This is a genomic window from Bacillota bacterium (assembly GCA_023511485.1).
GTDB lineage: Bacteria > Actinomycetota > Aquicultoria > Aquicultorales > Aquicultoraceae > CADDYS01.
On sequence record JAIMBH010000010.1, the window covers coordinates 1 to 57,671 of the forward strand.

Consider the following 57,671-nt stretch of genomic DNA (forward strand, 5'->3'; position numbering starts at 1 on the left):
GAGCTAATAATAAGTCATACAAATACAGATTTCGATTCGCTTGGAGCGATGGTTGCGGCACAAAAATTGTATCCTGACGCGAAGATCGTTATGACCGGCTCGGCAAACAGGAATGTTCGAGAATTTTTGTCGCTGCACAATGATGCTATTGAAACGTTGGATATAAGACACGTAGACAAGAAAGCGGTCTCAAGGATAATAATCGTAGATACAAAAATCGGACGCAGACTTGGGGAACTTCAAGAGCTGGCATACAAACCTGGGGTAGAGGTCTTTACGTTTGATCACCATCCGGCAACGCCGGAAGATGTTCCGATAACCCGAGACTTCTCCGAGCCAGTGGGTGCAGCCACCACAATTCTTGTAAAGATAATCAGGGATAAGGGTATGTCGATAACACCGCTTGAAGCAACGCTTTTTGCCCTTGGGATACATGAGGATACAGGCTCTCTTACTTTTAAGACGACTACGTATGATGATGCTGAGGCGCTTGCCTATCTTATGGCGAAAGGCACTAATATTGATATGATACATAGATTTTTAAACCCTGCACTGACAGCCGAGCAGCACGCACTTCTTGACGCGTTATTCCACGGGGCAAAGGTAATCGACGTCTACGGTACGCCAGTCATGGTTACAATATCGGATGTGACCGGCTATATAGAAGGTGCATCAGTAGTTGTTTTGAAACTAGCTGATATCGAGAATATCGATGTCGTTTTTGCGCTTCTAAACCAGGCGCAGGATCGCATCTATATTATTGGGCGCAGCAGGACAGATACGGTAGATGTTGGGAAAATTTTAGAGAAGCTAGGCGGCGGAGGGCATTCGCAGGCGGCATCTGCCACTGTAAAAGATAAAAGCCTTGAGGACGTTGAAAAAAAGCTTGTTGCGGAAATCTATGCCCATGTAAAGCAGCCGCCCGTTGCCCGGGATATTATGTCAGCCCCAGTAAGAACTGTTGACCAGGACATAACAATTCGTGAGGCAAACAAACTCATGATCAAATATGGCTATAGCGGTCTGCCTGTAACAGAGAACGGAAAGCTAGTTGGGTTGATTGGACGGCGTGAGATAGATAAAGCTGCGCACCATGGGTTGAGTCACGCGCCGGTCAAAGGATTTATGATGCGAAGAATAGAGCCGGTAAAGCCAGATACGCCACTTCCTGATATACAGCGCTTTCTGAGCGAGGAAAATTTAGGCCGGGTTCCTGTCGTTGAAGATGGCAGGGTCATCGGCATAATAAGCAGGACAGACATTTTAAAATCGCTCGGCGGTATGGATTACTTCAACAGGTCTAAAAATATGCCTATGTCAAAACCTCAGTATAGCCGCGGCGAGGTGGTGCAGAAGATAAAATCGCTTCTACCAGGCGCAGTGCAGGTGCTGCTGCGTGAGATCGGCGACCTGGCGGACGAAGCTGGCTATTCAGCATATCTTGTCGGGGGAATAGTACGCGATCTACTGCTGAATTACAGGAACTTGGATGTTGATATAGTTATCGAAGGCGACGCTATAGAGTTTGCGAAAATTGTATCGGAGAAGCTGGGCGGAAGAGTAAGGCCTCACCATAAATTTGGAACAGCAGTTGTTATATTAAAGGACGGTTTCAGGCTGGATTTTGCATCAGCAAGGGCGGAGTATTACGAAAGGCCTGCGGCACTACCGCAGGTTGAACCGACATCTATCAGGCAGGACCTGGCACGGCGCGACTTTACGATAAATGCAATGGCAGTAAGCTTAAATTCAAAGGATTACGGCAAGCTGCTGGATTTTTTCAACGGGCAACGAGACCTGAAGAACCGAAAAATACGGGTACTTCACAACTTAAGTTTTATTGAGGACCCTACCCGAATATTCAGAGGTGCACGTTTCGAACAAAGGCTTGGCTTCAAATTTAGCTCTGAAACAGAGGAACTTTTGCGCAAGGCAATCGATATGGACCTTATAGGGCACTTATCAGATACGCGAATAAGGGATGAGCTGATGCTTATTCTCGGTGAAGAAAATCCGTTTCTGATATTAAAAAGATTGGATGAGCTGGGCGCGCTAAAGATAATCCATCCGAAAATTAATGTAGATAGTAAACTGAAGCTTCTTTTTAAAAGGATTGCGGAAGCAAAACGTGAACTTGACCACTACTTTGCCGTGCCTGTGCAGGCAAAGCTCATGTACCTTGCAGCCTTATTAAGAAATTTAGATAAAAATAGTGTTGATAGCTGGAGCGATAGGATGAAACTAAAGAAAGCGGACAGGGCGAGGCTGTCTGAGATGGTAACTGAGGTTCCGCATGTTCTGGCATGGCTTGGCCAGGAAAAAAGGTTGCAGAACAGTGAGATATATTGGTTGCTTAACCCGCTATCGCCAGAGGCAGTAATATTTGCGCATGCTATGGCGCCAAACCTTAAGGCACAAAAAGAAATAGACTTATATCTTGGGCGAATGAAGGGCGTAAAGCCATCGGTAGATGGCAGAACCCTAAGAAAAATGGGATTTCTACCATCACCCGTGTATAATACCGTGTTGAAGGATCTTCTGACTGCAAAACTTGACGGAAAAGTAGGGACTCCAGAAGATGAGGAGCAGTTCGTCATAGAAAGGTTCAGTATTTATGATAAGGAGAGTAAAAAACAGTGCAACTAGCAGCTATACTGATAAACCTGGGTTTTAGCGCTGCTGCCTTCTTGATTATCATTACCGTGCATGAGTTTGCACATGGTGCGGTTGCATATTTACTTGGCGATACGACTGCACGAGATAATGGAAGGTTGACGCTAAATCCGATTAAGCACCTTGATCCGCTAGGCACGGTAATGCTTTTAATAACAGCCTTTTTTGGAAGGGGGCTTGGATGGGCAAAGCCGGTTCCGGTAAATCCGCACCGGTTTAAAAATCCACGGAGAGATATGCTATTGACCAGCATCGCTGGTCCTATGTCAAATTTTGTACTGGCCCTATTGCTAGCAAAGATTTATCCGATGGATCTACCCGATTTAGCAAGATTTTTTATAGCAAACGCTGCTATATTGAGTGTGTGGATAGGCATATTCAACTTGTTGCCGATACCGCCACTAGACGGGTCGCAAATAATCCCAACCTTTCTACCGTACAAAATGCATCAAGCCTGGTATCGGTTTGAGCAATATGGGATGGCGGTACTGTTAATCCTATTGTTTCTACTGCCAGGGGCGCTGGGAACAATTATCGGCGGACCGGCGGAATATATAATAACAGCGATTTTTTATCCATATCAGGTGCCTGGCTTATAGATGCGACAGGTATCTGTTATCGCAGGATTGTAAATTCCGGTATAATTGTTGAAGCTAACTTCTGTTAGCTTTCAGATATTAGCTAAGAATAATTGAAAAATATAACTGAACACTATTGGCTAATAGCTTTAAAAGGAGATTGATGGTTTTTGGCAAAACGAGTTGTTAGTGGCCAGCGCCCGACTGGCAGACTGCACCTTGGACATTATTTTGGAACATTGAAAAACTGGGTGAAGTTGCAGGACGAATATGAATGCCTGTTCTTTGTAGCAGATTGGCATGCGCTTACAACAAAATATGATGACGTGAGCGGTATTGCAGACGATACTCGCGAGATGGTATTGGATTGGCTGGCTGTTGGTCTTGACCCGAAAAAATGTTTCATATACAAGCAATCGGACATACCGGAGGTTGCCGAGCTTTTTGTATACCTAACAATGATAACACCTGTGTCCTGGCTTGAAAGAAACCCAACTTACAAAGAAATGATTCGGGAGATGGAGGGCAAGGATATACAAACAGCAGGTTTCTTAAGCTATCCGGTGCTTCAGACGGCGGACATAATTTTGCCTCGCGGAGAGCTTGTGCCGGTTGGTGAAGACCAACTTCCCCACCTTGAGCTCGGCCGTGAAATTGTACGCAGGTTTAATTTTCTGTACGGAGATTATTTCGCAGAGCCGCAGGCACTTCTATCTCCTGTAAAGAGACTTCTTGGGATCGACGGGAGGAAGATGAGTAAAAGCTACGGAAATGCTATATACCTTTCCGATGATCCGGATACGATAAGAAATAAAGTTAATCGGATGGTCACCGACCCGGCGCGAAAGAAAAAGACAGATCCGGGAAGCACAGAAGCCTGTATGGTTGTCTTCCCAACGCATCAGGCATATACGCCGGCGGAGGATTTGGTGCGGGTAGAAAAAAACTGCCGTGAGGCGGCATGGGGATGTACATCCTGTAAAAAAGAGCTGGCAGAGAGAATAATAGAATCATTGGCAGAGTTTCGAGCGAGGCGTGCGGAACTTGAGAAAGAGCCCGGCATAGTAGATGAGGTTCTGCGCGAAGGTCTGCATCAGGTGCGGCCGATTTGCAGAGCTACCATCAAAGACGTAAGAGAAAAATTGAATCTTTACGAGGAACCAAAAGCTCTAAAGGGACACGCATCTATATAAAATTGCTAGCGACGCTGCAATATTGCCCTAGCATATTTTAAATTCGCTTTTGCTACAATATGCGGTAAGAAAGCTTTGGCACTTAAGTATCGCATGCTAAAATAATCTAGTAGAAGCAACCGTTAAGAAGGATGTAGCAATGTCTTACCAGGTAAAGCTCGAGGTGTTCGAAGGTCCGTTTGATCTACTGTTAAACCTGATTTCGCGCCAAAAAATCGATATATATGAAATACCAATATCTAAAATAACCAGGGAATACCTTAACTATGTCGAGTCGATGCAAGAGCTTGACCTGGAAGTCAGTACAGAATTTCTGCTTATTGCAGCCACCCTTCTTGATATAAAAGCAGCGAATCTACTTCCGAAAAAAGAAGAATCTTACGATGAAGATGAGATATCCCCGCAAGAAGCGCGCGATATATTGATTGCAAGGCTTCTCGAGTACAAGAAGTTCAAGAATGTAACCGTCGAATTGGCCGCAAGATACGATGCCGAAGGAAAATATTACGTAAGAGATGTCGGTTTTGAGCAGGAATATAACGATCTAATACCGGATTTCTTATACGGCATCTCTCCGAAAAAGTTGAGAAATACGTTTCTTAAAATAAACGAAAGAAAAGAGATCAGTCTAATTCAAGCCGACCATATAACCCCAAAACCTTTAAGCGTGGATGAATATATCGAAAGAATCGAGCCAATGCTAAAGGGGGTTAAGGCGAGAAGCTTCAGAGAACTCACATACGATTGTACGGAAAAGGTCGAGATAATAGCGATGTTCTTAGCAGTACTTGAGCTATACAAGCGGGGTGCTATAGAGCTGGGACAGGCCGAAACCTTCGGTGAAATTATGATTATGACGAGCGGGAATACAGTTAAAGATAGCACAGGGGTGACTGTATGAGCGATAGGAAGCTAAGATTAAGAAGTATAATCGAGGCCCTGCTGTTTGTTAGCGATCGGCCATTGTCAGTACCCAAGATATGCGATGTTACTGGTGCTAAGGATGAAGAAGTCAGGCAAGCAATTGACGAGCTGGTGAATGAATATAGAAGGGCAGACCGCGGATTTCAGCTAAGAGAAGTAGCAGGTGGCTACCGCCTATACAGCCATCCAGCTTATGCTACATACATCGAGAAATTGATACTCTCTTTTGACCATCGCAGGTTGACCCAGGCTGCGCTTGAGACCCTATCAATTATTGCTTATAAACAGCCTGTAACCAAGGTAGATATAGCAGCGATTCGCGGAGTAAACTCTGACGGGGTGGTAAATACCCTTATAAACCGCGGACTTATAAAGGAAGTCGGAAGACAGGATGCTCCCGGCCAACCAATACTATACGGTACGACAGCAAAGTTTCTAGAATCATTCGGGTTAAAGAGCCTCAATGAGCTACCCCCTCTGGATGAGTTTTCACCGGATGATGAGGTAAGAAAGCAAATTGAGGAAAATTTGCGATCTAGCGTAGTAATAGAATAAGTCAAAAATAATGAAGAGCACAGGTTGCCTGCTATTAGCATAATAATGCTGGCTATTGTTTTATGATAATTCGATCTGGCCCACCTTCGACCCTTTCGTACTTAAAATTATCGCGAATAAATCTTAGTATATTCGTAACAACAACTAGAGTCGGTACTGCAAGGAAAATGCCGACTATCCCTGCTAGCTCTCCACCGGCGACAATTGCAAAAAGTATTAAAAGCGGGTTAATTCCGACCGTACCGGCGAGGATAAACGGTGCGAGAATGTTATTCTCCAACAGTTGTATAATAATAAATGCAAGTACTACCCAAAGAGCGGTTACAGGATCGATTGTAAGGGCCACAATAACAGCCGGAATTGCACCAAGGATTGGACCGATAACCGGCACGATCTCAGTTAATCCCGCCCACAATCCGAAGAGAGCAGGAAAAGGAAGCCCAAGAATCGAAACAGCTACACCGGCTAAGAAGCCGATTGAGGTCATTGAAGCTAAAAGGCCAAGCAGATACCGTGCTAATGCAGTTCTCATGGTTGTTAAGAACTTAGCATAAAGACCGGTTTGCCCGTGAGGAAGGGTGAAGCGGATGAAGCGGTCAATAGTCGGTAAAAAGATAAGCATATAAATCGAGATAAATAGAACTAGGAAAAGGTCTGTAACAAAATTAATTAACGATGGAATAAGGCCAAAGATATTGCTGAGCTGGTTTGCTATAACCCTTGCAGCTTCGCTAATAAGTGTATCAGGGCTGATAGCTAAAATGCCGCCAAAACCGATTCTTTGTATAAAGGTCTGGACAGCCTTAGCTTGCTTCCTAAGAGAAGATATATAATCGGGAAGGTTGGCTGCAAAGGTTTTGGATTCCTGAACGATAACCGGACCTATAATAAGTAGGAATAATAAGAACAGACTAAAAAACAGAACGTAAGTCATTATTATTGCAAGAACACGAGGGACCTTCCGTTGCAAAAGAAAATGAATTATCGGGTTTATAATAAAGACAATAAATGAGGCGATAGCAAACAGCAGTATAGTGTGTAGCACGCTGCCTGCCAGTAAATAAAGGAGAAAGAGAATCACGGCAAAGACTATGGCCTTAAGCCAATCGGCAACCCTAAAATACATGGATTTCTCCTCAAAGTGACTACTGACTACTATATGCTGTAATTCCCAAATGGCTAGGAAAGTAAGCAGAGAAGACTTATACACATAAACCATGATCCAAGCACTATGAGCCCTGAACCGCATAATCTAAAAAGGACCAGGTAATCTTTTTAAGTTATCTCAATCTTACCGCCCTATAGAGATTATCAATTTCTTTTTCAGTTAGATGCCTGAAGTCACCAAGTGGAAGGTTGTCAAGGAGTACGTTATCTATTGATATCCTTTTAAGGAAGACTACACGGTGTCCAATGGCCTGGAACATCCTTTTAATCTGGCGTTTTCGCCCCTCGTGGATGGTAATCTCAACAAACGTAGCGTTTTTGACCTGTCTTAATATCTTAACCTCCGCCGGAGCTGTCATGCCATCCTCAAGCATGATACCTTTTCTAAGCCGGTCAAGGTTTTCATCCGTCGGGTGACCGATAACTTCGGCAACATAAGTTTTCCTAACCTTGTATCGCGGATGGGTTAGCCTGAATGCAAGCTCTCCATCATTAGTGAGAATTAGCAGGCCTTCGGTGTCGATATCGAGCCTACCAACAGGATAAACCCTATCACTGATGCCGCCGAGCAGGTCTATAACTGTAGGGCGTCCAAATTTATCAGTCACACTCGTGATGAATCCGGAGGGTTTATTGATCATGATATACAGGCGCTCTTCTTTGGGATGTATCGCTTTATCATCTACTTCTACCTTGTCTTTAGCAGGGTCGACCTTGGTACCAAGCTCGGTTACTACTTTTCCGTTTACTTTGACACGGCCACTTTTTATGAGCTCCTCGCAGTACCTGCGAGATCCTACGCCTGAGCGCGCCATAAATTTTTGAAGACGCTCTTCCATTATAATTACTCACACCAAACGTATATTTGAATTCGCTTAAGACGATTATATCTTATTTAGCTTCTCGATTATTGTATAAACAGGCAATTAAGCCTATAATTATAGGATAAATCAGTATCCAGGTGCCGCATTTAGCGGAGAATAGGGAAGCCGGTGAGAATCCGGCACGGGCCCGCCACTGTAAACGGGGAGCGAGTCGCAAGTTGCCACTGGGTGATAAACCCGGGAAGGAGCGGCGAAGCATAGATCCGTAAGTCAGGAGACCTGCCTGGGATAGAAAATGCCTTCGCGGATTGAGGTTAACTGGAAGACCCTTAGCGAAAGGCAAGGGCCTTTTTTAATTTAAATGGTTAATGGTTAATTTATTTTAACGGTAAATTACGCTTTAGGTTACCTAACGGCGAAGAAACAAAAACTGGAGAGCAATCAATGAGAAAAAGCAAAAGCAATGTTGTCCTTTTCTTGGGTGGCGCGCGAAGTGGCAAGAGCGCACTTGCAGAGAAAATCGTCTCTGCGAATAGGGACGTTGCTTATATTGCAACCGCTAAGGCAATTGATGAGGAAATGAAGGAGAGAATAAGAAAGCACAAGCGCAACAGGCCGAGTAACTGGATAACGTTTGAGGTTGAAGGCCAGCTGCAAAATACACTGCGGCAGGCGCTAGGAAAAATCGACACAGTTATTATCGATTGCTTGACCATATATGTTGCAAGACGCATGGAAGAAACAGCAAACGATGATGAGATTATAGATGAAATAGTGCATGTGGTTAAAGAGGCAGGGCAAACAGGAAAAACGGTTATTATAGTATCAAATGAAGTCGGGATGGGCCTTGTGCCGGATTATCCGTCAGGTCGTAGGTATAGAGACCTGCTGGGGATAGTGAATCAGAAAGTAGCAGAGTATGCAGATAAAGTGCTGTTAACTATAGCAGGAATTCCAGTTGACATAAAGTCGCTGAGCAGCAATTTTGATGGATTTTAAATATAAACTATGAACCGATCGGCGTGATTTGTAATGAAAGCCAAAACCTTGATGATTCAGGGAACATGCTCCGATGCAGGCAAAAGCCTGTTGGTAACTGCCCTTTGCAGGATATTTGCAGATAGGGGATACAAGGTTGCGCCGTTCAAGAGCCAAAATATGGCCCTCAACTCTTTTGCTACGGAGGAAGGTCTTGAAATTGGGAGGGCGCAGGCTTTGCAGGCAGAGGCGGCAAGAATTAAGGCATCGGTTGATATGAACCCGATCCTTTTGAAGCCCACCGATAGCAGACGCGCGCAAGTCATTGTAAAGGGAAGAGTGTATAAAAACTTATCTGCACACGATTACTATTTGGAGAAAAGACAGCTTCTGGACTTAGTCGAAAGTTCTTTAAATAAACTATTGGACACTTATGACCTTGTAATAATTGAAGGGGCAGGAAGCCCTGCCGAAGTTAACCTGAAGGAAGAAGATATTGCAAACATGAGGATCGCGAAGATGGCAGATGCACCGGTAATCCTGGTTGGAGATATTGATAGGGGCGGGGTATTTGCATCTTTGATAGGCACTCTTGAGCTGCTAGAACAAGATGAAAAGGATAGGATAAAGGGCTTTGTTATAAATAAGTTCCGCGGCGACATATCGCTTCTAAAAGCAGGCCTTGACTTTCTTGAAGAGCGAACTGGAGTAGGCGTGATAGGCGTTATTCCTTATATACACGATTTAAAGCTGGATAGCGAAGATTCACTGGCGTTAGATAATCTGGGTTGCAATCATAAGGGCGAAAACGGTATGTTGATAAATGGCAATGCGGTAGATATAGCCGTTATTAGGCTTCCTCATATATCGAATTTTACCGACGTAGATGTTTTTGCGCACGAACCTGGCGTAAAGTTGCGATATGTAACTCCAGGGTCACCAATTAGAGATACGGATCTAGTCATAATTCCGGGAACGAAAAATACAATAGAAGACATGGAAGTTCTGCATAAGAAGGGAATGGTAAAGGAGATTAGGGAACTTCGGGATAAAGGAACTCCGGTTATAGGCATTTGCGGAGGGTATCAGATGCTCGGTAAAGTACTAAGGGACGAGTACGGCGTCGAATCTGGGAGGAAGCAGATAGAGGGGCTTGGGCTTTTGGAATGTGAAACAAAATTAAGCCGCGAAAAAGTAACTGTACAGGTTGAGGCGGAAGTAACTGGCGGTGGAGCCATATTAGGGCCTATCGCAAAATGCAGGATTAGAGGATATGAGATACATATGGGGCGAACCGAGCTATATGATGGGGCATCGAAGGCGTTTAGCATAAAAAGGCGTGGCGAAAAAGAAGACAGCTTCGGCGACGGGTGCGTCTCGGAAGACGGGTTGGTTTTCGGTACGTACATACACGGTCTTTTTGATAACGGTGTTTTGCGCAAATCTCTTCTTGATTTTATTAAAAGCAGGAAGGGGCTTAAAAGGGATAGCATTGGCATCGACTATAATCTTTACCGTCAATCGCAAATCGATTACCTTGCAAAGAAAGTACTAGAGAGCGTCGATGTCGATTTTATTGAAAGAAACATCCTGAAAATAGGGGGAGAATTGAAAAACCGTAGCGCAGCCCTTTAGGGTTGCTAGACAGGGCTAAAGCCCTACACTGCTTTTAATCTCCCGAAGGAGGAAAAGTGTGGGCTCAGGTGGCATTGGCTTATTTAGTCGACCTTGCTTTTGGTGAGCCAAAAAGAATACCTCATCCGATTTCTTTAATTGGCCGTCTTATATCGTATCTTGAACGGCTTGTTTTTGAAGATAAAATGGGTTGGATACAAAAGCGTTGTATAGGCGCAGCTGTAGTTTTGCTTGTGGTTGCAATATCGGCGTCTACAACGTGGGCTATAGTGTATCTAGCACATAGTATAAATGAGTGGATTGGGTTTGTCGTGTCTGTCCTTTTGATATCGACTACTATAGCAACTAAGGGCCTTATGGACAGCGCAAAAGACATCGCATCATCGCTCGGCCGGAGAAGTTTGGCAGAAGCAAGACGTAAGGTTTCGCAGATAGTTGGCCGGGATACCGAGAACATGAAACGAAAGGATATAGTGAGGGCGACAATTGAATCGGTTGCAGAAAACTCAGTTGATGGGGTAATAGCGCCGATCATTTATGCGGTTATTGGGGGTGCCCCACTTGCAATGGCATATAAAGCAATCAATACGCTTGATTCAATGATCGGATATAAAAATGAAAGGTACAGAGATTTTGGATGGGCCGCAGCAAAACTTGACGACATTGCAAATTACATCCCGGCACGGGTATCGGTTTTAATACTTGCGATATCTGCGCTTATTTGCAGGAAAGATGCGTGGAAAGCCTTAAAGATAGCAATAAGGGACGGCCGAAATCATGAAAGCCCGAATAGTGGGTGGCCTGAGGCAGCGGTTGCTGGAGCTGTAGGCGTTAAACTTGGAGGCAAAAACTACTACGCAGGAGTTGCAAGAAAGACCGGTCCAATAGGTGATGGAAAAGGACCTATGACAGGCAGGAACATCAACGAGGTTGTATGGCTTGTTTTTGTTGCCTCAGCAATGACAATACTTATAAGTAGAGCAGCATTATTTGCTGCTGATTACATAAAAGGCTTATAGCGGATCACGGCCGGTTGTCAACCGCTTACATCTATAGATGGAGTTAAAAATGGATAAAACACAAAAATTAGGTCTGGTTCATGTTTATACAGGTGCCGGCAAAGGAAAAACAACCGCAGCAATGGGCCTTGCCCTAAGGGCGGTTGGTAATGGTCTGAATGTAGTAATTATCCAGTTCATGAAGGCGTTGAGTCCTGAATCGGGCGAAATAAAGGCAATCAAGCGATTTGAGAATGCCAGGGTGATGAGATATGGAGGAAACCTTCTTGCGGCAGACCACCCACCGGTTGAAATAATAAAAGAAGATATAGCTAAAGGTATTGCGGAGGCGCTGAAGGTAATAAAAACAGGGTCTTGCGACCTATTGATCCTAGATGAGATAAACGTAGCTGTATCTATGGATTTGGCCAACAAAGATAATATTTTAGGACTGGTAAAACTGTGTAAGGGGAAGGTTGAGCTTGTCCTGACCGGAAGAGATGCTCCGCAGGAATTTATATTAGCGGCGGATTATCTTACAGAGTTTTTGATGATAAAGCATCCGTTTGAAGAAGGGATTACCGCAAGGCAGGGGATAGAATTTTAATGGCTATAGAGGTAATAATGCCGGGCAGCTGCGGTGAACTTGTCCAAGGCATAATCGGAGGAGTAAACTTCCATATCACCTGCCCTATAAAATGGTATTCGAGGGCTACAGTATCGTTGATAAAGGATAAAATAATAGAGATAACCGATGGTTGCACCAAGACCGCAGAAGCTACTAGACAGGCCATCGAAATAATAAAACCAGAGTGTGGTGTCAAAGTTGATATTAAAAGCAAGCTTGCAAAAGGAAAAGGGATGGCAAGTAGCACGGCCGATATATCGGCAGCGCTGGTGGGCACTTTTAAGCTGTTTGAGCGGAACATAACCCCGCGAGAGCTGGCACGGATTGCGGTTTCAGTTGAACCGACAGATGGGATATTCCTTGAAGGCATAGCGGTTTTTGATCATGTCGAAGGGAAAATGCTTCAGTTATTGGGTAATGCCCCACCAATAGAGATTGTAGTGCTTGAGCCACCTGAAACCGTTGATACGGTAGATTTTAATAGGAAAAAGAAGACCGGCCTTGTAAAAGATGATCCGTATATAAAAGAAGCTTTTGAAATGGCAGTTGACGGGCTAAGAAGCGCCAACAACAGGTTAATTGGTGAAGCCGCAACCCTGAGTGCCCTTCTAAACCAATCGATTCTTTATAAGCCTGAGCTAAAAGATATTATAGACGTTTGCAAACGGAGAGGTGGCTTGGGAGTAAATGTTGCGCATAGCGGAACCGTAATAGGAATACTGGTTGACAAGGGATACGGCAAGCGGCTATTTGATAAAATATCACACTATATACCGAAGCTATGGGATGCCTATGTAGTAGAGATGACGAATGGGGGGCCGAATGTTACTGAAACATACCCAGAATGGAAGAGCAGAGAAGTACTAGCTTAAGTTTTGCTTATGGTAGATGAAATCGAAAGGCTAAAAAAGCATGGGGGCAACATCAGGCAGCTTGCACTTGAGCATGGGCTTGCTAAAAAAGATATAGTTGACTTTAGTTCAAACATAAACCCTTATGGACCTCCTGAGAGTGTATTGGAAACTATCAAAAACGCCATAGATAGCGTTAGCGAGTATCCGGAGCAGCAAGCTGAGAGCCTAGTTGCCGAAATATCTAGCCGGTTGGGCATAAGTACAGAAAATGTTGTAGCCGGAAATGGAACAATAGAGTTTATACACATATTGCCCCAGATATTTGAGCCCCAAAAGGCAATATTGCCTGTTCCTAGCTTTACAGAGTATGAGTTAGCACTTAAAAAATCAGGTGCCACAATAGATTATAAAAAATCTTTTTCGCGCAAGGAAACACTGTTAGCTTTAGACGAAGCGGCAGACGCAGATATCGTGTTTTTAGGAAATCCTAATAATCCTTGCGGCTATATGATAAAAAAAGGAGATTTGTTAAGAGCAATCGATGAGAATACGGATTGTCTTTGGGTAATTGATGAAGCGTTTATAGATTTTACCCAGAACTGTGCGGACGAATCGCTTGTGCGTGAAGCCGTAAGAAGAAAAAATCTGATAGTTCTCAGATCGCTAACAAAGATATACAGCATACCGGGATTAAGAGTTGGCTACGCAGTGGCCGGTAAAGACGTTACCGCAAAAATCAGGGATGCAAAATATCCCTGGAGTGTTAATTCTATAGCAATAAGCGCGGGAGTCGCGGCTCTTAGGGATAGCGAATTTGTCAGAGAGAGCGTATCAAAGCTAATGAAAGAGGCAAAGAGATTTTATGCTGCTCTTTCTAACATAGAAGGGCTTTTTGCTTTTGAGCCTGACGCTAATTTCATTTTGGTGCGGATAGAAAAAAATCTATCGGCTGCAAAGCTACAAGAGATGCTTCTATACAGGGGATTTGCAATTAGAGATTGCAGTACTTACACAGGTATATGTGAAAATTACTTCAGGGTTGCAGTAAAACACCCAGAGAATAATGAGCGATTAATAAATGCACTAAAGGATATCTTGAGATAGGAGAATAGAAACCACGAGTTGAGCGGAACAATGAATAAGAATAATAAACAAAAATTATATCCACGTGTGATAGTAGCGGGAACGTCAAGCGGGGTTGGTAAAACTACGATATCACTCGCTATTATGGCGGCACTTTCTAAAAAGGGATTTAAAGTGCAGGGATTCAAAGTTGGTCCAGACTTTATAGACCCAGGATACTATCAATTGGCAACCGGGCGGGCCGGTCGGAATCTTGATACCTGGATGATGGGGAAGAGAAATACGCTCGCAAGCTTTACGAGTGCAGCCTCCGAAGTTGATGTCTCTATAATAGAAGGGGTCATGGGTCTTTATGACGGAAGAGGAGCTTTGGCGGTAGGCAGTACCGCTGAAGTGGCCAAACTTATCGATAGCCCGGTTATAGTGGTTATCGATTGCGCAAAGATGGGTGCAAGTGCAGGGGCTGTAGCGCTTGGCTACCTGAAATACGATGAATCGGTTTCCATAAAAGGATTTATTTTAAATCGGATTGGAAGCAAGAAACATGAGGAAATGGTTAAACGCTCTGTTGAGAGTGCGACAGGGCTGCCAGTGCTCGGTTGTGTGAGAAAGGCGGAAGAAATAAGCATCCCCGAACGGCATCTTGGGCTTGTTACGCAGGAAGAGACCCGGTTATCGAGCCGCTATATCGAGGCTTTAGCTGAGATGGCCGAGCGAAGCATTGATATAGAAGCCACTATAGATATAGCGGTCTGCGGAGGAAAGATTAAAACAGGCTTGGAGCTATCACAGCCAGGTTTTGATTCAGAATTACCTTGCCTTCCGCAGGGTGTAAAAATCGGCGTAGCATATGATAAGGCATTTAGTTTTTATTACCATGATAACTTCGACCTGCTGAAGATGTACGGTGCAGAACTGGCATTTTTCAGCCCGCTAAGCGATAGACGTCTTCCAGACGGCATACGAGGCCTTTATTTGGGTGGTGGCTATCCAGAGGTTTACGCAGCCGAGCTGAGCAATAACAGAAATCTAGCTGATGAGATAAAAGATATGGTAGAGAGCGGACTTCCGGTATATGCCGAATGTGGCGGGTTGATATACCTTGCGCAGGCAGTCGATGGATTTGACAACAAAACACGCATCATGAGCAAAGCGCTTCCGTTGGTATGCAAAATGCAAAACGGTCCAACGTTAGGTTATCGTGAGGTAATCGCAATAACGGATTCAGTAATCGCGTCAAAGGGAGATATCTTAAGGGGGCATGAATTTCATTACTCAACGATAGCCGAGGTGCATGGTGAGCTAAAGCCAGCATATAAAACCGATAATGGCTCAAACGAGGGTTTCATATACAAAAACACGCTTGCCTCGTATATACATTTACATTTTGCGGGGCAACCTGAAGCGGCAGGGCGATTTGTGCTGGCATGCAGGAGGGGCTCGTATAGATGAGTACAGGTTTTATAGTTTTAGGGCATGGAAGCAAAGTGTCGGAGACAGTCCAGATACTAAAGAGTATAACTGGTTCACTTAGAAGGCGGCTTGCTGCCGGTAAGGTCCAATATGCAGCTTTACAGTTTAACGAGCCCGACCTTCCAGCAGCAATAGCTAAGATGAAAGAAGATGGGGTGAGAGATATAGTGGTTCTGCCGCTGTTCCTGACAGACGGTAACCATGTAAGAGAAGACATTCCTGAAATTATAAAAAAAGAAAGCGCAAGGCACCCATCAATGAATATAAGGCTTGCCGACCATATCGGCGCTGATGTAAGAATAACCGATATATTGCTTGATAAGATTGTGCAAATGGTTGGGGAGGAGTTCTCCTTAAAGACCAGTTTAAATGCGCCTGCCGACATTGAAGCGGCAAGCTTTAGAATCATAGAGTCTGAGGTTGATTTATCCCATCTGAGCCCTAATGACAGAGCGGTAATAAAGAGAATGATACATGCAAGCGGGGATTTATCCCTGGCCGGATCAATTATTATTTCAGAAGGTGCAACCGAGGCCGGCTTAAAGGCAATTAAGGATGGCATGCCAATCATTACCGACGTGAGGATGGTGGCAACCGGTATAAGCAAGCACTATACAGCAATCTGCGGTAATGAGGTATTATGCAAAGTCGATAACGTAGCAGTTGGCGATGAGGCTAAAAGAACTGGCAAGACCAGGAGTTCTATTGCAATGCGCGCACTGGCCGACTCAATAGGCGGAAGCATTGTTGCTGTTGGAAATGCCCCGACTGCTCTTTATGAACTGCTTTCGATGGTTGAAAATAAAATTGCTGCACCAGCACTTGTAATCGGTACGCCGGTTGGTTTTGTTGGTGCAGCCGAGTCAAAAGAGGCGCTTATTAAATCGGGACTTGATTTTATCACTATAAGGGGAACAAGAGGTGGGAGTGCGTTGGCTGTGGCTGCAGTTAACGCATTGCTGAAGCTAGCAAATGAGCATAAAAAACTGTAGTGCGGCTTGTACAATGCCGCTTCGTTGGAGCTATCTCATACACAGCTTTATTGGATCAGGGTTAAATGCTTCTATTTGCGGTCAGTTATTTAATTTAGTTGGAACTGCTTAAATTGCTGTTTAGGATTGGTTATAGTGCGAACGCCGAGCAAGGCAAGCCTACTAAACAAAAGACTAAAAAAAGGTTACACGACGGGAACATGCGCTGCCGCTGCGGCAAAGGCTGCAGCGAAGATGCTTTTTTCTGGTGAGACGATAAGCGAGATAGATGTTATGCTGCCGGGTAATAGCTGGGTAAAAATGAAGCTTGTTGATACAATGGTAGATAAGGATGAAGCACGGTGCGGTGTCATTAAAGATGCCGGTGACGATCCGGATGTGACCGATGGCATGGTTATTTACGCTAAGGCCGTATTGGCGGATTCAGGAGTCAAGATATCGGCCAGCGAGGGGATAGGAAAGGTAACGAAACCTGGCTTATCTGTGCCGGTTGGAGAACCAGCAATAAATCCCGTACCAAGATGGATGATAGAAGAGAATGTAAAGAGCGTTATGCCCGCAGGTAAAGGGATTGAAATTACGCTATACGCACCGGAGGGCGTTGAGAGGGCAAAGCAAACGCTCAATGAGCGGCTTGGAATTGTTGGAGGTATCTCTATCCTGGGGACAACAGGTGTTGTAAGACCAATGTCGGTTAGGAGCCTAAAAGCATCCCTGCTGCCTCAAGTCGATATAGCAGTTGCCAGCGGTTACAAAACGATTGCTCTTGTACCGGGGAATATGGGAGAGAAGGTGGCAAGAGAAAAACTCAAGTTTCCTGAAGATGCGGTTGTGCAAATGAGCAACTTCGTAGGTGATGTGCTTGATTACTGCTTAGAAAAAGATATAGAAAGAATTTTAATTGTCGGCCATGTTGGAAAGATTGTAAAGATAGCCGCGGGGTATCTTGACACCCATAGCAGCAAGACCGGTAGCCCAGTTGAAATGCTGCAGGGCTTGGTGCGAAAAGCTACAAAGGATATTGCACCGGTGATGTTTATGATTAGGGCAAATACGGCAGATGAGGCGGCAACAGGTCTTTTAAAACTTGGATATAAAAGGATTCTCGAAAAAATTGCAACCGAAGCAAGCCGCCAAGCAATGAAACATGTAAAAGGGCTTATAGAAATAGGTACGGCAATGACAGTGCTAAGCGGTGAGGTTGTCGCACAGGATGAGAATGCAAAGAGAATCATCGGAGAAATGATATGGTAACTGTTGTAGGCATAGGGCCAGGACATCCAGATTTTATAACTCCGGCAGCGGTAAAGTGCATAAAAGATGCGGATGTTTTAATAGGCGGAAAAAGAGCCTTAGAGGCCGTGGAGAAGGCAGGAAAGCAGACCTATCTTGTAACAGCCGATATAGATGATACCCTATCGGCGATCAGTGACAACCGGGATAGAGAGGTTGCGGTTCTGGTAAGCGGCGACCCTGGATTTTACAGTTTGCTTAAGGCAATAAAAAAGGGGCTACCGGAATTACCGATAAAAGTTATCCCAGGTATCAGCTCTGTGCAAATGCTGTTTAGTGCAATTGCGCAAGAGTGGCAGGATGTTCAGCTTATATCGGTACATGGCCGTCCAATAAATGAGCTAGATTCACTGATAAAGCGCACTAATAAGATATGTATCTTGACTGATGAAAAGCTAACGGCAGATAAAGTATGTAGGTACTTGCAGAGTTCAGGGTTTAACGGTAGGGCGGTAGTTGGGAGAAATCTTTCGTACCCCGACCAGGAAGTAATTGATAAAACAATCGAGGAGATTGCGGCGATGCAAAGCCTTGGCTCAAGTGTTCTTTATGTTGAAGTGATCTAGAATATAGCAGGGTACGAAGCATTGATGCGCCGGAATCGAAGCCATGACGATAACTCAAATAACTTTATTTGAGTTTAGTGTGCTGGAGCACTGGCACCTGAAAGATATAATCCGGAGGACTAAATGAATAATTGGGGAAAGCTGTATGGAGTCGGGATTGGGCCCGGCGATACAGAACTTCTGACAATAAAGGCAAAAAAGGTACTTAACTCGGTAGACGTAATATTTACGCCAAGGTCGGCCCCAAAAAGAGATAGCATCGCAAGAAAAATCATAGAGCCGGTTCTGGAAGGTGAAATCAGCATAAAAGAGCTAACTTTCCCAATGACGAAAGACAAAGGGGAGCTTGAGCTTCACTGGGAAAGTGCTGCAGAGGAAGTAGCCGGGGTATTGAGGAATGGGCAGAATGCAGCTTTTGTAACACTAGGAGACCCGTTCTTCTATAGCACGTATATTTATCTGTATAAGAAACTAAAAGACAGCTACCCTGGAGTTGAGATAATTACACTGCCTGGGATAAGCTCAGCGTTTGCGTCAGCCTCGGCTGCAGGAGTGCCAATTGCAGTAGGGGATGAGAAGGTGGCTATAATACCGCTTCCTGATGATGCAACAAGCATTCGGCGGTATTTGGAATTATTCGATACGGTGATTATCTTAAAGGTAGGCAGTAAACTCAAAGCATTGGTTGACGTGCTACTGGATACGGGTTTGGCAGATAAATCGGTTCTGGTGCAAAAAGTATCGCAAGCAGAATCGGAGAAAATTTATTTCGGGCTGTCTAGCTTAACCGAGACTGAACTAAATAAAATTGGATACCTATCGACTGTCATTGTCAGGAATAATTATGAATCGCTAAATTAAGAAGAAGTACAGATATAATGCAGATTTATAGAGCTAGGATTGTAGAGTAAGGATTAGTCGAGCGTGAAAGTCTATTTTATAGGGGCGGGGCCGGGTGACCCTGAGCTGATAACCGTAAAGGGGCAAAGAATTCTATCGGAAGCCAACATAATAATCTATGCCGGTTCGCTTGTAAACCCAGTTTTGCTCGATGTGAGAAAGCATGAATGCGAACTTTATGATAGCGCATACTTGAGCTTTGACGAAGTTACCGCAATATATGAAAAGGAGCGAGGCAGCGATAAGATTATAGCAAGACTCCATTCAGGAGAGCCCAGCCTGTTTGGCGCCATTAAGGAACAGATTGATTGGCTAAGGGAGAACGGTATAGATTATGAGATTGTTCCGGGAGTAAGTTCATTTAGTGCCTCAGCGGCCGCTCTTAGTGCGGAGCTGACTCTGCCCGGTGTTTCCCAAACGGTTGTTATCACAAGGATGGCAGGCAGAACGCCGGTACCAGAAGGCCAGGAAATAAGCACGCTTGCCAAGCATAAACCGACAATGTGCGTCTTCTTAAGCGTACATATGATAGATGAACTGGTTGAAGAGCTAAGGAAGGGATATACAGATGACACGCCAATTGCTGTTGTCGAGAGAGCATCCTGGCCGGACGAGAGGATAATCCGGGGCACGATAAGCAATATTGCAGAAAAAGTAAAGGCTGCCGGCATTACGAAGACAGCCATGATCATTGTAGGAAGCGTACTGGATGGAGGATACGCGAAATCCAAGCTTTATGACCCTAGCTTCAGCCATGGGTACAGAAAAAGCAGGTAATTGAAGGTAGGATTAGCGTTCACTGGAGAGTGCCTTGTGTAAACTAGGTGCAACTGTAAGCAGTCGCAAAATCCTCGTTGCCCAATGCCTGTTACTAAACGTTCAACATTAAGCCATAAACGTGGTCTTAAGGACTACAGTTATGCTATCCTGAAATATATGGAATAGCAGCGAAGAAATATAAGGCGGTTGGTATTAAAGTGAAGCTTGCCGTATTTACCGTGACAGAAAACGGTTTAAAGATAGCTGACAAGATCAAGGAAAAATTGAACGACACTGTCGATATATTTACAGCACCAAAAACTGATAAATCAAAACCTTGGTTGATGAGCCTGGTAAAGGAAGTATTTCCGAAATATGATGGTTTTATATTTGTTTCAGCAGTAGGTATTGCTGTTAGGGCGCTTGCTCCGAACATAAAAGACAAGGCAATAGATCCAGCCGTAGTCGTAGTCGACGATTCAGGAGCCTTCTCGATAAGCTTATTGTCGGGGCACATTGGGGGCGCAAACGACTTAGCCCGCCAAATAGCCGATGCGGTAGGTGCGATGCCGGTTATAACTACGGCGACTGATGTATCGGGAAAGCCGGCAATCGATTTGTTCATGAAGGACCTTGGGTTAAAGACGACAAATAAGCAAGGTTTGAAGAAGGTATCTGCAGGAATACTGCGCGGCGATTCGGTGTGCATATTTGCCGACATTAAACTCGGACGTTGGGGAGATAGAGCAAAGGTTGCATACAGTGTAAGGCCTTTAAGTCAGCTAATAAGATACGGAAAGTCGTATGATCATATAGTGGCGGTAATAGACGATGAGAAGATGCAACTTGGAAGAGGCATTCTTGTACTTAGAACCCGCCGAATATATGCGGGTGTAGGTTTTCAAAAGGGTGTCTCGGCAGATGATATAAAGCAGGCCATAAGAGCTGCATTAGCAAGCAAGAATCTTCATATGCATAATTTGAAAGGTCTGGCCAGTATAGACATAAAAGGCAGTGATAAAGCGTTATATGAGGCGGCAGACCATTTTAATGTTGCAATTGCTCTTTATACGGCAGAACAGCTTGATGAGGTTGCACCAAATACATCGCAATTTGTGAAAGACAAGGTAGGTGCTGGTGGAGTATGCGAACCCGCAGCGATTCTAGCCTCGAAGGGTGGAAAACTGATAGCAGAGAAGGCAGTTTATGGAAAGGTAACCGTAGCCCTGGCCGAGGAGGAATAGTAGTAATAGGCTTAGGTCCCGGTAAAGAATCTGACATGACAATTGGGGCCAGGGAAGCATTGCAAGCATGTGATGTAATTGTAGGGTATAAAAGCTATATAAAAGCAATTGAAGAAATATCAAAGGGAAAAGAAGTCTTCCAATTCGGAATGCGAAAAGAGATCGACCGCTGCAAGAAGGCCATCGAGCTTGCACATAATGGAAAATTAGTAGGATTGGTTAGCAGCGGAGACCCCGGCATATACGGCATGGCAGGGCTTATCCTTGAGTTGGCATCGGAGAAGGATGACATACCGATAGAGGTAGTCCCAGGTGTGAGTGCTGTCAATGCTGCGGCTTCTGCCTTAGGGGCGCCGTTAATGCATGACTTTGCGGTTATAAGCCTAAGTGATCTTTTAACTCCGTGGGAGAAAATTGAGAAACGTCTAAGGTGTGCAGCAGCTGCAGATTTTGTAACCGCACTTTACAACCCGAAAAGTACAAGGCGAAATTGGCAGATAAAGACCGCTCGAGATATATTTATGCAGTACAGGGATGTAAAAACACCGGTTGGCGTCTATGCAAAAGTTGACGATGAGCAGAGGTACATAATAAGCGACCTGGCTTCGTTCGTAGACCTTCCGATAGACATGAAAACGACGATAATTATAGGGAACAGCCAGACATATGTCACAGACGGCCGGATGATTACCCCGCGGGGATATAAGATATGATAGTTGTCCTTGGAGGTACCACTGAGGCAAACCATCTCTTAAACAAAATCGTTAAGCTGAACCATCCCATTACGATAAGCACTGCGTACAAGTTTGCCGAAAAATTTATACCCTACCATCCGCTGATTCAGCATATCAACGGAAAACTTGATCTGGAGGATTTGCATAAGCTAATAAAAAGTAATGGCGCAAAGGTGGTAATAGACGCCACCCACCCTTACGCTACAGAAATAAGCGATAAAGCGAAAAAGGCCTGCAATAAAGCTGGTGTCAAATATATACGCCTAAGCCGTCCGCCATCTAATAACTATGATGAAGCATCCGAATTATACCGCGTAAATTCGTATGAGGAGGCTGCGGATTTATGTTGCAGCTTAGGAAAAGTAATATTCCTTGCAATCGGAAGCAGCAATGCGCATCTTTTTCGCCGGCATTCAGAGTGTGCTGGGAGAAAGTTTTACGTAAGGATATTACCTGACGTGGCTTCTATTGAAAGATGTATTGCTGCAGGTTTTGGCGAGGATGAAATTATCACGGGAATTGGGCCGTTTAGCTTCGAGGAAAACCGCGATACATGGTCACGACTGAGTGTAGACGTTGTAGTAACAAAAGAAAGCGGTGTGCATGGTGGATTTCCAGAAAAGGTACGTGCCGCCAGCGATCTGGGCATAAAAGTTGTTGTAGTGAATAGACCGGTTGATGAAGAATGCGTCATCGAAAATATTGATAAAGTTGTAGATATCGTAAAGCGTATATTGGCCGGATGACAGAGTTTAGGATTCCACAAAAGTAAGAACTAATTCACTCCCATGCTGGCCCACTTTAAACCATCTAAGTAAGTATGCAAAGTAGCCAAGTGCAAATTCCAACTTATTCAAGAATTTCAATTATCAAAAACGGGAGGTAAATCTCCTGATAAAGATGAAAAACCTCTATGTATGGTAAATAGAGGACAGACTTTGTTAAAACAAGGGGTTTAATTTACGTCTATGGAATTTGTGAATCGGCCAAGTCTGCATGTGCAAAACATATTTGATGTCTTTAATCCCTTTGTCTTTGGAGTAAATGGCTACCTGAAGATGAAGTGCGTACAGGTCCAAAACCGCGTCGTTAGCATGGCAAATCCGGGCGATATAGTGGCCGTTGGCGATGACTGTCCGCAAGCGTTCATCGACTACATGCTTTCTATAAGAAAAATCGGTAGGGCAATTATTTTGCGGTACAGCGTTAAGAGAGACGAAAGAAAGTATCTAAACGCCTACTCTGTTTTTAAAGTCCTTCCATCAAACCCAATCTGGGGGTCGGTCATTCAAAGAAATCCAATTTTAAACCCCTATATAAAATCGCATGCTATTTATAAGGCGGCAAACGAGGCGGGAATGAAAATCCCTGAGAGGACCTGGAGGGCTGAGGTAGAAGCCCAGGTAAGCCAGAAAATGAATGATAAGGCAAACCTTTACCGGGAATGCGAAAAGCTGAGCCTACCGATTCCTTTATACCTGATTGCTAATGGAGAAAGTCTTGCAGAAACTGCCTTAGACCTATTGAGCAGAGAAGATCGCCCGATATACATTCGCCAGGCAAGAAGCGGTGGGGCATTCGGGAACATTACGGCGGAAAGGTTTAAGAATAAATATATAATCCACGAGGCAGGCCCACATTTGCTCACAAAAAGAGAGTTTATCGAATCAATTAGGCAATACGTTAAAGAAAATATTTGGCGTGAGTTTGTGGTAACAGAACTCCTCGATCTGTACGCGTCTCCAGGGACGTTATTTTACGTAAGCGACACAGAGGTTAAGATAATTGCGCATACTTATCAGCTGCTGAACCAAAGAAGGCGTTTTTTAGGCTTTATGTACCCGATAACGGATGCGAATATAGCCAGGCATATTAATTGGGTAGAGCAGGCTCTTTATGCTTTAGTGGAGCCATGGAGGCGGCTTGGCTATAGAGGTTTTGGGAATGTCGATTGGATGGTGACAAAAGATGGACATTATTATATTGCAGAATTAAATGCGAGACAGACCGCAGTTGTTCCTTGTTTAAAAATTGAGAACGCCGTTGCAGAGAGAGGCATCGGCCTTGATGAGGTATTAGAGCCAAATCTTTCGGTTTTTACGATTGATAGGCTTTATTTTAAGCGACCGATATCATTCGCGGAAGCTTATTCGGTTTTATCAAAAAGCGATTTGCTTTGGGGACAAGGTAAAAGTGAAGCTGGCATTGTGATCACAATCCCGCCGGCACCAGCCTTCGGAATTAATAGTATTGGATTAATGGCGCTTGGACCTGATCTGCTTTCTGCATATAAAGTATACAAGAGAGCTATTTGGGTGCTCGGAAGCAAAGAAGGGAAGCTCTTGTTTGAACCACAAATATAGGAGTATGTAGAGGGGACTATTGCTAAAGATTATGCAGCACTAAGCCATTCAGGATGGATTGTAGTGCTATCGTAAGCGATAGTTGTCTTATAAGGCTCAAATACACCGGATTTGCCTATGGGAGCAGTCTTCTCAAGGATTGTGTCTATCTCGGCATCGCTCAAACGTACAAAAGTAGTTGCAGCTTGAATTGCCTGGTCTAAGTCATGCTGATTTTGAAGTCCGGTGACAATTACAGAAACGGGTAAGCTCATAACATAATGGAGCGCTTCAGTTGCTGTTACTGTATGTGTATCAAATAGCTCGCCGGCCGCAAAAGGCTTCATTCCAATGCATCCTATATTCCGCTCGTTTAAAATAGGAAGGACTTTTTTCTGAAAACTTTCGTAATGTACATCAAGCACATTAAGCGGCATCTGCACGGTGTCCCACTCGAAATCCTGTTCAAGCATCTTCAGGTGGATGGCGGGATTTTTGTGGCCAGTAAAACCGATAAAACGAATCTTCCCGGTGTCACGCGCTTCTACAATCGCATCCATGGCGCCTCCTGGTGAGAAAGCCAGGTCGGGGTCATCCATGCGAATTACCTCGTGCAGTTGAAGGAGGTCAATATGCTCAACCTGAAGCCTGCTCAGGCTCTGGTCGATCTGTTTTTTAGCCGCATTTTTAGTACGTCCATCGATTTTTGTCATAAGAAACACTTTATTACGATACCCTTTTTTCAGAGCCTCGCCCATGATACGTTCACTTTCGCCCTGGTGGTAATCCCAGCAGTTGTCCATAAAGTTAATGCCGCTGTCTATTGCGCGGCGGATTAGGTTAATAGCGTTTCCATGGTCTCGTATAAGGCCGATATGAAAGCCGCCAAGGCCGATAATTGAAACCATCTCACCGGTTTTACCGAGCTTCCGGTAGGGTATCTCATGCTGCATAGAGAATCTTCCTCTCAACTAAGAAAGAATAAAAGGATTAAAATAATGTAACGATTTGCATTTTTCCCAGGGAAGAGAAAAGTAAACCATAAATATTATCGATCCTAGCATACTTGGCAAAGCCATAATTAGGTGCTCCATTTGCTTAACTTTTAGTTTGACAATTAACCGTTTGAAATATAAAGTTTTATTGGAAAGTAAATATTCGCCTGGGTGCCGCATTTAGCGGAGAATAGGGAAGCCGGTGAGAATCCGGCACGGGCCCGCCACTGTAAACGGGGAGCGAGTCGCAAGTTGCCACTGGGTGATAAACCCGGGAAGGAGCGGCGAAGCATAGATCCGTAAGTCAGGAGACCTGCCTGGGCTATAACTAAACGCTCGACGAGGAAAAGAGTGTTTGAAAATTGCTATATAAAAAATCCCTCGTAAAGCGAGGGATTTTTTATATTTTAATAGCTAGATCTGGCCTAGAGCTGGGATAAAGAAAATGCAGTTTAACGTCTTTTCAATATAACTCTGCCTGGTAGAGGGATAAAGCAAGGAGGGATGCGAAATGAGTTTGCTGGAGCAAGCAATAAACAGCATCAAACCACTTGATAGAGAGGCGATGTTAAAAGCCTCAGAGAGACAAAACCAGCTTACAAAGCCTGCGGGCAGCTTAGGAGTTTTAGAAGAAATATCGATAAAGCTCGCAGGGATAACAGGAAAAGTAAAAAACGGCGTGGAGAGAAAAACAGTAATCGTAATGGCTGGTGACCACGGCGTTACAGATGAAGGCGTTTCGGCATATCCAAAAGAAGTAACACCACAAATGGTAATGAACTTTGTAAACGGAGGGGCGGCGATAAATGTACTTGCAAGACATGTTGGAGCAAACGTTATCGTTGTTGATGTTGGTGTAGCCGCTGGGATTGATGATGAAAGAGTACTTTCAAGAAAGATAAGGCCAGGCACAGCAAATTTTGCGAAAGAACCGGCGATGACCAGAGAAGAAGCCGTAAAAGCAATCGAGGTGGGCATAGAGGTTGCATATAAAGAGGCCGATAATGGAACGCATCTTCTTGCAACCGGCGACATGGGCATAGGGAATACCACAGCAAGTAGTGCAATACTTGCTGCGCTCACGGGGCGGCGGTTAGATGGACTAGTTGGCAGGGGAACAGGGATTGACAACAGGGCGCTTGATCATAAGCGAAAGGTTATAGAGAATGCCATTGATTTGTTAAAGCCAGATAGGAATGACCCGCTAGATGTCCTAGCTAAAGTTGGTGGCTTGGAAATAGCAGGTTTGGCGGGTTTAATAATTGGAGCAGCAGTTAGACGTATTCCCGTGGTCATCGACGGATTTATATCGAGCGCAGCTGCGTTAGTGGCTGGTCGCATAGATTCAAGAGTGATCGACTACATGATAGCATCCCACGTATCAGTTGAGCCGGGACATCGGTTGATTTTAGACGAGCTAGGCTTAAAGCCTATGCTTCATATGGATATGAGACTTGGTGAAGGCACTGGGGCCGCTCTGGCGATGACTTTAGTTGAGGCAGCGGCGAAGATAATGAACGAGATGGCCACATTTTCGGAAGCCGGCGTGTCCGATAAGTCGTAAGTACACATGCGCAATTATCACACGTCAACACGAAAATGCCTGAAACAGGTTTAGGTCAGGAGTAATGGCAAAAAGTAGGACAATATTGGGCTTGGAGCATTAGCATATCGAGGAGCCAGGGCATATAAAGGATAAGGTTGGTAAGCGTTGGAATCGTTTAGGTTAGCGCTATCCTTTTTAACGATAATACCAGGAGGCGAAAGAGAGCCAGCTGGCAAAGATGTATTTGTGCGCTCAACGAAATACTTCCCGTTAGTTGGCTTAATAATTGGAGTAATAGTCGCGACGGTATATCAGATCGCGTCATACAGGCTGCCGGATTTGGTTTCTAGCGCTCTTGCTGTGCTTAGTCTGGTTGTTGTCACGCGTGCGCTGCATTTAGATGGACTTGCCGATACGTGTGATGGCCTTGTAGGTGGAAGAGACAGCAAGCATGCGTTAAGCATCATGAAAGATTCGAGGGTTGGGAGTTTTGGGGCAGCCGCGATAGCGTTGGCGGTAATGCTGAAAATTACGTTGCTTGCGTCAATCGCAAGCAATCTGAAGATTAGAGCTATTATATTGTTTCCGGTAATTGGACGATGGGTGGCAACTGTTGCGCTATCAACCCAGCGGTATGCAAAGAGCGAGCCCGGGCTCGGATCGCTGTTCATGGATAGCGATGGGTTAAACAGAGTTTCTATTGGCATATCAACGATAGCATCATCAATAATAACCGTAATATCTGCCATTATAACCGTTAAGTGGTTAGCTGCTATAACCATACCGGCGGCAGCTATTTTCATGGTAGTATTTATGTTCATGGTCAATCGAAAAATTGGCGGGCTGACGGGCGATATAATCGGGGCAATGATAGAACTCTCGGAAATAACAGTGCTAATCGCATTGGCCGCAGTTTGATAGTAACAGAAAGAGAGCATGTATGAGGCTGTATCTTATAAGACATGGCGAAACGAAACTCAACAAGGAGTTTAAGTTCATAGGCGCTACCGACGTAGCGCTCTCAGATAGAGGCTTAGATCAAGCAAAAGCTGTAGCAGAGCGCCTTCAAGGCGAAAAGATAAAAGCGATATATTCATCTGACTTAATTAGGGCAAGGCAAACTGCAGACATAATATCCCTGGCGTGTTCGGTGCCGGTCAATCTAACAAGCGGTCTAAGGGAGATCGACTTCGGCTATTGGGAAAGGCTGTCTTACGATGAGATAGATGCCAGGTACCCTGATGAGTTTCGGGCATGGCGAAAAGATCCTGCAGGAATTCAGATACCGGGTGGAGAGACCTGGGAAGCCTTTAAGAAAAGGGTACTAAGTGCTGTAAATTCGATAATCAAAAGCGAAAAGGAAGGCCATATAGCGGTTGTGTCTCACGGGGGTCCTATAAAGATGCTAATAAGCCACTATAAAGGAGGCGATATAGGAATATTCAGGGATTTCTGGCCGTCACCGGGAAGCCTTAACATAGTGGAAATAGCCTAGTTAACGCCTGCACAGGGCCTTTTAGCTGCGGAGAAGTTGAGGGCGACCACCATAGTATGATAATATCTCTTTAATGTAGTAAAAAAGCGCCTGTTAGTTTGGAGGATATACTTGAATAAAATTTTACGGCGTGGACTTGAGGACATTAAACCGTACGAACCCGGACGCCCGATAGAGCTGGTAGAGAAAGAGCTTGGAATTACAGAGGCAATAAAACTTGCCTCAAACGAAAGCCCTTATGGGCCTTTTCCAAGGGTCATCGAAGCAATGAAAGACGCGCTCTTTGGTGTAAACCGCTATCCTGATGGCGGAAGCACTTTTCTGCGTGAGAAAATAGCCGATAAACTTAACATTTTGCCTTCAAGGATAATGGTTGGACACGGTTCAAACGAGCTGCTGAGACTTCTAGCAAATGTACTGCTCAACCCCGGGGATGAGGCCGTTATGGCGGTTCCGTCATTTATTGTTTATCCAACAGTCGTTAAGCTGATGCACGCCAAGGCGGTTGAGGTTCCCTTAAAAGACCATAGGCACGACCTTGAAGCTATGGCAAATGCGGTTACCGATAAAACAAAAATCATATTTATATGTAACCCAAATAACCCCACCGGAACAATTGTGGCCAGGGATGAGGTAGAACGCTTTATGCAGCGCATACCGGAAGATGTAGTCGTAGTTTTTGATGAGGCGTACTATGAGCTGGTTAAAGCGCCTGAATACCCGAATGGATTAGACTTTGCTGAAGGAAAAAATCCGGTAGTTGTACTGCGCACCTTCTCAAAGGTGTATGGACTTGCAGGATGCCGCATAGGTTACGGCATAGCGCCTGAGTTTATTATCGAAGCTATAAACAAAGTAAGAGAGCCATTTAATGTTAATTCAGTTGCACAAGCAGGTGCTCTTTGCTGCTTGGATTGCGATGAAGAGGTAAAAGAGCGGCAAAATTTGAATTATGAAGGGCTTATGTTCCTATACAAAGAGTTTGAACGCTTGGGGTTAGACTATATCCCGTCTCATGCGAATTTTGTGCTGGTAGATATAGGGATGAACGATAGGGCAGCCTCAGCGATGCTGATGAAGAGGGGTATAATCGTCAGGTCGGGCGATATATTTGGATATCCTAATTACCTTAGAGTCACCGTTGGCACACCCGACGAGAATGTAAATTTCGTCAAGCAACTTGAGGATATTTTGAAGAGCCGCAAGGAGGAGCACCATGCTGTACGGTAAAACAAAGTTTTACCGACCGTCGGGAAGGTGCTGGCTCTATTACCGCGGCTTCTAACACCGAAGATGGCGGTTTGCGCTATCGATGTTTGCTTAACAATCAAGCAAACTGAAGGTAACTGGGTTGGATAACCGTTATCCATCTAATATATCCCACAACAGTTCAATTGGTTTCCCACATAGTGTTTTTATTTTTGGCTTGTAGACTAACTTAGGAGTGATTTTGCAATGATGATCGTGATGCGCGAAGGCGCAACGGAATCTCAAATAGAGCATGTTATCGAGCGTATAAAAAATGCTGGTGCGGATGTTCATCTATCGAAAGGACAGTTTCGTACAGTTATCGGGGTTATTGGTGATAAAGAAGCGGTTGCAGAGTTGCCGCTCGAAGGTTTTGAGGGTGTAGAGAGCGTTATCAAGATACTGAAACCATACAAATTCGTAAGCAGGGATTTTCGTTCAGAGGATACGCTGGTAAAAGTCGGCGATACGGTGATAGGTGAGGGCTATTTCAATGTGATGGCTGGTCCGTGCTCGGTTGAATCAAAAGAGCAGATGTTGCAAACCGCAAATGCTGTAAAGGCAGCCGGCGCAACGGTACTGAGAGGTGGAGCTTTTAAACCCAGAACGTCTCCGTACAGCTTTCAGGGGCTGGGCGTTGAAGGATTAAAATTGCTAGACGAGGCAAGAAAAGAACATGGTCTGCCGATTGTGACTGAAGTTATGGATGTAAGAGACTTAGAGGTTGTTGCTGAATTTGCGGATATTATACAGGTGGGGGCCCGTAACGCGCAGAATTTCCTTCTGCTAAAAGAGATTGGGATGTTGAGAAAACCAGTTCTATTGAAGCGAGGGCTTGGAAATACAGTAGAAGAAACGTTAATGGCTGCAGAGTATATAGTAAAAGGCGGCAATACCGAGATTATAATTTGCGAGCGTGGAATAAGGACGTTTGAAACGTATACGAGAAATACGCTTGATATAAGCGCAATCCCTCTAGTAAAGCAGCTAACGCACCTACCGGTAATTGTTGACCCAAGCCATGCGGCGGGTAAACGAAATCTTGTAGAACCGCTGACGCTGGCAGGCCTTGCGGCAGGAGCAGACGGGGCGATGATTGAAGTTCACCCGGACCCGGAAAATGCACTCTGTGACGGTCCGCAATCTCTAACTTTTGCTCAATTTAACTCAGTTATGCAAAGGGTAAAGATGGTTGCCGAAGCGTTTGGTAAGAAGATGAGGTTAGCGGTTTAATGAAGACAACGGTTGCAATAATAGGTCTGGGCCTTCTGGGTGGCTCGCTCGCAGCTGCCTTTAAGCAGAAACCGGCAGACTATGAAATTGTCGGTTATAACCATAATCATGCCTCGGCTGAAGAAGCCTTGAGGATGGGGATTATTGATAGAGCAGCATTGACCGTTGAAGAGGCTGCCTCGGATGCGGATGTAATATTTATATGCACGCCGGTTAGAGTAATTCCTGAGCTTGCGGTGAAGGCCGGAAAAAATGCGAAGAAAGGTGCAATAGTAACTGATGTTGGAAGTACAAAGGTAAACATTGTCAAAGATGTTGAACAATTAATGCCGGAAGGTGTGCATTTCATCGGTGGGCATCCGATGGCTGGCTCAGAAAAGCACGGCGTAGCTGCGTCGAATCCTACCCTGTTTAAAAATACGCATTATTTGCTGACGCCGACACAAAAAACCGATATGTCTGCTTATCAGAAATTGCACTCAATGCTGACATCTATAGGCGCGAATGTGCTGGCGATAGACCCATATAAGCATGATAGAGCCGTCGCAGTTATAAGCCATCTACCGCACATGGTAGCGGCCGTGCTTATGAACCTGGCAAGTAGTGAGGCAAATAAAACCGAAAATCTTCTTCTGCTGGCTGCCGGCGGGTTTAAGGATACGACGCGAATTGCGGCAGGTAGTCCCCGTATGTGGATAGATATCTGCCTAGACAATAAAGATGCCATTCTTTATTCTCTAGATAAAATGGTGGAGATGCTAAATAGCTTGAGGAATGATATAGCAGCTGAGGATAGAGGGGCTATAAAGATGGCGCTGGAGAAGGCGCAAAAGGCAAGGATTAATATGCCGTCGGTTCTTGGTAAAGAGCTTGAGCGTCTCTATGAACTTTATATACCTGTTAGCGATAAACCGGGGGTCATTAGCGATATTACACTTACCATAGGGCAACTCGGCATTAATATCGAGGACATAGAGATATTACATGTAACAGATAGTTCTGGAACTATAAGGCTTGCTATACCCGAGAAGGGTAATGCCGATAGGGCAGCAGCAGCATTAGCCCAAAAAGGCTATGAGGTAGATTTGAGAACCCAGGGATGAGACCTGGGTGTATTGATGTTAAAGCGCCGAAGTCTGTATTTATTAACTTTGATACATTGGCACTTCCAGACTTCGGCACTTTAGAACTAAGCGGAGTATTGGATGCAACTGATTATCAATAAAGCAAACAAAATACAGGGCACGATATCTGTTCCCGGTGACAAATCAATATCTCATAGGTCGGTTATTGTTGGCTCAATAGCCGATGGAGTTACACATGTCACGGGTTTTTTACCGGCAGATGACTGTATAAGCACAATGCACTGCCTTGAGTCGCTTGGTGTCGGCATCGAGCGTATCTCAGACACAGAGCTAAAGATACACGGGGTCGGTCTTAAAGGATTAAGAGAGTCCTCTGATGTGTTGTATGCCGGTAATTCAGGTACGACCACAAGGATTCTTACCGGTGTACTTGCAGGGCAGGATATATTTAGCGTAATTACGGGTGATGAATCGATAAGGCGGCGGCCAATGGCCAGGGTTGTTGAGCCGTTGCGAATGATGGGCGCGGAGATACTCGGCAGGGAAAATGGAAACTATGCTCCATTGGCGATCAATGGCAAGAATCTTAAAGGTATCAAGTACGACTTGCCGGTAGCCAGCGCACAGGTTAAAACAGCACTTCTTCTTGCAGGTCTACTTGCAGAGGGCGAGACGCAAATCACTGAGCCGTCAAAATCTCGAGATCATACTGAGCGTATGCTTAAGCTTTTTGGTGCCAACTTAGATATAGACTCAAACACTTATAACATAAAAGGTGGTCAAAGGCTAGAAGCAGCCCATGTTGATGTCCCAGGGGATATATCAAGCGCAGCTTTCTTTATAGTAGCTGCAACTATCGTGGCCGGTTCGTCATTGGTCATTAATAATGTTGGGGTTAACGACACAAGGACTGGAATCATTGACTCTCTTATGAAGATGGGAGCCGATATAGAGTTATTAAATATAGAGGAGAAGAGTAATGAACCGCGGGCAAAGGTTGTCGTAAAATCACATGCACTTTCTTCGGTAACGTTGTCTGGGGACATCATTCCTAGAATCATAGATGAAATACCAGTAATTGCAGTTGGCGCAACGCAAGCATCCGGCAAAACAATCATAAAAGACGCAAGAGAGTTGAGAGTCAAGGAAAGCGATCGTATATCTGCATTATGCCGAGAATTAAGAAAGATGGGCGCAGATATAGACGAGCTTGAAGACGGCATGGTAATTTCGGGACCAACTAGGTTAAGGGGTACAACGGTAAACAGCCATGGGGATCATCGTATCGCCATGTCTTTGGCTATTGCAGGACTCGCTGCAGATGGCAAAACGGTGATTGAGGACAGTGAGTGTATAGCAATATCGTATCCCGATTTTGAAAGCACTCTTATGTCTATTAGCAGGTAAGATTATGAACAAAAGGAAATAGAAAAATCTCTGCTTGTATTCCAACCGCGTAAAATCCAATAGCTATAATAAGCGCGATTTGATACTATCTAAACATGATAATAGCTATAGATGGACCTGCAGCCTCAGGAAAAAGTACAGTGGCGAAAGAGGTCGCAAAAAGGTTAGGCTACAAATATATTGATACAGGCGCAATGTATCGAGCCGTCACCTGGAAGGCCTTGAAGGAAAAAATAGATATAACAAATGAAGATGCGCTGGTTGCATTAGCTAAAGGCTCTCAAATAGAGATCAGCGACCTTGAGAATAATCGTTTCAGGATAAAAATAGATGGTGAGGACGTTACAGAGGCTATAAGGATGCCGAAGATAAGTGCGGCAGTATCAACTGTTGCAAAAGTACCGGGCGTAAGGGCCGCGCTTGTAAAAAAGCAAAGAAGCTATGCTGATCTATATCCCAATATGGTGATTGAGGGAAGAGATATTGGAACAGTAGTCTTCCCGGATGCGGAACTGAAAATATTTCTAAGCGCTTCAGCGGCGGAAAGGGCTAGAAGAAGATATCGTGAGCTCAAAGAAAAAGGCCATAAGATAGAACTGTCAGCTATAGAGCGCGATATAATAACGCGAGACAAAATTGACTCAACAAGAGCCACAGGCCCGCTAATGAAAGCCCCTGATGCCCACACGATAGATACCACGGGCAAAACAATAGGTCAGGTTGTCCAAGAAATAATCAATATGGCTAAAAAAGAGCTGATGAAGTAATGTTTTATGGGTTTGTAAGGACGCTGCTGGTAATCGTGGTTAAGCTTTTCTACAGATACAGGATAATTGGTCTGGAGAATATACCCAGAAAAGGGCCGGTTATCATAGCGGCGAATCACCAAAGCTATCTTGACCCTATAATGGTGGCGCTGGCCGTTAAGGGGCGGCAGGTAAATTTTATGGGAAAGGCAAGCCTGTTTAAAATCCCTGTACTTGGCACTATAATAAAGTGGTTAAATACGTTTCCGGTGAAGAGGGGCACTGCTGATAAGGCTGCCATCGCGCATTCTCTGAAACTGCTGAACAGCGGAGAGGTGCTCCTGATATTTCCTGAAGGAACAAGGATAAGAAATGGCAGTCTAGGTAAACCGTATCCCGGGGTGACAGCCATGGCGTTAAAAACCGGGGCACCTATTGTTCCGCTAGGTATCATAGGCACTGATAAGGTTGTTCCTAACGGCTCAAAAGTTCCAAGATTTCCAAAGATTACGGTTAGAGTAGGTAAACCAATTAATGTGGAAAAGACCTTAGCAAAAGGGAGAAAAGAAAAAGAAGAGGAACTTACGCTGAAAATGATGGAAGAGATTAGCAAATTAGTAAATGGTGGATAATATTGAAGATATCTATAGCAAAACACGCTGGGTACTGCTATGGAGTTCAAAGGGCGCTAAAGCTGGCAAGAGAAGCAGTACAAAGGAAGGAAAAACACATATATACTTTGGGTCCGATAATCCATAATCCGCAGGTCGTAGAATCGCTAAAGCAACAAGGGGTAACCGCAGTAAAGTCTATCGAAGAAATAGAATCAGGCACTGTGATCATAAGGACACATGGTGTGGATCCGCTAATAACAAAGAGGGTTAAAGAGAAGGGTCTTGAGGTAATCGATGCGACTTGCCCATTTGTGGCGAAAGCGCAGCAACGAGCGGCAGGCCTTGTAAAGGATGGGTACAATGTTGTAATTATCGGCGAAAGGAATCATCCTGAGGTTGTAGGTTTGCTTGCCTATACTAAAAACAGGGCTTTGGTTGTTGAAAACGAAAAAGAACTTGACAGCATAAACATATTGGGAAAGACAGGCGTCGTTGTTCAGACGACCCAATCTCTTGAGAACTTGATAAAAATAGTAAATAAACTATTGCTGAAGACTAAAGAACTTAAGGTATATAATACGATCTGTAATGCGACAAGCCAGCGGCAAGAAGCTGCTGCAAAGTTATCTGGAGAAGTCGATCTCATGCTTGTTGTTGGCGGGAAAAACAGTGCAAATACAACAAGGCTTGCACAAATCTGCAAGAAGCATAACAATAGGACGCATCATATTGAGACCGCAGATGAGATAGAAAATGATTGGCTGGCAGGGATAGGCAGTATAGGTATAACGGCTGGAGCATCGACACCAGATTGGATTTTACAAGAAGTTATTGAGAGGTTAAAACTGCTAACGAAAGCAAGCTAGCGAAATAAAATTCCACTTGATTGCATCCCCATAATCATCGCATAATCATCGACCAGAACATATAAAAGTGCTATCATCTCTCCCGGAGGTTTGCGTTGAGTCAGGCTGAGATAATCGAGGTAAAGCGAAACAGTATAGCTGAAAAAGCGGGCCTAAAGGCAGGCGATAAAGTTATTTCCATAAATGGAGCTGCTCTACGGGATATCCTGGATTATGAAATTAATGCAGCAAGCGAGAAAATCCGGTTAGAGTATCTAAGAGATGGTAGGAAGTGTGCTGCAGAAATAGAAAATCCAAACTACGAGGGACTTGGAATCCGTTTTGGGTCGTCTTTATTCGATGGGATAAAGACATGCGCAAACAGGTGCGTTTTTTGTTTTATAGATCAACTGCCTCCAAATATGCGCGATACTGTTTACGTAAAAGACGATGATTACAGGCTTTCGTTTCTTTACGGAAACTTCATCACTCTTACAAATCTAAAAGATTCCGATATTGACCGCATAATAGCAGATCGTATCAGTCCGATCTATGTGTCGGTTCACACAACCAACCCCGAACTCAGGTCAAGGATGCTTGGACGGAAAAAAGCCGATAGGTCGCTAGAATATTTAAAGGCGGTATCAGAAGCCGGTATAGAAATGCATGTGCAAATGGTTATATGCCCGGGCTTAAATAACGGTACTGAGCTTGAAAAGTCGATAAACGACCTTTCGCAGAGCTACAGCAATATCGCATCGGTGGGTGTTGTGCCAGTTGGTTTAACAAGGTATCGGGACAGATTATTTCCTTTGCGCTCTTTCACTAAAAAGGAGATAATAGAGCTTATCAGTCAGGCGGATAAATGGCATGACAGATTTCTGCAAGAAAAGGGTGTAGCCTGGGTATACATCGCTGATGAGTTTTATATATTGGGGGGGCGTGACCTTCCGCCTGCAGAGCATTATGCAGGGTTTCCACAGATAGAAAACGGTATTGGCCTATCGCGTCTGTTCATCGACGAAGCAAGCAAGGCTTTTAAAAAATCCCGAAGTGTAACTAATGGACCAAAGGTTGCTCTGCTGACAGCAATGTTATTTGAAAATATCCTAGCAAGGATTTCAAAAGAAGCAAGCGCTGCAACCGGGTTGATGTTAGACATAGTAGCGGTAAAAAATTTATTTTTTGGCGGGGGCGTAAATGTGACAGGGCTGTTGACAGGCTCTGATATCATAGAAGGCGTCGGCGCGTGGATTAAGAAGCATGGGAAACCCGATATACTGGTTATACCGGACGTAATATTAAACGCTGATGGTTTAACGCTTGATGATTATACGCCAGGGGCAATTGGCCATAGACTCGGAATAGAGATAAAAGTGGCTCAAAGTTCGGGATCAGGTTTTGCAGAGGCCATAATGGAACTGGCCAGTAGATATTAATATGATAGATTGAAATATCATACATGAAAAAAGCGGCTAAACGTTAAAATAAAAAGCTTAGATTAAGTGCTGGGAGTTTGAATATAAAATGACTTATCCTTTGGTTGCAGTGGTTGGCAGGCCAAATGTAGGAAAATCAACACTTGTTAATAGAATAGTCGCATCGCAAGAGGCCATAGTTCATGAGGTTGCAGGAGTTACGCGTGACCGAAATTACGTTGATACCGAATGGAACGGAAAGAAATTTACGATAATCGATACTGGCGGCATAGATTTTGGGACCGACGTATCCATGGGCAGGCAGATTACTAAGCAGGCCATGCTGGGAATTGAAGAGGCAGACATGACTATACTGGTAGTCGACGGCATGGTAGGTATAATGCCTGAGGATGAAATGGTCGCTAGGATTCTTAAGACCTCTAACAAACCAGTACTTGTTGCGGTAAACAAGATTGACGACATCGTCCACGAGAACCTTATATACCAGTTCTATAAACTGGGTCTGGGAGAGCCGTACGCTGTATCAGGAATCCACGGTTTAGGGGTTGGGGACCTGCTTGACGCTGTAGTGAGCCTGCTTCCAGCTGTTGACATAATTGAGGCCGCAGACGAAGTAAAGATAGCGATAGTAGGACGACCAAACGCGGGCAAGTCTTCAATCTTAAACAGCCTTTTAGGGGAAGAGCGAGTAATAGTGAGTGATGTGCCGGGCACGACAAGGGATGCGATAGACACGGTGCTTGAGAAAGATGGAGTTACCTACCGATTTATTGATACTGCTGGCATGAGAAGACAGCCAAGGGTTAAAGAGGATATTGAGTATTACAGCTATATAAGGGCGTTAAGGGCGTTAGATAGGGCGGATATAGCCTTGTTAATTATTGATTCAGAAATTGGTCCCTCGGGCCAAGATCAAAAAATAGCTAATCTTGCAGAAGAGCGCGGTTGCGCAAGCATAATTGCCTTAAATAAGTGGGATCTGGTTGCAAGCCAGGAGAAGGCAAGCAAAATCGAGGAAAGCCTTGAGAAAAAGCTGCGATTTCTTGATTATGCGCCGCGGCTAAAGGTTTCTGCAAAAACAGGAAAGGGGATATCCAGACTATACGCTGCTTTTAAAGAGGTAATGAGCGAATATGACAAGCGAGTGCCGACCTCATCCATAAACAGCCTTATAGCGAAGATAAAAGCAGAGGGCTTTCAGCCATCAAAAGGAGGGCGTACGCTTAAATTATCTTATGCTGCTCAAGTAGGGATAAGGCCTCCTGCGTTTGTGTTCTTTGTAAACCATCCACAGCTTGTAACGCCATCATATGAGCGATATATTGAGAATCAGATAAGAAGCACCTATGGATTTATAGGTTGCCCAATTAGCATAAGATTTAAGAGCAAGTATAAGTAAAGTTAGTCGAAGCTTAGAGGTATAAAAGCATAGAGGTGCTGAAGTCGAGAAATGCCAAAGCAGCATGACTTTATTTTAGTATTTTATGCTTATGCTGCTAACAGTTCAGTTATCGGCTCTTGTTTTAGATGAATTTGGACGCTTGCAGCTTGGCATGCTAAGACCTAATCTGGAGGATTAATTGTTTTACGCTACTGCACTGATCGTATTTTCATATTTATTAGGATCGATACCATTTGGATTACTGATAGGGAAAGCTTTTTATAAAACCGATATCAGAGAGCATGGCAGCAGAAATATCGGTGCGACTAATGCGTTCAGGATATTGGGCCCGCCGGCTGGTGCGGCTGTGTTTTTAGCGGACCTTATGAAGGGGTTAATACCGGTAATGCTGGCAAAATATGCTGTTCCGTTAAATCCGGACACAATACCTTTAGTAGGCGTTCTTTCCGGCATATCGGCAATCCTTGGGCATAGCTACTCTATTTTCATGAGGTTTTCAGGAGGCAAAGGGATGAGCACAGCGGGCGGTTTTGTTCTAGCATTATGGCCAAAGGTTGGGCTCATACTTATAATTATATGGGCAACGATACTTATTTCGACAAAATATTCATCGGTTGCATCATTAACAATCGCTATCATGCTGCCTGTGCTGGTGACGATATTATATCCTAAGCCTGTATATATTGGATTTGCAGTAGCGGTTACAGTTGTGCTGGTTTACAGGCATAGATCTAATATTGCCCGGCTTATGGCAGGCAAAGAACTAAAGCTCGGCCAAAAAGCTAGCATGGAGGAAGATTAAGCTGAAACAAATTGCTGTTATAGGTGCTGGGAGTTGGGGCACGGCTATAGCAAATACACTGGCGAACAAGGGTTATGGCGTTAAACTCTGGGCGCGAGATAGCGTCGTAGCAGAGGGGATTCGTGAAGCAAGGAGAAATCCTAAGTATCTTAAAGACGCAGAGCTTCATCAAAATATATTCTCTACTGTTGACCTCGAGGAAGCCATTACCCAATCATATGTTGTGGTGATGGCGGTACCTTCGCATGCAATGCGCACAATGGCGGTACAGGTTAAGGAATTCATCAAGGAAGAAAAGATAGTCGTGAGTGTGGCCAAGGGAATCGAAGAAGATAGCTTGGAGCGAATGTCGCAGGTGCTGAGTGGTGAGTTGGGGCACAGAAACAGGGTTGCGGTATTATCAGGTCCAAACCATGCAGAAGAGGTAGTAAAAAATATACCATCGGCTACCGTTATATCAAGTAAAAGCAAACGCGTTGCAGAAGAACTCCAGGAGATCTTTATGACGCCATATTTTAGAGTTTACACGAATCCGGACCTTGTAGGCGTTGAGATGGGCGGTGCAACGAAAAACGTAATTGCAATAGCAGCAGGTATCTCAGACGGCCTTGGCTTTGGTGATAACACAAAAGCATCCTTAATTACGAGAGGTCTTGCAGAAATGATAAGACTTGGAGTAGCAATGGGTGCTGACGTTAGAACATTTGCTGGACTTGCGGGTATGGGAGACCTCGTCGTTACATGTATGAGTAAGCATAGCAGAAACAGAGGCGTAGGTGAGATGATGGGAAGAGGGCTGACGATAGAACAGGTTAAGCTGGAAATGGTACAAGTAGCAGAGGGCATAAGGACAACCTCTGCTATACGTAGCTTGGCTCAAAAAATGGATGTCTACATGCCGATTACCGAGAACGTTGCTGAGGTATTGTATGAGGGCAAAAATGCTTTAGCGTGTGTTTCCGAGCTAATGCTGAGAGGCGCTGTTGAGGAGATACGCGGGATTGGCTGGGAAGAAGACTAGGGTATAAGAATCAAATAGAAATAGCAAAAAGGAGACCGACATACATGAAGATACTATTAATTTCTCCACCCTGGATTAGAGTTCCCCCTAAGGGCTACGGTGGTATTGAATGGGTAGTAGCGCTTCTGGCAGATGAGCTAGCAAAACGGGGACATGATGTGACTCTTTATGCAACAGGCGATTCTGAGACAAAAGCAAAGCTAAGGTACACTTTTAAAGAAGGGCAAACGTCAAAATTAGGAACATTTAGCATGACCGTGTATGACTCAATGCAAGTCAGCGATGCTCTAAAGATTGCCGATGAGTTTGACTTAGTCCACGACCATAGCGGTTTTTTAGTCGTGGCTTTCTCTCATAAAATAAAAACGCCGGTGCTTCACACGCTTCATGGACCATTTAATGACGATACAAAAACTTTCTACACGCACTTTAAAGACGCATGTTACTTCAATGCGATTAGTGAGTATCAGAGGCAATGCCTTCCTGTGCTGAATTATGTTGGTACTATTTATAACGCAATCGATATTGCCAACTATCCCTTTTCTGAAAAAAAGGAAGACTACTTGATAATGGTAAGCAGGGTAAGCCCCGATAAGGCAAACCACCTTGCTATACAGGTTGCAAAAGATCTTGGTGAGAGACTTATTTTAGTCGGCAAAGTAGATCCTAAGGATAGAGCATATTTTGAGGCGAAAGTAAAACCGCATATTGACGGTAAGCAGATCATATTTACAGGAGAAGTTGAGGAAAATGAGAAGAGGCGTTTGCTTAAATTGGCAAAATGCTTTGTGTTTCCGATTCAATGGCCTGAACCGTTTGGCTTAGTTATGATAGAGGCCATGGCATGCGGAACGCCAGTTGTTGCCATAAGAAATGGATCTATACCTGAGATAATTGAGAACGGAAAAGTCGGCTATATTGTAGATTCGGTTGATGAAATGGCAGATGCGGTAAAAAAGGCATCTGCATCAATCGAACCCAGGGCTTGCAGGGAGTATGTTATTTCGCGATTCAGTCCGGAAGTAATGGCCGATAACTATGAGAATGCCTACAGGAAGATACTTGGAAAAGATGAGCGAGTTATTTGACGCGTTAGAGCTTTTAAAAAATAGCCCGAATAAATCTGGAATATTTACTGACCTGGATGGGACATTAAGCGAGATAGCGCCGACACCTGCGGATGCTGTAGTGACAGAGGGTATGAGAGATGCCATAAGTAAACTTGCTAAAAAGTTCGCGGTTGTCGTGATTGTGAGTGGAAGAGATTCTGATGAGGCGAAAAATATCATAGCAGTAGAAGACCTGATATATATTGGCAATCACGGTCTCGAATGGACGCATAATGGAAAGCAGTTTTACGCGCCGGAAGCATTTAACTTTTTTGGCCTTGCCTCAAGTTTATCGGCAGAGCTAGAATCGCTAGTTGATGGGTCAGACCTTATTGTCGAGAAAAAGAAATTAGGGGTGGCGATTCATTACAGGAGGGCATCGGATAAAGAACTCGCCCGGATATCTATACTAGAGATAATAAAACCTTTCCTAGAAAAATATCCGCTCAAGAGTTTTGAGGGACGATGCGTAATTGAGCTAAAGCCCGATCTTATGGTAAGCAAAGGCGATGCCGTGACAGCGATTGCTTTACGCCTTGGAATCAAGCAAGCGGTTTACTTGGGTGACGATGTGACCGATCTTGACGCGTTCAAAGCTCTGAAGAAACTAAGGGATGAGGGCAAGATTGAGGCAATAACTATAGGCATAGCTTCAGATGAGACCTCGAAAAGCATTGCGGAGGAGTCAGACTTTCTGCTTAGAAGTGTTGGCGAAGTTGAAGATGTGCTAAACTGGTTGGCAAATTGATTACTGTAAATTTCACAAGTGCACACTTTTTTGGCATTAGGCATCATTATTGCTGGTAGTTAATTTGAGCGGTGCCTATCACCGGAGTAGTTCACCGGAGTAAACTAAGTGCGTTTATATATTTTGGAATATAGGTGGTAAGCACAGGTCCGTGGCCGGGGGCTATGTATTTTATATTGAGGTTGCAAAGCCTTCGTATTGCATCCCTTGCGATCTCAGAATCTCCAATATGCGTATCGTAATATGCTTCGATCAACTCCGTGATATCATTGCTATTGACTGTAGCCCACCTGAAGACTGTTGTCGAGAAAGCTTCACCTGAGAACAAAATGGCGCTGTAATCGCTATAGACAAAAACAGCATCCGGAGAGCCCACAAATGGGGCAGAGTAGAAATGAAGGGTATTATGGCCGATATTAAGCGTATCCTCATCCTCAATAATCATAGGCTGGATAAGAATTCCGTATAAGCCTAGGCGAAAAGCTTCATATTCGCTTGTTACAATACGGGCCTGAGGCGCAAGTTCTGCCAGGGAGCTTACTCCACCGGCATAAGCTATATCTGCTTGATTCAAAACTATATACTGTATTTCGTGAGGTTCGATTACAGACCTAACTTTTGTTAATAAAGAGTCAACAGTTATAGGGGCGCCTGTGTTAATAAGGGTTGGATATTCATCGATTATAAGATAAGCGTTTATAGACAGGCCTGAGGCCGGGATGTAGGTTCCTACCCAATAAATGCCTCTTTTATCACTTAAAGCCATGTTAACACCTCTAAGTAGTTGCAACAGCTGACGACCATAAGAAAGCATTATGTTTAAGCTGCTAAACGGGTATATACCTAAAAGTCAAGCAGCGCAATATAAAACCAGCTGAACCGGTTTTGCATATATATTCCAGACATTGATAGAAAATATCGGGAGAAATAAAATTGATGTAGCTTTTAGAAATTAGCGAACAGCGATCGGCTGTTAGGTCAAATACAATCTATAATGCCAAAATATCGGCAGATAGCCGATCGCTAAAAAGGGTGGTAATATGCGTAATCTGCTGGTACATACATGCTGCGGGCCATGTTTTGCGTATCCTTACAGCGTGTTAAAAGACGAGTTTAATATAACAAGTTATTTCTATAACCCGAATATACATCCGTCCATGGAGTATATTAGGCGCCTTGAAGCGCTAGCAGAGTTCTGCAGATTAAATAAAGTAGAACTTAAGGTTGGGGAGTATGACCCAAAGATATATTTCAAGGAAATTGCCGGAAGAGAGGGCGATAGGTGCCGGATATGCTATAGTATTAGGCTAAATGAGGCTGCGCGCTTTGCAGCGGAGAATGGATATAGTGCTTTTACTACAACATTGCTAGTCAGCCCGTATCAGAAACATGATGCCATAAAGGATGCAGGAGAAGAGGCCGGAAATAAATACAGAATAGAGTTTAAATACTGGGACTTTCGCCATGGGTTTAGAGCAGGCCAGGAGAGGGCGAAAGAGCTAAATCTTTATCGGCAGCCATATTGCGGGTGCGTATTTAGCGAGTTCGAGAGATACTCAAAGAAACTTGAAAAAAGCGTTAAAAAGGTTAGGGACGGTAAATATGAACTTGGAGCAATTGGGTAAGTTTTTGATCATGTTTGCCGCTATCATCGCGGTTACAGGCATCGTCATATTTCTTATCGGCAAAGGCTTTGGCATAGGCAGGCTTCCGGGAGATATATTATTGCGCCGAAATGGCTGGAGCGTGTTTATACCAATAGCCACGTCTATTTTATTAAGCGTGATATTAACAATTTTGCTGAATGTAATCATATGGTTATTCAGGCGGTAAGAGGCTGTGAGGACAGAAGAATTCGACTACAAATTACCTGAAAATTTAATTGCACAGGTGCCGGTTGAGCCGCGAGACGCCTCGCGGCTCATGGTTATTCATAGAGACACGGGCGAAATTGAGAACCGAATCTTTAGAGACATAAAAGATTATTTAAATCCTGGAGATTGTCTCGTAATAAATGATACAAAAGTAATCCCAGCAAGGCTTATGGGACAAAAGGCTGGAACTGGAGGTCAAGTTGAGATATTCCTGCTGTCGGAGGTCGAGAGCAATTTATGGGAGGCCCTAGTTAGACCAGGTAGAAGGCTGAGACCTGGAGCCGAAGTAATATTTAAAAATGGGAAGTTGACCGCAAAAATAGTTAAGCAACTGGCTAATGGAGAGAGGCTGGTATCGTTTCAGTATGAGGGGGATTTCAATGAAATCCTTGATGAGATCGGGGAAGTGCCGCTTCCTCCGTATATAACCAAACCCATAGAGAAAATGGACAGATACCAGACAATCTACGCGAGAAGTAGCGGGTCTGTGGCGGCGCCTACAGCAGGGCTTCATTTTACGCCCGAGTTGATGAAAAGTCTTGAAAGCAAGGGGATAGTTATCGTGGCAGTGACGCTTCGTGTGGGTTTAGATACTTTCCGGCCCGTAAGGGAAGAAGTAGTAGAGGACCATAGAATGCATAGCGAGATGTATAATGTAACCGAAGAGGCTGCAAATGTGATCAACGAAACTAGAAGTAGGGGGGGGAGAATCGTCGCGGTAGGGACAACGTCGGTGCGGGTCCTTGAATCTGCAGGAAAGAGTGGAAAAGTAGTAGCGGGTACCAATAGCACAAAATTATTTATCTACCCGGGCTATAAATTTAAGATGGTGGATGCATTGATAACAAACTTTCATCTGCCGAAGTCGACTCTGTTGATGCTGGTTGCGGCTTTTGCCGGCAAGGAGCTAATATTGAGGGCATATCAGGAAGCAATCGATAGGCACTATAGATTTTATAGCTTCGGCGATGCGATGTTTATCATATAATTATAGTGCCAAAGTAAACAAGTGCCAAAATGCCAGGTTTTTATATATCGATTTCGGCATCATATTGCTTTAGCAAATACAGATATAACTCGGCACATTAAGCCCAATGTGGAGGGTTAAGTGATATCGTTTGAAGTTGTTCACGAAGATAAAAAGACAAGGGCACGAGCGGGGGTTTTAAGGACTCCGCATGGTGAAATAGAGACGCCTGTATTTATGCCGGTTGGAACAAGGGCTACTGTTAAAGCGATGACACCTGAAGAGCTTAAGACTATAGGTGTTCAAATAATATTATCAAATACATACCATATCTATTTAAGGCCTGGTCACGATTTAATAAGGGATGCGGGAGGACTGCATTCCTTTATGCATTGGGACAGGCCCATACTTACCGATAGCGGTGGGTTTCAGGTATTTAGTCTAAGCGAGATGCGAAAAATTACAGATGAGGGTGTAGAATTTCGGTCAATAATAGACGGATCGGTTCATTTCTTTACTCCAGAGAGGGTAATGGAGATACAGGAAGCTATAGGAGCTGATATTATGATGGTCTTGGATGAACCAGTAAAATATCCGTCTGAAAAAAAAGATGCTGAGATTGCGCTCAAAAGGACATTTGATTGGGCAAAAAGATGCAAAAAAGCCCAAAAAACAAATCAAGCGTTATTTGGAATAATACAGGGCGGTACATTTAAAGATTTACGATTTCAAAGTGCAGAGCTTACTGTAAGCCTTGACTTTCCGGGGTACGCGATTGGCGGTTTGAGTGTTGGTGAGCCCCATACTGTAATGTATGAAGTTCTCGACTATACTGTGCCGGTGTTACCGAAAAACAAACCCAGATATGTAATGGGGTTGGGTGATCCAACAAGTCTTATTGAATCTATAGCGCTGGGTGTTGATATGTTTGATTGTGTTTTACCGACTAGAGTTGCAAGAAATGGCCTTGCTATGACTTCGGTTGGAAAGCTAAATATGAGAAACGCAAAGTATGCAAAGGATTTTTCGAAACTAGACCCCAATCACGATTGCTATACATGCAGGAATTATACGCGCGCATATATAAGGCATCTAGTCCAATCAAATGAAATATTGGGGGCTAGGCTTCTTACGTGGCATAACCTGTCATTTCTGGTAGACGTCATGAAAGAGGCGAGGTTAGCGATAATACAGGATAGATTTGCTGAGTTTCGGGCAGATTTCCTTGTAGAGCATGAGGATGAATTTGGTGTGATTTAAGGTTGCGAAGGGAGAGTTAATTAATGGTAAGAAGTCAGATAAGCTCAGAATTGCTGCTGATAATTTACGTTATCATATTTGCGGCTGCCTATTACTTCTTGCTAGTGCTTCCGCAGAGGCGAAGAGCACAGGAGAGGCAAAAGTTGGTAGAAAGTCTAAAGGTGAACTCAGAAGTTATAACGATCGGCGGAATAATTGGGACCGTTAAAAGAATTGAGGAAGATATTGTATACTTAGAGGTAGCTGATAAGGTAACTTTACGGGTAACTAAAGATGCCATCGGGGCAGTGATCGAAGAAAGAAAAAAGATGTAAGAGGTCGCTTTTATTAAAGGAATCTTGATTATCAGACAAATTAGCCGATAAATACCATAGCAATAGATATAGTAATAGTAGATACTAGTAATTACTCGCAGCTGATAAAGGAATAATTACAGATGGGTACGCAGGAAGCGGAAGCACTGGAAAGATTTCTTAAGCATCTGATGGCAGAAAGAAACCTCGCAAAAAACTCTATCGAGGGATATTCTAACGACGTTTTACACTTCCTTAGCTTTTTAGAAAAGCGTGAAATAAAGTTAGATGATGCAGGCTACAGAGTATTAAGAACTTATCTTGCCCACCTCCAGGCGAGTGATTACAGTAGAAAAAGCATAGCAAGGAAGCTTTCTGCTATAAGAGCTTTCTACAGGTTTATGCAAAGGCAAAAAGGCGACTCTAAGAATCCTGCAGAGATCATTTCGACACCAAAAATTGAAAATAAACTGCCCAAGTTTTTAAAGGAAAATGATGTGAGAACCCTGATCTCTTTGCCTGATGTATCTTCACCGCAAGGATTGAGGGATAAGGCCATCCTGGAGATGCTATATGCTGCTGGAATTCGAGTAGGTGAACTGGTAGGGTTGAACCTTAACGATATAGATTACCGGAAGCTGGAGGTAAGAGTTTTCGGAAAAGGCAGAAAAGAGCGTATAGTTCCATTACACCAGGAGGCTGCAGATGCGCTGCGCGCCTACATAAAAGACGGAAGAAGAGTATTTGCAAAGAGAAGGGACGCAGAAAAAGGCGCAACAACCGCTCTCTTTTTAAACTTTAAAGGTGAAAGGCTTACCACACACGGCGTTAGAAGCATAATGGCGAAATATGTAAAGCAAGCCGGGCTAAGCCGCGGTATAACCCCGCACGCAATACGCCATTCGTTCGCGACTCATCTTCTAGAAGCTGGGGCTGATTTAAGATATATACAGGAACTACTTGGACACGTTGATTTATCGTCAACTCAAGTTTATACTCATTTAAGTAAGAGAAGGCTTAGGGATATATATTTGCGATCGCATCCTAGAGCATAAGTAGCCATACTCGGTTCATGGGGGCAAGTGTGAATATACGACAGGAAACCGACATAAATGGGCTCTGGCAAGAATACAAAGAAAAAGATTGCCAAGAATCGAGAGACAAGTTAATACTTCATTACTCACCGCTTGTAAAATACATCGCAGGACGTATTTCTGCGAATCTACCCCAGAGCGTAGATCAGGCCGATCTGGTAAGCTATGGAATATTTGGCCTGATCGATGCGATAGAAAAATACGATACGAGCAGGGATATAAAATTCGAAACATACGCTATAAGCAGGATTAAAGGTGCAATAATCGATGAGTTGCGAGCTCTAGATTGGGTGCCACGGTCTGTAAGATACAGGGCGCGTGAGCTTGAACGTGTATATTATGAGCTGGAAAACAAATTAAGGCGAGTACCTACCGACGAGGAAGTTGCAAAAGCAATGGGCATGACCCTTGAGGAGTATAACGAGCTATTAAACCAGCTTAGCTATACATCGGTGCTTGCATTGGAAGAGCTCTGGAGTGTTGGCGAAAAGGACGATAAAGTAAGCCTGATTGATAGTATCGAAGACACGACAAGCCCTGATCCGGCACAGACTTTTGAGTTTGAAGAAATGAAAGGGATCCTTGCAGATGCCATAAAGAAGCTCCCAGAACGGGAACGTACTGTTATAGCGCTTTATTATTATGATGGACTGACGCTTAGGGAGATTGGCGATATTCTGGGCGTTACGGAGTCAAGGGTATCACAGCTACATACTAAGGCAGTACTAAGGCTAAAAGCAAAAATGAGAAGCGCCCAAATAGTCCAACATGAAGGATAAATATTACAAATCCTCATAACACTTGCTCAAAATCCTGCCAGTATGTTAAACTTACTCAAATTACGCACGTCGGCGGATTCTGTTCTGGTGCCTGAATGGTCGAACAGAAGATGAAACCGGCGGAGGAAAAAACCAGAAAGGAGGTGCAGAGATGGCGGTTGTTTCCATGAAGCACCTTTTAGAAGCGGGAGTCCACTTCGGTCACCAGACCCGCAGGTGGAACCCAAAAATGAAACCATATATCTTTACAGAGAGAAATGGCATCTACATTATTGACCTTCAGAAGACACTCGAGCTTCTAGAAAGGGCCTACGCTTTCATAAAGGAAGTATCTTCAAGGGGTGAACAAATCCTATTCGTTGGAACCAAAAAGCAAGCGCAAGAAGCTGTGCGTGAAGAGGCTACAAAGTGCGCGATGCCCTATGTAAGCCACCGCTGGCTTGGCGGAATGCTGACCAACTTTAGGACAATTCATAGTCGCGTTAAAAGACTCGAGGAGCTAGAGCGAATAATCGAAGAAAGCCCGACCCACATGTCGAAGAAGGAGCTTCTAAAGATCGGTGCTGAGAAAGAAAAACTCGAGCGTAACCTCGGCGGTATCCGGAATATGAATAAGCTTCCTGGGGCTGTGTTTATTATCGATCCAAGGAAGGAAAGGATAGCCGTTCAGGAGGCAAGACGCTTAGAAATACCGATAGTTGCCATTGTCGACACAAATTGCGACCCGGATGAGATTGATTATGTGATTCCGGGCAACGATGATGCAATCCGAGCAGTTACGTTAATAACCAGGGTTATTGCAGATGCAGCGTTGGAGGGCCGCGAGATATGGCAGGCTGAAATGGGGGCTGTAGAAGAGGCTGAAGAGGCGCCTGCTGCCGAAGCACCAGAGGAGACTTTAAGCGTTCATGTCACCGATACGCCTGCGGCTAGCCTTGCTGCTGAAGAAGAAGCGGTTAATGAAGAACTTGAGAAGTAAGAGGTTTTAAGTCGAAAAAACGAAGAGGCATATTTACAGAAATGGCTACGTCAAGTTACCCGTTTTCGCTTGTGTGGAAGCGGGTAACGTGTATGTACGGCAGCGTAAGTTGCCGTACAAAGGCGTAGCATAAGAACAATTGGTTGAATGATGAGATTGTAAAGAGATAAATAGGAGGTTTGGGATGGAAATTACAGCGGCTGCAGTAAATGAGCTTAGAAAGCTAACAGGCGCCGGTATGATGGATTGTAAGAAAGCCTTGCAAGAGGCAAAAGGTGATATTGTTGAGGCCACCGATATATTACGAAAAAAAGGATTAGCGTCGTTGGCAAAAAGAGCTGGAAAAGAAGCAAAAGAGGGCGTCATCGACTCCTATATTCATGCAGGAGGGAAAATAGGTGTCCTCGTTGAAGTAAACAGCGAGACCGATTTTGTTGCAAGGAGTGAAGATTTTCGCCAATTTGCGCACGATGTTGCACTCCAAATTGCGGCAGGTAACCCGCTTTATGTATCGAGAGAGGACGTGCCCGATGATGTAATCCAGAAGGAGATGGATATCTATCGAGCTCAGGGAGCCGAAGAAGGAAAGCCGGAAAATGTTCTAGATAAAATAGCAGCAGGACGTCTTGAGAAATACTTCCAGCAAGTTGTTTTAATGGAGCAAGCATTCGTCAAGAACCCGGATATAACGATAAAAGATTATCTGGGTGAGGTTGCTGCAAAACTTGGTGAGAACATAGGGGTGAGACGCTTCGTTAGGTACGAGCTAGGAGAGACGATATAAACTTTGCTATTTATGGATTACATGTTGCTCTAACGTTTCTCTTTTAGGGAGAGGTGGAGGTAAAATCTTTTGGCATGTAGACTAGAATCACATACCTTCGCTCGATAAACTAGAAACTAGAAACTAGAAACTAGAAACCATAAATTATAAACACGGAGAGTTTGATGACTCATTATAAATATAAAAGGGTTCTTTTAAAGCTGAGCGGGCAATCCCTTGCAGGCAAGGGAGGGTACGGCATTGACCCTGAAGTAATGCTATCAATAGCTGAACAAATAAAGCAAATCTATGAAGACCATATTGAATTGGCAATTGTTGTTGGTGGCGGCAACATATTCCGCGGTTTCGAGGCAAGCTCTAAAGGAATGGATAGAACGACCGCAGATTATATAGGCATGCTGGCTACTGTAATGAACGCTCTCGCCTTACAGGAGGCGCTAGAAAGGGAAGGCGTAGTAACGAGGGTTCAATCTGCGATAACCATGCAAGAAGTAGCTGAGCCATATATAAGAAGGAGGGCGATGAGACACCTCGAAAAGGGAAGAGTTGTAATTTTTGCTGCAGGCACAGGGAATCCATTCTTTAGCACAGATACTGCCGCCGCTCTAAGGGCCCTTGAAATAGGCGCGGAAGCGATTCTGAAAGCAACAAGGGTTGATGGAATATACGACTCGGACCCGGAGAAAAATCCAAACGCTAAAAGGTTCTCAAAATTAAGCTATATAGAGGTTTTAAATAAAGGGCTGCGTGTCATGGATACCACAGCTATTTCACTCTGCATGGATAACAATATACCTATAATCGTATTCAATATAACAAGGCGTGATAATATAAGAAAAGTGCTTATGGGCGAGGATATCGGAACTGTAGTTGAGGGGGGTAACAACTAGTATGGTGCAGGATGTTTTTGCGCAGTCTGAAGAAAAGATGAAAAAGGCTGTTTCGGCTATAAAAAGCGAATTTGCTGGGGTAAGGACCGGAAGGGCTTCGGCAGCGTTATTTGATAGAATAACTGTGGATTACTACGGAACAAAAACACCTCTGAAACAAATAGCAAGCATTAGTACACCGGAGGCTCAGACTGCAATAATCCAACCGTGGGATAAAACAGCTATAGCGGCCATCGAAAAAGCAATTATGGCTTCAGATCTTGGCGTAACCCCTTCAAACGATGGAAACGTAATTAGGGTTCCCTTCCCTCCGTTAAGCGAAGAAAGAAGAAAAGACTTTGTAAAGCTTGTAAAAAAAATGGCTGAGGACGGGAAGGTAGCGATAAGAAACGTAAGACATGAGGCAAGAGACGACTTGAAAGACCTCGAAGAAGAAAAAATGATATCTGAAGATGAGAGAAAACGTGCCGAGAAGAAGATAGATGAGTTGACTGAGAAATACGTAAAAGAGATAGATGCGCTCCTGCAGCACAAAGAAAAAGAGATAATGGAAGTATAAGAATAAGGTGCGGGAGCTTGATCTTAAGTTTAGCGATTGCACTGGAAAAAGTAAAAATTTCAGAGGACATTCAGCCAGGGTTGTGTCGCAACCCCTTGAAGAAGGTATAAGTTTGGCAAGAGTTAGACCAGGTTTTCGCCGTAGTAGCCTGTATGCGAGCGAGGGCCTTTCTATAGATGAAATAAAAAAAGGTGAGATACCGAGGCATGTTGCCATAATAATGGATGGTAACGGGCGATGGGCAAAAAGCCGAGGAAAGCCAAGGCTATATGGGCATAAGGCCGGAGCCAAGGCTATAAGAGAAGTAATAGAAGTGGCTCCGGAAATTGGAGTCGAGTACCTAACCCTATACACTTTCTCAACGGAGAACTGGAAAAGACCTAAGCAAGAAGTATCTGGATTAATGCGCATATTTGAAGAACAACTTAACAAAGAGATTGATGAGCTTGACCAAAACGGCGTTAGAATAAGAGCAATAGGTCGCCTGGATGATATACCTGCCTCAACCCGGAAGGCATTTCGATCTGCAGAAGAGCGCACTAAAAACAACAGTAGGCTGAACTTAAATATCGCTTTAAACTATAGCGGACGGGCTGAAATTGTTGACGCTGTAAACGCTATCTGTAAAGCCAGAAGTGAAGGAAAAGAAAAGTTAGAAATTGATGAGGAAATATTCTCGCGTTACATGTATACTTCAAATATGCCAGACCCTGAGTTGCTTATTAGAACAAGCGGCGAGTTAAGGGTCAGCAATTTTTTGCTATGGCAAATCGCTTATGCAGAAATATGGATAACCGATAAGTACTGGCCGGATTTTGGTAAAAGCGATTTTATTCAGGCAATAGCGGATTTTCAGAAGAGAAGAAGAAGATTTGGCGGACTTGACGAAGATTAATGGTAGCAGCACAGGAGCCATAGATGCTTAGGGAGAGAGTTATTAGTGCGGTCGTTGGTGTACCGATAATAGTACTTTTTTTGTTACTGGGAAAATATTTCTTTACATTCTTAATATTAGTTATAGTGGCAGTAGGCTTGGACGAACTCTATTCGATTTTCGTGCTTAGAGATCTAAAACCAAATATTGTTGTAGGTATGCTGGGGGCTATTGCCCTGGTCATAGCAGCTCTTGTTGGTGCGAAAAGCGGACTAGTTGCCGTTCTTTCAGCAATAGTGATAGCTGTGCTGATATGGCAGATATTTACGCAGGGCAGCATAATAAATACAGGACTAACGCTGGCAGGAATTCTATATGTTGCATTCACGCTCAGCCATATGGTATTGCAATATAACCTGAGCTTCGGCAGAATTGGCGTCTTAATGGTTTTTATTGGAACATGGCTCAGCGACATAGCTGCTTATTTCGTGGGAAGCGCTATTGGAAAGAGAAAAATAGCTCCATCTATTAGCGCAAACAAAACGCTTGAAGGGCTTGTAGCAGGGCTTATAACCCCTGCTGTCGTGCTTGCTATACTGTTTACACTGCCTTGGCTTCCATTTGCAGCTGAACAAGGGATATTTATAGCTATTCTAAAAGGTTTTGGAATGGGGCTTATCATAGGCATATTTGCGCCGTTCGGAGATCTTGTCGAATCAAGGATAAAAAGAGAAATGAGAGTTAAGGATTCTGGAGCGATAATTCCGGGCCATGGCGGCGTATTGGATAGGTTCGACAGCGTATTATTTACGTCAGTGGCGGGATATTATTTTTGGTTGTTGGTTAAATAAGCTATTAGCGATAAGCTAACGGCTGTCGGCTGGAGTTATAAATCCTGGACTGACGGCTAATAGCCGAAAAGCTAATAGCTTTTCTTGTTGCATGCGAAGGCTATTTATTGTCCCGGGTTTAGCGATGAATTAAACACTGTTTAAACAGAATAGTTACCGAAAGGAAGTATTCCCTTGAAAAATATTGTTATTCTGGGATCGTCAGGATCAATAGGGAGGCAGACAATAGATGTGGTGGCCAGATATCCTGATATGTTTGACGTAATCGGGCTGGCGGTCCATAGCAATATAGAGATTCTGGAAGCGCAAATACAAAAAGTAAAGCCGCGTGTAATTGTAGTTGTTGACGAACATTCAGCAAAAGCTTTTAAAAGCAAGCTTAAAAAGGGGATAAAGTTACTTACAGGAGTTGAGGGGCTAGAGCAGTTAGCATCCTATTCTGATGCCGATGTAGTGCTAAACGCGCTGGTGGGCTCAGTCGGCCTAAAACCGACTTTAGCTGCTTTGAGGGCAGGCAAGACCCTGGCTTTAGCAAACAAAGAGTCGATGGTCGCAGGCGGTGCTATCGTTAAAAAGGCAAAAGAGGAATCAGGCGCAGAAATTTTGCCGGTTGATAGTGAGCACAACGCGATATTCCAGTGTATGATAGGCGAGAGAAAAAGCGAGATAAAGCGATTAATAATTACAGCGTCTGGAGGACCGTTTAGGGGCTATTCTAAGGAGGACCTTGAATCGGTAACCGTGGAGCAGGCGCTTGCGCACCCCAGGTGGACAATGGGCCCCAAAATAACGATAGACTCAGCAACATTGATGAACAAAGGACTCGAAGTTATAGAGGCATACTGGTTGTTTGATATCCCTTATGATAGAATTGATGTGCTCGTGCATCCGCAAAGTATTATTCACTCGATGGTAGAATTCAAGGATGGGTCGATAAAGGCGCACCTTGGGCAAACCGATATGAGAATACCGATTCAATATGCGCTATCTTATCCTGAAAGACTTGATTCGCCGCTTCCGCCGCTTGATTTTCTAGAAGTTGAAAAACTAACATTTGAGAAACCAGATAAGGATAGCTTTCCTTGCCTAAAATATGCGTTCGAAGTAATTGACATGGGCAGGACATATCCGGCGGTATTAAATGCTGCAAATGAAGAAGCGGTTGCCGCATTCTTAAGCGGAGAGATAAGTTTTATTGATATACCGAAGGTCATAAGGAGGGTTATTGATAAGCACGTCCCGGGCGATGAGACTGATTTGGGTATATTATTAGAAGTAGAAGATTGGGCAAGAGAAAAAGCAAGAGAAATTATAAAGGAATTATAATCTGATAGTCATAGGCGACCGTTAAGGTAAATTAAAGCGGCGGCAAGCAGACAGCGAAAAAGGAGTGGGTCTAAATTTATTATCTATATATCCTGATAGCGATTGTAGGGCTGGGATTAGTCATATTTATACATGAATTTGGGCATTTTCTGGCGGGAAAGATAATGGGCTTAAAGGTCAAGGAGTTTATGTTTGGTTTACCAGGCCCAAAGCTGTTTTCTTTTAGGTGGGGTGAGACTGAGTACGGTGCGACTATGATACCGTTCGGCGGATATGTAAAATTTGCTGGAGTGGAGTCAGAACTGCAGCTTGAAGAAGACGATGAGGATAAAGATACGCCTGCCGAGCGAAAATACGATACACAACCGCGTTGGAAAAAAGCGATTATCATGATAGCCGGGCCGTTCATGAACATGGTGCTACCGGTAATCCTGATAGCGATAGTACTTATTGTGCAAGGAGTACAGGTCGCCGACAATAGAAGCGTAATTGGTGAAGTTCTAAAGGGAAGCCCCGCCGCTGAGGTCGGTCTAAAACGGGGCGATAGAGTTATATCGATCGATGGACAAAAGGTCGATACATGGCAAGGCATGGTAAAAATTCTAAAGAATAAACCGGGCCAGCAGATTACGCTCGTAGTTAAAAGAGATGGCGATATTCTAACGCTAAAACCAACCCTCCAAGAGAAGGATGGGAACGGCTTTCTAGGCGTATCGATGAACCTGCTTCACAAACGCTTGCTTCCACACCAGGCCCTATATCATGGATTAATGCAGACGCTTGGATTCATAAAATTAATTGTCGTATCCTTATATAACGTCATAATCCATAAACCAGGTATTCTCGTAAAAGATAGCGCTGGTCCGGTTGGTATTACGGCAGTATCAGCGCAGATAGCGCAGAACAATTTCTGGGATTACATCATCTTTTTGGCCTTTATCAACGTTAATATTGGAATATTAAATCTATTCCCTTTCCCGCCATTAGATGGCGGAAGGCTCGCAATTCTAGGGGTGGAGGCACTAAAGAGAGGCCCGCTCAACAAAAAACTGGTTTTGGCTATCAATGCAGTTGGGATGGCATTGCTTCTTGCGTTTATGGTATTTATAGTGTTCTCAGATATTAGAAAGTTGGTTCAGGGGATTCCATTCCCCGGTGGAGGTTAGAATGGGCAGCAATACGCGAAAAGTAAAGATAGGCGATGTTATAATCGGCGGCGGAAATCCCGTCGCCGTTCAATCGATGACAAACAGTAAAACAGAAGATATTGGTGCAACAGTTGAACAAATTAGAGCTCTCGAAGAGGCAGGTTGCGAGCTTATCCGCGTAGCTGTCCCCACGAGCGAAGCTATTGCAGCGCTGTCGAAAATAAAGAAGGAAATAAAAATCCCATTAATAGCCGATATCCACTTCCATTGGGAGTACGCAATTGGTGCGATTGAGGCCGGAGTCGAAAAGATCAGAATAAACCCGGGCAATATCGGCGGCGAAGAATATGTCGCCAAAATAGTCATGAAAGCAAAGGAGAATGGCACTGCCATAAGAATAGGCGTTAACTCCGGTTCATTACATCCGAAATACTCAAAAGAGGAAGATGTAGCTACAGCTTTAGTTAAGAGCTGTCTTGAATATGTAAAATTTTGCGAAAACCTAGACTTTAATAGAATCGTTTTGTCTGTAAAGTCATCATCAGTTGTAAATTCAATAAAAGCTTACAGGATGCTGGCTGAGAGCACTGATTATCCGCTGCATTTGGGAATAACCGAGTCGGGTTCGTTAATGTCAGGAACGGTTAAGTCAGCTGTAGGGCTTGGCATATTGCTGTCAGAAGATATTGGGGACACTATGAGGGTATCTCTTTCGGCGGATCCAGTTCACGAGGTGCAGGTGGCTTATCAAATACTTCAAGCTCTAGAGCTGAGAATGTACGGCCCCGAAATTATATCCTGCCCAACATGCGGAAGATGCGATATAGATGTTATACCAGTTGTAGAAGAGATAGAAAAGCGGCTTGCTTCTATAAGAACACCATTGAAAGTAGCTATTATGGGGTGCGTAGTAAATGGCCCGGGTGAAGCTCGCGATGCCGATATTGGTATCGCGGGCGGCAAAAGAGAAGGCGTTGTTTTTAGGAAAGGAAAGGCAATAAGGCGTGTATCTTCAGACAACATGGCAGCGGAGCTAATGAGTGAGATCGAGAAACTTATCGATGATGTGAAGGAAGGCGAAAAGGCCGACGGTACCACAGATAAGTAAATGCCTAGTAATGCCACAATCCCCATTACTTATCCTCAAATGATCTGAGTTATAGGAGCAATCTCCTGAATTCTGCTTTTTATTATATAATAAAAACTATCTTAAGGGTTGATGCTTAAGCAGTCGGTTGGAGGAACTAGAAAAATGAAATTTTCAGAGCTTTATGCACCTACGTTGAAGGAAAGTCCGGCAGAGGCAGAAGTTATCAGTCACAAGCTGCTCTTGCGGGCGGGAATGATAAGAAAGGTAGCTACTGGCGTATATACTTTTATGCCGCTTGGATACAAGGTAATAAGGAAGATAGAGAAAATCATACGCGAAGAGATGGACAGGGTAGGAGGCCAGGAAATACTCATGCCCGTGATTCAACCAGCGGACGTTTGGAAGCAAACAGGGCGCTGGGATCAGTATGGCCCTGAGATGATGAGGCTAAAAGATAGACACGGAAGAGAATTTGCGCTTGGGCCAACACACGAGGAGCTTGTGACAACGCTTGTCAAGGATGAGTTAAGGTCATACAAACAGCTTCCGCTTACGTTATACCAAATTCAGGTAAAATTCAGGGACGAAATAAGACCAAGGTTTGGTCTTATGCGTGCACGTGAATTTATCATGAAGGATGCTTATAGCTTTAACGCTGATATTGAACAGCTGCAGAAGTCATACAGCGACATGTACGACGCGTATACGCGTATTTTTACAAGGTGCGGTTTGAATTTCAGGGCAATCGAAGCAGCGACGGGACTGATAGGCGGAA

Annotated in this window: 58 protein-coding genes and 2 riboswitches (1 of these 60 running past the window's edge); of the genes, 54 read left to right on the plus strand and 4 right to left on the minus strand. The window is 44.1% G+C overall.

What is annotated here, in order from left to right; translation table 11 throughout:
* From K6T91_04545 to scpB, 5 genes are all read left to right on the plus strand, one after another.
* On the plus strand, window positions 1-2,646 hold a 2,646-nt coding region (locus K6T91_04545; GenBank protein MCL6472062.1), incomplete at its 5' end, for a CBS domain-containing protein.
* 5 nt (window positions 2,647-2,651) lie between these two features.
* A complete protein-coding gene (locus K6T91_04550) occupies window positions 2,652-3,272 on the plus strand; it encodes a site-2 protease family protein (GenBank protein ID MCL6472063.1) in 621 nt (206 codons plus the stop codon).
* Window positions 3,273-3,421: 149 nt separating this feature from the next.
* Window positions 3,422-4,444 (plus strand): tryptophan--tRNA ligase, encoded by a 1,023-nt coding sequence (gene trpS / locus K6T91_04555; GenBank protein ID MCL6472064.1) that lies wholly within the window; start codon window positions 3,422-3,424, stop codon window positions 4,442-4,444.
* Window positions 4,445-4,583: 139 nt separating this feature from the next.
* Window positions 4,584-5,345: a segregation/condensation protein A gene (locus K6T91_04560; protein MCL6472065.1), complete on the plus strand. Its 762-nt coding sequence runs from the start codon at window positions 4,584-4,586 to the stop codon at window positions 5,343-5,345.
* Window positions 5,342-5,923, plus strand: a complete 582-nt coding sequence (scpB, locus tag K6T91_04565) for an SMC-Scp complex subunit ScpB (GenBank protein ID MCL6472066.1) — start codon at window positions 5,342-5,344, stop codon at window positions 5,921-5,923. Before K6T91_04560 ends, scpB begins: the two co-directional genes overlap by 4 nt.
* Window positions 5,924-5,975: 52 nt before the next feature.
* Here scpB and K6T91_04570 read toward each other — a convergent pair whose 3' ends face one another.
* The gene (locus K6T91_04570; protein MCL6472067.1) at window positions 5,976-7,049 is read right to left on the minus strand and encodes an AI-2E family transporter; all 1,074 of its coding nucleotides are present in this window, start codon (window positions 7,047-7,049) and stop codon (window positions 5,976-5,978) included.
* A 154-nt stretch (window positions 7,050-7,203) separates the two neighbouring features.
* Window positions 7,204-7,929, minus strand: coding sequence for an rRNA pseudouridine synthase (locus tag K6T91_04575; GenBank protein ID MCL6472068.1), 726 nt, complete (start codon window positions 7,927-7,929; stop codon window positions 7,204-7,206).
* A 103-nt stretch (window positions 7,930-8,032) separates the two neighbouring features.
* A riboswitch (cobalamin riboswitch) is annotated at window positions 8,033-8,216 on the plus strand.
* Between the two features lie 142 nt (window positions 8,217-8,358).
* Here K6T91_04575 and cobU point away from each other — a divergent pair.
* The 16 genes from cobU to K6T91_04655 all read left to right on the plus strand — a co-directional run bounded on the left by cobU (window position 8,359) and on the right by K6T91_04655 (window position 24,414).
* Window positions 8,359-8,913: a bifunctional adenosylcobinamide kinase/adenosylcobinamide-phosphate guanylyltransferase gene (gene cobU / locus K6T91_04580; GenBank protein ID MCL6472069.1), complete on the plus strand. Its 555-nt coding sequence runs from the start codon at window positions 8,359-8,361 to the stop codon at window positions 8,911-8,913.
* 33 nt (window positions 8,914-8,946) lie between these two features.
* Window positions 8,947-10,527 (plus strand): cobyric acid synthase, encoded by a 1,581-nt coding sequence (locus tag K6T91_04585; GenBank protein MCL6472070.1) that lies wholly within the window; start codon window positions 8,947-8,949, stop codon window positions 10,525-10,527.
* Between the two features lie 56 nt (window positions 10,528-10,583).
* On the plus strand, window positions 10,584-11,546 hold the full coding sequence (gene cbiB, locus K6T91_04590) for an adenosylcobinamide-phosphate synthase CbiB (GenBank protein MCL6472071.1): 963 nt from the start codon (window positions 10,584-10,586) through the stop codon (window positions 11,544-11,546).
* 37 nt (window positions 11,547-11,583) lie between these two features.
* The gene (locus K6T91_04595; GenBank protein MCL6472072.1) at window positions 11,584-12,132 is read left to right on the plus strand and encodes a cob(I)yrinic acid a,c-diamide adenosyltransferase; all 549 of its coding nucleotides are present in this window, start codon (window positions 11,584-11,586) and stop codon (window positions 12,130-12,132) included.
* On the plus strand, window positions 12,132-13,025 hold the full coding sequence (locus tag K6T91_04600) for a hypothetical protein (GenBank protein ID MCL6472073.1): 894 nt from the start codon (window positions 12,132-12,134) through the stop codon (window positions 13,023-13,025). Before K6T91_04595 ends, K6T91_04600 begins: the two co-directional genes overlap by 1 nt.
* A gap of 9 nt (window positions 13,026-13,034) precedes the next feature.
* Window positions 13,035-14,111, plus strand: a complete 1,077-nt coding sequence (gene cobD / locus K6T91_04605; GenBank protein MCL6472074.1) for a threonine-phosphate decarboxylase CobD — start codon at window positions 13,035-13,037, stop codon at window positions 14,109-14,111.
* A gap of 30 nt (window positions 14,112-14,141) precedes the next feature.
* Window positions 14,142-15,542: a cobyrinate a,c-diamide synthase gene (locus K6T91_04610; protein ID MCL6472075.1), complete on the plus strand. Its 1,401-nt coding sequence runs from the start codon at window positions 14,142-14,144 to the stop codon at window positions 15,540-15,542.
* Window positions 15,539-16,555: a precorrin-8X methylmutase gene (locus K6T91_04615; protein ID MCL6472076.1), complete on the plus strand. Its 1,017-nt coding sequence runs from the start codon at window positions 15,539-15,541 to the stop codon at window positions 16,553-16,555. The genes K6T91_04610 and K6T91_04615 overlap by 4 nt, the downstream gene beginning before the upstream one ends.
* A 135-nt stretch (window positions 16,556-16,690) precedes the next feature.
* Window positions 16,691-17,809 (plus strand): cobalt-precorrin-5B (C(1))-methyltransferase CbiD, encoded by a 1,119-nt coding sequence (cbiD, locus tag K6T91_04620; protein ID MCL6472077.1) that lies wholly within the window; start codon window positions 16,691-16,693, stop codon window positions 17,807-17,809.
* A complete protein-coding gene (cbiE, locus tag K6T91_04625; protein MCL6472078.1) occupies window positions 17,803-18,414 on the plus strand; it encodes a precorrin-6y C5,15-methyltransferase (decarboxylating) subunit CbiE in 612 nt (203 codons plus the stop codon). The genes cbiD and cbiE overlap by 7 nt, the downstream gene beginning before the upstream one ends.
* Before the next feature lie 123 nt (window positions 18,415-18,537).
* Complete coding sequence (gene cobI / locus K6T91_04630) at window positions 18,538-19,275, plus strand: precorrin-2 C(20)-methyltransferase (GenBank protein ID MCL6472079.1); 738 nt, start codon at window positions 18,538-18,540, stop codon at window positions 19,273-19,275.
* A gap of 63 nt (window positions 19,276-19,338) precedes the next feature.
* On the plus strand, window positions 19,339-20,091 hold the full coding sequence (cobM, locus tag K6T91_04635) for a precorrin-4 C(11)-methyltransferase (protein ID MCL6472080.1): 753 nt from the start codon (window positions 19,339-19,341) through the stop codon (window positions 20,089-20,091).
* A 200-nt stretch (window positions 20,092-20,291) separates the two neighbouring features.
* Window positions 20,292-21,317 (plus strand): cobalt-precorrin 5A hydrolase, encoded by a 1,026-nt coding sequence (locus K6T91_04640; GenBank protein MCL6472081.1) that lies wholly within the window; start codon window positions 20,292-20,294, stop codon window positions 21,315-21,317.
* Window positions 21,218-22,030, plus strand: coding sequence for a precorrin-3B C(17)-methyltransferase (cobJ, locus tag K6T91_04645; protein MCL6472082.1), 813 nt, complete (start codon window positions 21,218-21,220; stop codon window positions 22,028-22,030). Before K6T91_04640 ends, cobJ begins: the two co-directional genes overlap by 100 nt.
* Window positions 22,027-22,797, plus strand: a complete 771-nt coding sequence (cobK, locus tag K6T91_04650; protein MCL6472083.1) for a precorrin-6A reductase — start codon at window positions 22,027-22,029, stop codon at window positions 22,795-22,797. Before cobJ ends, cobK begins: the two co-directional genes overlap by 4 nt.
* A gap of 222 nt (window positions 22,798-23,019) precedes the next feature.
* Window positions 23,020-24,414, plus strand: a complete 1,395-nt coding sequence (locus K6T91_04655) for a hypothetical protein (GenBank protein MCL6472084.1) — start codon at window positions 23,020-23,022, stop codon at window positions 24,412-24,414.
* 29 nt (window positions 24,415-24,443) lie between these two features.
* Here the strand turns inward: K6T91_04655 and K6T91_04660 are convergent, their stop codons facing one another.
* Window positions 24,444-25,346 (minus strand): aldo/keto reductase, encoded by a 903-nt coding sequence (locus tag K6T91_04660; GenBank protein ID MCL6472085.1) that lies wholly within the window; start codon window positions 25,344-25,346, stop codon window positions 24,444-24,446.
* 194 nt (window positions 25,347-25,540) lie between these two features.
* A riboswitch (cobalamin riboswitch) is annotated at window positions 25,541-25,724 on the plus strand.
* 175 nt (window positions 25,725-25,899) lie between these two features.
* Between K6T91_04660 and cobT the strand changes: the two genes are divergently transcribed.
* The 16 genes from cobT to otsB all read left to right on the plus strand — a co-directional run bounded on the left by cobT (window position 25,900) and on the right by otsB (window position 42,128).
* Window positions 25,900-26,952 carry a nicotinate-nucleotide--dimethylbenzimidazole phosphoribosyltransferase gene (gene cobT / locus K6T91_04665; protein ID MCL6472086.1) on the plus strand — a complete coding sequence of 351 codons (1,053 nt, stop codon included), beginning with the start codon at window positions 25,900-25,902 and terminating at the stop codon, window positions 26,950-26,952.
* Window positions 26,953-27,099: 147 nt separating this feature from the next.
* Window positions 27,100-27,852, plus strand: coding sequence for an adenosylcobinamide-GDP ribazoletransferase (gene cobS / locus K6T91_04670; protein MCL6472087.1), 753 nt, complete (start codon window positions 27,100-27,102; stop codon window positions 27,850-27,852).
* Between the two features lie 22 nt (window positions 27,853-27,874).
* On the plus strand, window positions 27,875-28,429 hold the full coding sequence (cobC, locus tag K6T91_04675) for an alpha-ribazole phosphatase (protein ID MCL6472088.1): 555 nt from the start codon (window positions 27,875-27,877) through the stop codon (window positions 28,427-28,429).
* Window positions 28,430-28,549: 120 nt separating this feature from the next.
* Window positions 28,550-29,659: a histidinol-phosphate transaminase gene (gene hisC, locus K6T91_04680; protein MCL6472089.1), complete on the plus strand. Its 1,110-nt coding sequence runs from the start codon at window positions 28,550-28,552 to the stop codon at window positions 29,657-29,659.
* A 225-nt stretch (window positions 29,660-29,884) separates the two neighbouring features.
* Entirely contained in the window at window positions 29,885-30,910 is a 1,026-nt protein-coding gene (aroF, locus tag K6T91_04685) for a 3-deoxy-7-phosphoheptulonate synthase (GenBank protein ID MCL6472090.1), read from the plus strand.
* Window positions 30,910-32,013: a prephenate dehydrogenase gene (locus tag K6T91_04690; protein ID MCL6472091.1), complete on the plus strand. Its 1,104-nt coding sequence runs from the start codon at window positions 30,910-30,912 to the stop codon at window positions 32,011-32,013. Before aroF ends, K6T91_04690 begins: the two co-directional genes overlap by 1 nt.
* A gap of 102 nt (window positions 32,014-32,115) precedes the next feature.
* Window positions 32,116-33,402 carry a 3-phosphoshikimate 1-carboxyvinyltransferase gene (gene aroA, locus K6T91_04695; GenBank protein MCL6472092.1) on the plus strand — a complete coding sequence of 429 codons (1,287 nt, stop codon included), beginning with the start codon at window positions 32,116-32,118 and terminating at the stop codon, window positions 33,400-33,402.
* Between the two features lie 95 nt (window positions 33,403-33,497).
* Window positions 33,498-34,169 carry a (d)CMP kinase gene (cmk, locus tag K6T91_04700; GenBank protein ID MCL6472093.1) on the plus strand — a complete coding sequence of 224 codons (672 nt, stop codon included), beginning with the start codon at window positions 33,498-33,500 and terminating at the stop codon, window positions 34,167-34,169.
* Window positions 34,169-34,780, plus strand: coding sequence for a 1-acyl-sn-glycerol-3-phosphate acyltransferase (locus K6T91_04705; GenBank protein ID MCL6472094.1), 612 nt, complete (start codon window positions 34,169-34,171; stop codon window positions 34,778-34,780). Before cmk ends, K6T91_04705 begins: the two co-directional genes overlap by 1 nt.
* A 2-nt stretch (window positions 34,781-34,782) precedes the next feature.
* Entirely contained in the window at window positions 34,783-35,628 is an 846-nt protein-coding gene (locus K6T91_04710) for a 4-hydroxy-3-methylbut-2-enyl diphosphate reductase (GenBank protein MCL6472095.1), read from the plus strand.
* Between the two features lie 95 nt (window positions 35,629-35,723).
* A complete protein-coding gene (locus K6T91_04715; GenBank protein ID MCL6472096.1) occupies window positions 35,724-37,046 on the plus strand; it encodes a DUF512 domain-containing protein in 1,323 nt (440 codons plus the stop codon).
* An 88-nt stretch (window positions 37,047-37,134) separates the two neighbouring features.
* A complete protein-coding gene (gene der, locus K6T91_04720; GenBank protein MCL6472097.1) occupies window positions 37,135-38,445 on the plus strand; it encodes a ribosome biogenesis GTPase Der in 1,311 nt (436 codons plus the stop codon).
* Window positions 38,446-38,626: 181 nt separating this feature from the next.
* Window positions 38,627-39,250, plus strand: a complete 624-nt coding sequence (gene plsY, locus K6T91_04725) for a glycerol-3-phosphate 1-O-acyltransferase PlsY (GenBank protein ID MCL6472098.1) — start codon at window positions 38,627-38,629, stop codon at window positions 39,248-39,250.
* A 1-nt stretch (window position 39,251) separates the two neighbouring features.
* On the plus strand, window positions 39,252-40,271 hold the full coding sequence (locus tag K6T91_04730) for an NAD(P)H-dependent glycerol-3-phosphate dehydrogenase (protein MCL6472099.1): 1,020 nt from the start codon (window positions 39,252-39,254) through the stop codon (window positions 40,269-40,271).
* Between the two features lie 44 nt (window positions 40,272-40,315).
* A complete protein-coding gene (locus K6T91_04735; GenBank protein MCL6472100.1) occupies window positions 40,316-41,359 on the plus strand; it encodes a glycosyltransferase family 4 protein in 1,044 nt (347 codons plus the stop codon).
* Entirely contained in the window at window positions 41,343-42,128 is a 786-nt protein-coding gene (gene otsB, locus K6T91_04740; GenBank protein MCL6472101.1) for a trehalose-phosphatase, read from the plus strand. Before K6T91_04735 ends, otsB begins: the two co-directional genes overlap by 17 nt.
* 91 nt (window positions 42,129-42,219) lie before the next feature.
* Here the strand turns inward: otsB and K6T91_04745 are convergent, their stop codons facing one another.
* Window positions 42,220-42,894, minus strand: a complete 675-nt coding sequence (locus tag K6T91_04745) for a hypothetical protein (GenBank protein ID MCL6472102.1) — start codon at window positions 42,892-42,894, stop codon at window positions 42,220-42,222.
* A gap of 274 nt (window positions 42,895-43,168) precedes the next feature.
* Here K6T91_04745 and K6T91_04750 point away from each other — a divergent pair, with 274 nt between their 5' ends.
* The 17 genes from K6T91_04750 to K6T91_04830 all read left to right on the plus strand — a co-directional run.
* Window positions 43,169-43,753 (plus strand): epoxyqueuosine reductase QueH, encoded by a 585-nt coding sequence (locus tag K6T91_04750; protein ID MCL6472103.1) that lies wholly within the window; start codon window positions 43,169-43,171, stop codon window positions 43,751-43,753.
* Window positions 43,731-43,961, plus strand: coding sequence for a DUF2905 domain-containing protein (locus tag K6T91_04755; protein ID MCL6472104.1), 231 nt, complete (start codon window positions 43,731-43,733; stop codon window positions 43,959-43,961). The genes K6T91_04750 and K6T91_04755 overlap by 23 nt, the downstream gene beginning before the upstream one ends.
* A gap of 6 nt (window positions 43,962-43,967) precedes the next feature.
* Window positions 43,968-44,990 carry a tRNA preQ1(34) S-adenosylmethionine ribosyltransferase-isomerase QueA gene (gene queA, locus K6T91_04760; protein ID MCL6472105.1) on the plus strand — a complete coding sequence of 341 codons (1,023 nt, stop codon included), beginning with the start codon at window positions 43,968-43,970 and terminating at the stop codon, window positions 44,988-44,990.
* A gap of 120 nt (window positions 44,991-45,110) precedes the next feature.
* A complete protein-coding gene (tgt, locus tag K6T91_04765) occupies window positions 45,111-46,229 on the plus strand; it encodes a tRNA guanosine(34) transglycosylase Tgt (GenBank protein ID MCL6472106.1) in 1,119 nt (372 codons plus the stop codon).
* A gap of 23 nt (window positions 46,230-46,252) precedes the next feature.
* Window positions 46,253-46,543, plus strand: coding sequence for a preprotein translocase subunit YajC (yajC, locus tag K6T91_04770; protein ID MCL6472107.1), 291 nt, complete (start codon window positions 46,253-46,255; stop codon window positions 46,541-46,543).
* Window positions 46,544-46,665: 122 nt separating this feature from the next.
* On the plus strand, window positions 46,666-47,577 hold the full coding sequence (gene xerD / locus K6T91_04775) for a site-specific tyrosine recombinase XerD (GenBank protein ID MCL6472108.1): 912 nt from the start codon (window positions 46,666-46,668) through the stop codon (window positions 47,575-47,577).
* A 17-nt stretch (window positions 47,578-47,594) separates the two neighbouring features.
* Window positions 47,595-48,395, plus strand: a complete 801-nt coding sequence (gene whiG, locus K6T91_04780; protein ID MCL6472109.1) for an RNA polymerase sigma factor WhiG — start codon at window positions 47,595-47,597, stop codon at window positions 48,393-48,395.
* Window positions 48,396-48,546: 151 nt separating this feature from the next.
* Window positions 48,547-49,374 (plus strand): 30S ribosomal protein S2, encoded by an 828-nt coding sequence (gene rpsB, locus K6T91_04785; protein MCL6472110.1) that lies wholly within the window; start codon window positions 48,547-48,549, stop codon window positions 49,372-49,374.
* Between the two features lie 184 nt (window positions 49,375-49,558).
* Window positions 49,559-50,158 carry a translation elongation factor Ts gene (gene tsf / locus K6T91_04790; protein ID MCL6472111.1) on the plus strand — a complete coding sequence of 200 codons (600 nt, stop codon included), beginning with the start codon at window positions 49,559-49,561 and terminating at the stop codon, window positions 50,156-50,158.
* Window positions 50,159-50,319: 161 nt separating this feature from the next.
* A complete protein-coding gene (gene pyrH / locus K6T91_04795; GenBank protein MCL6472112.1) occupies window positions 50,320-51,048 on the plus strand; it encodes a UMP kinase in 729 nt (242 codons plus the stop codon).
* A 1-nt stretch (window position 51,049) separates the two neighbouring features.
* A complete protein-coding gene (gene frr, locus K6T91_04800) occupies window positions 51,050-51,607 on the plus strand; it encodes a ribosome recycling factor (GenBank protein MCL6472113.1) in 558 nt (185 codons plus the stop codon).
* Between the two features lie 112 nt (window positions 51,608-51,719).
* The gene (locus K6T91_04805) at window positions 51,720-52,502 is read left to right on the plus strand and encodes an isoprenyl transferase (GenBank protein MCL6472114.1); all 783 of its coding nucleotides are present in this window, start codon (window positions 51,720-51,722) and stop codon (window positions 52,500-52,502) included.
* 23 nt (window positions 52,503-52,525) lie between these two features.
* Window positions 52,526-53,332 carry a phosphatidate cytidylyltransferase gene (locus K6T91_04810; protein ID MCL6472115.1) on the plus strand — a complete coding sequence of 269 codons (807 nt, stop codon included), beginning with the start codon at window positions 52,526-52,528 and terminating at the stop codon, window positions 53,330-53,332.
* A gap of 174 nt (window positions 53,333-53,506) precedes the next feature.
* Window positions 53,507-54,658 (plus strand): 1-deoxy-D-xylulose-5-phosphate reductoisomerase, encoded by a 1,152-nt coding sequence (locus K6T91_04815; protein ID MCL6472116.1) that lies wholly within the window; start codon window positions 53,507-53,509, stop codon window positions 54,656-54,658.
* Window positions 54,659-54,732: 74 nt separating this feature from the next.
* Window positions 54,733-55,824 carry an RIP metalloprotease RseP gene (rseP, locus tag K6T91_04820; protein ID MCL6472117.1) on the plus strand — a complete coding sequence of 364 codons (1,092 nt, stop codon included), beginning with the start codon at window positions 54,733-54,735 and terminating at the stop codon, window positions 55,822-55,824.
* A 1-nt stretch (window position 55,825) separates the two neighbouring features.
* Window positions 55,826-56,914 carry a flavodoxin-dependent (E)-4-hydroxy-3-methylbut-2-enyl-diphosphate synthase gene (ispG, locus tag K6T91_04825; protein MCL6472118.1) on the plus strand — a complete coding sequence of 363 codons (1,089 nt, stop codon included), beginning with the start codon at window positions 55,826-55,828 and terminating at the stop codon, window positions 56,912-56,914.
* Window positions 56,915-57,058: 144 nt separating this feature from the next.
* A protein-coding gene (locus K6T91_04830; protein ID MCL6472119.1) for a proline--tRNA ligase crosses the window boundary here: on the plus strand, window positions 57,059-57,671 show its beginning. Its footprint extends 1,118 nt past the window's final position; 613 of the gene's 1,731 nt are visible here — the first part of the coding sequence; its start codon is at window positions 57,059-57,061; the stop codon falls past the right edge of the window.

Coding starts and splice junctions, on each gene's coding strand:
- K6T91_04610 (MCL6472075.1), top strand. CDS start 14,142: ATGAATAAGAATAATAAACAAAAATTATATCCACGTGTGATAGTAGCG.
- xerD (MCL6472108.1), top strand. CDS start 46,666: ATGGGTACGCAGGAAGCGGAAGCACTGGAAAGATTTCTTAAGCATCTG.
- K6T91_04585 (MCL6472070.1), top strand. CDS start 8,947: ATGAAAGCCAAAACCTTGATGATTCAGGGAACATGCTCCGATGCAGGC.
- aroA (MCL6472092.1), top strand. CDS start 32,116: ATGCAACTGATTATCAATAAAGCAAACAAAATACAGGGCACGATATCT.
- aroF (MCL6472090.1), top strand. CDS start 29,885: ATGATGATCGTGATGCGCGAAGGCGCAACGGAATCTCAAATAGAGCAT.
- K6T91_04745 (MCL6472102.1), bottom strand. CDS start 42,894: ATGGCTTTAAGTGATAAAAGAGGCATTTATTGGGTAGGAACCTACATC.
- K6T91_04570 (MCL6472067.1), bottom strand. CDS start 7,049: ATGTATTTTAGGGTTGCCGATTGGCTTAAGGCCATAGTCTTTGCCGTG.
- scpB (MCL6472066.1), top strand. CDS start 5,342: ATGAGCGATAGGAAGCTAAGATTAAGAAGTATAATCGAGGCCCTGCTG.
- cmk (MCL6472093.1), top strand. CDS start 33,498: ATGATAATAGCTATAGATGGACCTGCAGCCTCAGGAAAAAGTACAGTG.
- K6T91_04735 (MCL6472100.1), top strand. CDS start 40,316: ATGAAGATACTATTAATTTCTCCACCCTGGATTAGAGTTCCCCCTAAG.
- otsB (MCL6472101.1), top strand. CDS start 41,343: ATGAGCGAGTTATTTGACGCGTTAGAGCTTTTAAAAAATAGCCCGAAT.
- cobT (MCL6472086.1), top strand. CDS start 25,900: ATGAGTTTGCTGGAGCAAGCAATAAACAGCATCAAACCACTTGATAGA.
- K6T91_04595 (MCL6472072.1), top strand. CDS start 11,584: ATGGAGTTAAAAATGGATAAAACACAAAAATTAGGTCTGGTTCATGTT.
- cobI (MCL6472079.1), top strand. CDS start 18,538: ATGAATAATTGGGGAAAGCTGTATGGAGTCGGGATTGGGCCCGGCGAT.
- K6T91_04705 (MCL6472094.1), top strand. CDS start 34,169: ATGTTTTATGGGTTTGTAAGGACGCTGCTGGTAATCGTGGTTAAGCTT.
- K6T91_04575 (MCL6472068.1), bottom strand. CDS start 7,929: ATGGAAGAGCGTCTTCAAAAATTTATGGCGCGCTCAGGCGTAGGATCT.
- rpsB (MCL6472110.1), top strand. CDS start 48,547: ATGGCGGTTGTTTCCATGAAGCACCTTTTAGAAGCGGGAGTCCACTTC.
- K6T91_04810 (MCL6472115.1), top strand. CDS start 52,526: ATGCTTAGGGAGAGAGTTATTAGTGCGGTCGTTGGTGTACCGATAATA.
- cobJ (MCL6472082.1), top strand. CDS start 21,218: ATGCGAACCCGCAGCGATTCTAGCCTCGAAGGGTGGAAAACTGATAGC.
- K6T91_04655 (MCL6472084.1), top strand. CDS start 23,020: ATGGAATTTGTGAATCGGCCAAGTCTGCATGTGCAAAACATATTTGAT.
- K6T91_04755 (MCL6472104.1), top strand. CDS start 43,731: ATGAACTTGGAGCAATTGGGTAAGTTTTTGATCATGTTTGCCGCTATC.
- K6T91_04615 (MCL6472076.1), top strand. CDS start 15,539: ATGAGTACAGGTTTTATAGTTTTAGGGCATGGAAGCAAAGTGTCGGAG.
- der (MCL6472097.1), top strand. CDS start 37,135: ATGACTTATCCTTTGGTTGCAGTGGTTGGCAGGCCAAATGTAGGAAAA.
- cobD (MCL6472074.1), top strand. CDS start 13,035: ATGGTAGATGAAATCGAAAGGCTAAAAAAGCATGGGGGCAACATCAGG.
- K6T91_04660 (MCL6472085.1), bottom strand. CDS start 25,346: ATGCAGCATGAGATACCCTACCGGAAGCTCGGTAAAACCGGTGAGATG.
- ispG (MCL6472118.1), top strand. CDS start 55,826: ATGGGCAGCAATACGCGAAAAGTAAAGATAGGCGATGTTATAATCGGC.
- K6T91_04750 (MCL6472103.1), top strand. CDS start 43,169: ATGCGTAATCTGCTGGTACATACATGCTGCGGGCCATGTTTTGCGTAT.
- frr (MCL6472113.1), top strand. CDS start 51,050: ATGGTGCAGGATGTTTTTGCGCAGTCTGAAGAAAAGATGAAAAAGGCT.
- yajC (MCL6472107.1), top strand. CDS start 46,253: ATGGTAAGAAGTCAGATAAGCTCAGAATTGCTGCTGATAATTTACGTT.
- K6T91_04560 (MCL6472065.1), top strand. CDS start 4,584: ATGTCTTACCAGGTAAAGCTCGAGGTGTTCGAAGGTCCGTTTGATCTA.
- cobU (MCL6472069.1), top strand. CDS start 8,359: ATGAGAAAAAGCAAAAGCAATGTTGTCCTTTTCTTGGGTGGCGCGCGA.
- cobK (MCL6472083.1), top strand. CDS start 22,027: ATGATAGTTGTCCTTGGAGGTACCACTGAGGCAAACCATCTCTTAAAC.
- cbiE (MCL6472078.1), top strand. CDS start 17,803: ATGGTAACTGTTGTAGGCATAGGGCCAGGACATCCAGATTTTATAACT.
- K6T91_04690 (MCL6472091.1), top strand. CDS start 30,910: ATGAAGACAACGGTTGCAATAATAGGTCTGGGCCTTCTGGGTGGCTCG.
- whiG (MCL6472109.1), top strand. CDS start 47,595: ATGGGGGCAAGTGTGAATATACGACAGGAAACCGACATAAATGGGCTC.
- K6T91_04600 (MCL6472073.1), top strand. CDS start 12,132: ATGGCTATAGAGGTAATAATGCCGGGCAGCTGCGGTGAACTTGTCCAA.
- tsf (MCL6472111.1), top strand. CDS start 49,559: ATGGAAATTACAGCGGCTGCAGTAAATGAGCTTAGAAAGCTAACAGGC.
- cobC (MCL6472088.1), top strand. CDS start 27,875: ATGAGGCTGTATCTTATAAGACATGGCGAAACGAAACTCAACAAGGAG.